The following is a 57,671-nucleotide window of genomic DNA, read 5'->3' as shown; positions in this document are numbered from 1 at the left end:
AGGGGATGTTGCCAAAGCCGGGCGATCAGAGCTCGCAACAGCAATTGCTGGGCAAGACTCATCCGCGGGTCCGGCGGCATCTCGAAACCCCTGAATTCAACCAGCCCGAGGCGGCCCGTAGGACCATCCGGCGAATAAAGCTTGTCGATGCAGATTTCGGCGCGATGGGTATTTCCCGTTACGTCGACGAGAATGTTTCGCAACAGCCTGTCTACAAGCCACGGAAACGGGGCCGGCCCCTCGTTTGGCCGGTGGATCTGAGACAGCGCGACCTCAAGTTCATAGAGCCCGTCATGTCTGGCTTCGTCCACCCTGGGTGCCTGCGAGGTTGGGCCGATGAACAATCCCGAAAAAAGATAGGAGAGGCTCGGGTGCCGTTGCCAATGCAGGATGAGGCTGCGCAGAAGATCGGGACGCCTGAGGAAGGGACTGTCCAGCGGCGTCCCTCCGCCAACCACCACGTGATTGCCGCCTCCAGTGCCTGTGTGCTTGCCGTCAATCATGAACTTGTCGGCCCCCAGACGGGTTTGCCGCGCTTCCTCATAGACGTTTTCGGTGATTGCGACACACTCCTTCCAACTGGTGGCAGGATGAATGTTGACTTCTATGACACCGGGATCCGGCGCCACGCGGATCACGTTCATACGTGGGTCGGTCGGAGGCGGATATCCTTCTATATGGACAGGCAGCTCCAATTCGGCGGCGGCCGCCTCGGCCGTGGCAATCAGTTCCAGATAGTCCTCAAGCCGTTCAACCGGCGGCATGAAGATACACAGGCGGCCATCGCGCGGCTCGACCGAAAGCGCGGTCCTGACCGTCGCATCTCCCAATTCACCGTCCGGGGCAACTTGTTCCTGACGCTCCTGTTGCGGTTCGTTTGCTGTGAAACGCGCAATGTTCTGTTGTGGCGCAGTACGCGGTTCGACGGTGAACTCCGGCAATGGATCACGCGGTACCGAGGGATCGGCAATGTTCGTATAGGGATACTGCGCGGGGCTTACATAGGGAAGCGACTCCAGCGGCAGTCGATAGCCGGCCGGACTGTCGCCCGGGACAAGAAAGAGCGCATCCCGGCGCAGCTTCCAGCGTTCCGTTCGCCAGCGTCTTTCGGTTGACTTCGACTGCCAGCGCTGAACGGGCAAAATGTAACCGGCTGGATTTGTAAGTCCACGGTCGAACACCCGTGCGATGCGGTGCCGTGCTTCGGCATCCTCAAGCTTGGAATTGTCCGGTGTGACATTTTCCGGGAGATTTCTCTCCTTGACCATCCAGACAGCGGGGTCTTCATAGGCGGGCACGACATATTCCGGGTCCAGCTCGAGAAGCGTTGCTATTTGCCGCATCAGCGATTGGGCCTGCTCGGCGTTTGCACCGGTCTCGGTGCCTTCCTCGGCGATCAGGTTCGTATCCTGCCAGATCGGTTTTTCGTCCCGCCGCCAGTAGAGTGAAAAGGTCCAGCGGGGCAACGTTTCGCCCGGATACCACTTGCCCTGGCCGTAATGAAGAAAACCGCCGGGCGCAAAACGGTGCTTGAGGCGGCGGATGAGCTTGTCCGCCAGATCACGTTTCGTCGGGCCGACAGCATCCGTGTTCCATTCGTCAGATTCAAAATCGTCAATGGAAACGAAGGTGGGTTCGCCGCCCATGGTCAGCCGGACGTCTTCCTGCGCGAGGATGCGATCGACGTCGTCGCCGAGAGTGTTCAGGGCCGTCCAGGATTCTTCTGAAAAGGGCTTGGTAATGCGCGGATGCTCCGCGATCCTTGAAACCCGCATGTCGAATGAAAAATCAACCTCAGCCTCACTCGCCAAGCCGACGATCGGCGCCGCGTTCGTGTAATGAGGGGTTGCTGCCAGAGGGATGTGGCTTTCGCCGGTCAGGAGACCTGAGGTCGGGTCGAGGCCGATCCATCCCGCGCCCGGAAGATAGACTTCGGCCCATGCGTGAAGGTCAGTGAAATCGTGATCGGTTCCCGATGGTCCGTCCAGTGCTTCCAGGTCAGGCTTCAACTGAATGAGGTAACCGGAGACAAATCGCGCGGCAAAGCCGAGATGCCGAAGGGCCTGAACCAGCAGCCAGCTCGAATCGCGGCAACTGCCCGTGCCCCGTTCAAAGGTTTCTTCGGGCGTTTGAACACCCGGTTCCATGCGAATGACGTAGCCGACTTCGTTCGAGACGCGGCTGTTCAAGGCAACGATAAAGTCAATTGTCCGCTCCTTTTCCCTCGGAACGGCGTCCAGGAATGCGGCAAGGTGCGGCCCCGGTGTTTCGGTGCGCCGGTAGATCTCGAGGTCCGCCCGCAGTTCTTCCGGATAGTCGAACGGCCACTCCTCTGCCGTTTCCTCGATGAAGAAATCAAACGGGTTATAGACGCTCATGTCGGCGACAAGATCCACTTCGATCTTGAATTCACGCACCGGTTCGGGAAAGACGAAACGCGCCAGCCAGTTGCCATAAGGGTCTTGCTGATGATTGACGAAATGTCCGCCGGGCGAGACCTTCAGCGAATGTGACAGCACACGCGTTCTGCTGTGAGGCGCCGGACGAAGCCGGATGATTTGCGGACTGAGCGTGACCGGTCTGTCATAACGGTAATGGGTCAGGTGATAAATGCTTGCGCGTATGGACATTCGGTGACCCTGATCAGCTTAAGGTTCAGAAAACAGGGGCTAGATTTTCACACTTTGACGCACCGCACCACGTGTTTCTTCGTGAGGCCGGGCAGATGACTTGTGAAGGATTTGTTTCAGCTGCCGTCTTCGCTCATGACTGCACCAACGGAAGCAGGATCGAACCAATAGTCGGATTGCTCAAATGGCGTGTGTTCGCTGAGATTAGGGTTTGTGAGCGTAAATATCTTTCTGGAACCCAGATTGGCGCGCTTGAGATCGTCTTCATGAAAAGCGCGGAAATGTTCGTCGAAAGAGCCGTCTTCAATCATTTCTATGAGACCGGCTTCGATCTTTTCGGCCAGTTCGGGATATGCGGGGCTTACAAAAAAATAGGTCGGAAGCGGAATGTAGATGCACAGTGTTTCCTCAACGATCAGGTCCGGGTTTTGTCCTGAAAAACTCGCCTGCTCTTCAAATGCCTCGTTGACACCACGTCCAAATGTCACAAAGCGCCGAAGCTGAAGCATCCTGAAAAGCGTTTCGTAATCCTCGCTAGTAATGACCTCGAACCCTGCACTTTCCATCACAACACGCGTGGACCATTGGGAACCGGAGCCGGTTGGAAACGCCATGAGGTCATCCAGGTTTTCGACTTTGGCCAGCGCTTTCTGATCCTGTCTGTTGATCAGCAAAAGCCGGAACCCCTGAATTCCCTTGCGCAGCGGAATGCGAATTGGGATGAGTTTTTCTTCCCAACCCGGTTTCGGCGCTTCCGCGATGACCTGAATATTCTCGCCGATAATTAGCTCTTGCAGCAGGCGATCTCTTGAATAGTCCGATGCAGCTTGTGTGACCGACGCATGGATATCAGCTTTCTGCAGCACCTTGCGCAGCAGTTCCTCGACATAGCGATATCGATTGTCCGCTTCTCCCCGCGGCTTCAATGTGACTATTTCATCAAGTTGCGTGAAAGCTCTCGCATCGAATGACAGGAAAAATACACAACAGAATATCGCCAGTCCCAGTCGGCCAAAATTGCACATGATCTTCCGCCGTTTTGAATTCGGGGATTTTCGTTGGCTCGATCATACTTCAGTTTTCGCAGATGAACAAAATCAAGGTGCTGATCGAGCACCTTGCAAGTGCTTGAGTTCTCACTTCTCCACCGAAAGTGCCCTTGGGTAAGTCATTGATATGTGTGCATATGTTACTGTCGGTACTTGAACGCTCGGAGCTATGGAGCCCTAATCAGGCTCCTCGGCGCCCGTCCTGGAAAGCGTCGCTGATGCTGCGAAGCGTGAAGTTCGTGTGGCGAAATAGGCAAGTTATGATCCCAAGGTCTTTTCTGTTTGTGGTGATTCTGCTTTTTGCCGGGGCAGTCCAAGCTGCAGACTTTCGGGTAAGCTTCATCAACCCAGGCGGCAGTGACGGTTTTTGGGGTGAAGTCTCCCGAACAATGACCGCAGCCGCAGACGATCTGAATATTGATCTCGAAATCCTGAACGCTGACAGACAGCCCTACGGCATGGAAATGGTGCTGAAGCAGCGCCTGGAGGAAGGGGACCTTCCCGACTACTTCATCCTGGTGAATGAATATCAGTCGGCCGCCAGACTGCTTCATCTGCTCGATGGTACGTCAAGCAAGGTTCTGTTCCTGCTGAACACGCTCACACGAACGCAGCGGTCGCTCCTCGAGGCGCGCGGAATTGATCTGCGCCGGGTTATTGCGTCAATCGCGCCGGATAATGAAAATGCCGGTTACGAAATGGCGCTTTCTCTCATCAACAAGAGGAGGGGCATGCGCGCCGGCGCGGAGAAAATCCGACTGCTTGCTCTAACGGGGGACACGTCGACGCCATCTGGGCTTCTGCGCGAAACAGGCATGCAGCGTGCTGTCGCCGAAAATCCCGACGTTGAGCTCCTGCACGCAATTCCTGTGGACTGGAACGAAGAGACCGCTTTTGCAAGAACCAAAGACGTTTTGACGCGTACGCAGGTCGATGCGATCTGGGGTGCAACAGACGCGATCGCCTTCGGGGCTCGCAAGGCCGTGACAGAACGCGGGCTGACGGCCGGGAGCGATGTCCTCTTTGCTGGTTTGAACTGGTCGAAACGCGCCATGGAAGCCATTGAGCGCCACGAGATGACAATGTCTCATGGCGGCGACGTCTTTGCCGGTGCCTGGGCGATTGTCTTGCTTCGGGATCATTTCTTCCGCACCTCGAAAGGTGAGGTCTACGTCGACGTTCGCTTCAAGATGTCGCCGATTACGCCGGAAAATGTCGATGATTATCTGGAGCATCTTGGCGAAGGAAACTGGCGCAAAATTGATTTCAGCCGTTTCTGCAAGACCCGAACCGGCAGGAGCAATTACGATTTTTCCGCCGCTGCGATCCTGAAGGCTGCAGATGCAGGCGACGCGAAGAGCCCGGAGCACCAGCCTGGCGGTCAGGCGGATTAATCCGTGGCACACCAGAGAACGAGCTTCGTTTTAGGCGCTTTGATCGAACGCTGACATTCCGCCTGTTCAATCTCCACCCCTTGCCCTGTATAGAAGACCTGACGGCACCGAAACGCCGGCCGGGAGACGAGCACCATGCAAAAAGACGAAACGGGCGAAGCCTACAATCCGGAAAAAGAAGGTGCGCAGATGACCTTCTCCGACAAGATGTCTTACGGTGATTACCTCGGACTTTCAAAGATACTGTCCGCGCAAAAAGCGTTGTCCGACGCGCCGGACGAATTGCTTTTCATCATTCAGCACCAGACGTCCGAGCTATGGATGAAGCTGATGCTGCACGAGCTTCACGCCGCCCGGGACGCGATTGCCAACGACCAGTTGCCGGAAGCCATGAAGCTGCTCGCCAGGGTCAGCCGGATCATGGAACAGCTCAATTCGGCCTGGGACGTGCTGCGCACGATGACGCCGAGTGACTACACGCGTTTCCGGGATGCCCTTGGCCAGTCCTCCGGGTTCCAGTCCCTGCAGTACCGGCTGATCGAATACGTGCTTGGAAACCGAAATCTGGCCATGACAAGGCCGCACGAGCACGATCCTAACGGCACTGCCCTTCTGGAGGCGGAGCTGGAAAAACCGAGCCTTTATCAAGTGGTGCTGGAGTTTGCGCGTCGTCAGGGTTTTGACGTTTCACTCGAGACGACGTCCGTGCCCGCGTCAGCACCCCACCGCGAGATCACCGAAATCAGGGATCTCTGGCAAGCCGTTTATCAAGATCCCACAAATCATTGGGCTCTTTATGAAGTCGGCGAAAAGCTCGTGGACCTCGAAGATTATTTCCGCCGGTGGCGGTTCAACCATGTCACGACCGTCGAGCGCGTTATCGGATTTAAGCGCGGCACCGGGGGGACGGGTGGCGTCTCCTATCTGAAACGCATGCTGGAAGTCGAACTCTTTCCCGAGCTCTGGCGCGTCAGAACCGTGCTCTGATTGCGCGCCTCGTCTGCTCAACGCGTGCAGAATGTCTTCCGGTGAGATTGTCACCCAGGGATCGGCTGTCACACCCTCGGTGTGGTCAACGCGTTCGGATTTTGCATCGCAATATTTTGTCTATTTTTCGTTTTGCGCTGCAAAACGAACTTTTCCGAAGCTATCCATGCGCTAATTCGAAAGACCCGAAACCACATTTTGCGCTATGTGAAATGCCAAAATTGTGCCACAGTGAGGTTTGCTGGCACTGTTTTTGTGCACTTTTCTTACGGGAATTGCGTGCCCGAACGGTCAAAAAAATCATTTTAAATCAATAAGTTAATTAATTTCGGCACCGGAAAATAAACCTACTAAAAAATTAGTTTGACATCATGGCAATGGTGTGTCCTTGTATTCGAAGCCGAATAAAACGGCTTATATACTCACATGGGAGGAGTTGCAGATGCGTAAGTATCTACTCTCCGCAGTTGCAGCCGGTGCTGTACTTGCGGGAGCAGGGTCCGCTTTTGCCGACGAAGCAGCGGCGAAAAAGTGGATCGATCAGGAGTTCCAGCCGTCCGTGCTGAACAAGGATGAGCAGCTTGCCGAGATGCAGTGGTTCATCAATGCGGCGCAACCGTTCGACGGCATGGAGATCAACGTTCTGTCCGAAGGTATTCCGACGCACTCCTATGAGTCGGAAGTTCTTGCCAAAGCTTTTGAGGAAATCACCGGCATCAAGGTCAATCACCAGATCCTTGGCGAAGGTGAAGTTGTTCAAGCCGTGCAGACACAGATGCAGACCGGCCGGAACCTCTATGATGCCTATGTCAACGATTCCGACTTGATCGGTACGCACTCCCGGCTCCAGCTGGCCTACAATCTGACCGACTGGATGGGAGGAAACGGCAAGGACGTTACCAACCCGGGGCTCGACCTTGACGATTTCATGGGCACCCAGTTCACAACAGGACCCGACGGTGATCTCTACCAGCTGCCTGACCAGCAGTTCGCGAACCTCTACTGGTTCCGCAAGGACTGGTTTGACAGGGAAGACCTGAAGACGGCTTTCAAGGAAAAGTACGGCTACGATCTCGGTGTGCCGGTCAACTGGTCGGCCTATGAAGACATTGCGGAGTTCTTCTCCAATGACGTCAAGGAAATCGACGGCGTCACCATTTACGGTCACATGGACTACGGCAAGCGCGCTCCGGATCTCGGCTGGCGCATGACCGATGCGTGGCTGTCCATGGCCGGCGCGGGCGACAAGGGTGAGCCGAATGGCATCCCGGTCGACGAATGGGGCATCCGCATGGAAGCGGGCACCTGTAACCCGGTCGGTGCGTCCGTATCGCGCGGCGGTGCGGCCAACGGTCCGGCGGCTGTCTACGCGATCCGCAAATGGGACGAATGGCTGCGCAACTATGCGCCTCCGGGTGCTGCCAGCTTCGACTTCTACCAGTCCCTGCCGGCACTCAGCCAGGGTAACGTTGCCCAGCAGATCTTCTGGTACACCGCGTTTACAGCCGACATGGTGAAGCCGAAGTCGGAAGGCAACAACACGGTGGATGATGAAGGAACGCCGCTGTGGCGGATGGCTCCGAGCCCGCATGGTCCTTACTGGGAAGAAGGCCAGAAGGTCGGTTATCAGGACGTGGGTTCCTGGACGATCCTCAAGTCAACTCCTGAAGATCGCGCCAAGGCTGCCTGGCTCTATGCCCAGTTCGTTGTCTCCAAGACCGTCGACACCAAGAAAAGCCACGTTGGTCTGACGTTTATCCGCGACAGCACGGTGAACCACGAGTCCTTTACGGAGCGTGCTCCGAAACTCGGCGGTCTGGTCGAATTCTACCGTTCGCCTGACCGCGTTGCCTGGTCTCCGACGGGCGTCAACGTTCCGGATTATCCGAAGCTGGCCCAGATCTGGTGGCAGCAGATCGGTGATGTGAACTCCGGTGCGTTCACGCCGCAGGAAGCCATGGACCGTCTTGCCGAAGAAATGGACATCGTTATGGCCCGCATGCAGCAGGCTGACGAGCGCGCCAATGTCTACGGCGGATGCGGCCCGCGTTTGAACGAGCCGCAAGACGCATCCTTCTGGCTCGAGAAGCCGGGCGCGCCCAAGGCGAAACTCGAAAACGAGAAGCCGGAGGGCCAGACCGTGAACTACGACGACCTCGTCGCTCGCTGGTCTCAAAACTAAGGTTGGGCACGTCCCAAATCTGAAGCCGGACCGGGGCTTGTCCCCGGTCCATTACCGATCCGAAGGTGACGGGCGGCGATGCGGATGCCTCGCCTGCATGCCCGGTCCGGACGCGGGCTAGATTACATGTCTCTTGAACTCAAAAACGTCAGCAAGCAGGTCCAGGGTATTACCCACGTCAAGGACACTAGCCTGACGCTTCATGCCGGCCACTTCAATGTTCTCCTGGGAGAAACAGGTTCGGGAAAAACCTCGCTGATCAAGCTCATGGCCGGCCTCGACAGCCTTGCCTCCGGACAGATCATTCTGAACGGCAAGGATGTCTCCAAACTGTCGGCACAGAAGCGCAACATCAGTCTGGTTCACCAGTTTTTCGTCAACTATCCGCATATGTCGGTGTTCGACAATATTGCGTCACCGCTGAAAGTTTCCGGTGTCGCAAAGTCCGAAATCGAGGGCAGGGTGGAGGAGGCGGCGGATCTCCTGAAACTGAAACCTTACCTTGGCAGGAAGCCGCACGAACTCTCCGGTGGACAGCAGCAGCGTACGGCCCTGGCGCGCGCGATCGTGAAGACGAGCGACGCCGTCTTTCTGGACGAGCCGCTCGCAAACCTCGACTACAAGCTGCGCGAGGAGCTGCGCGATCAGTTGCCGGATCTGTTCGCCGGGCGCGGTGCCGTGGTCGTCTACGCCACATCGGAACCTGAAGAAGCACTCCTTTTGGGCGGGCAAACCGCTTTGATGACCGACGGCAATGTGGTGCAGTTTGGTCCTACTTCCGAAATATACCGCAAGCCGAAGGATCTGGATGCGGCAAAGGTGTTTTCAAATCCGCCGATCAATGTCGCTCCGGTCACCAAGCAGGGCGACACGGTCATTCTCACAGAAGGCATCCGATGGCAGGTATCCGACACGGTCGCCAGTCTGCAGGACGGTCCGTATACGCTCGCGATCCGGCCGAACCACGTCATGCCTGTCGAAACGCCTGCGCATTCCGTGCGCCTCGACGGCCATGTCCAGGTTACCGAGTTGAGCGGTTCGGAGAGCAGCGCTCACTTTGATTTGCACGGACATTCCTGGGTGTCGCTGTCTCCGGGTGTCCATCCCTACCTCGTCGGCGAAGTCCATAGCTTCTTTCTGGATCCGAGCCATTGTTTCTTCTTCGCGCCTGACGGCCAACTGGTGGCTTGAGGAGAGAGCTCATGGCACAAATCAAACTCTCCAACCTGCGTCACAGTTATCATCCAAATCCGTCGGATGATGCGGATTACGCCCTGAAAAAAATCGACCTGACCTGGGATGACGGCGGGGCCTATGCCTTGCTGGGTCCATCCGGGTGCGGAAAGTCGACACTGCTGAATATCATCTCGGGGCTATTGGTCCCTTCAGAGGGTAAAATCCTGTTCGATGACCAGGACGTTACCGATCTGCCTCCGGCAAAACGCAATATTGCTCAGGTGTTCCAGTTTCCCGTCATCTACGACACCATGACGGTCTACGACAATCTTGCCTTCCCGTTGCGCAATCGCGGTCGCGATGAGGAAACCGTCAAGCAGCGCGTGACCGCCATTGCGGAAATGCTGGAAGTCACCGACATGCTGACCACTCGCGCGGCGAACCTGTCTCCGGATAACAAACAGAAGATTTCCATGGGCCGCGGTCTGGTCCGCCAGGACGTGAATGTGGTCATGTTCGACGAGCCGCTGACAGTGATCGACCCTCATCTCAAGTGGAAGCTTCGTTCCAAGCTCAAGGAGCTCCACCAACGGGTCAAGGCGACGATGATCTATGTGACCCACGACCAGACGGAAGCGCTTACGTTTGCAGATCAGGTGGTGGTCATGCAGGAGGGCGAGATCGTTCAGATCGGAACACCCGTTGAGTTGTTCGAGCGCCCTGCGCATACCTTTGTCGGTCACTTCATCGGCTCTCCGGGCATGAATGTCCTGCCATGCGACGTCAAAGACGGCGGCGCTTTTTTCGCAGGCGAGCAAGTCGGTCTCGAGGGCCCGCTGGAGAGCCCGATCACCGGCGAGGCGGAGATCGGTATTCGGCCCGAATTCGTCTCCATTTCCGGAAACGGAGCCGGCCTTCCGGCGACGGTACGCAAGGTCGCCGATGTCGGGCGCCACAAAGTCGTTGAAGCGATTGCCAACGACAGACGTGTCCACGCGATCCTGGAGGGCGAAGCGCCCGCTGCCGGAGATCAGGTGAACCTTGAATTCAAGCAATCCCAGACACGGCTCTACAAAGACGGCTGGCTGGCAAGCACGCCAGGGGAAGGTGTCCAATGAAGACCCAAAATCAACGTGCCTGGCTGTTTGTCACGCCCGTTCTTTTGCTGGTGGCGTTTAACGCGCTCATCCCGATGATGACCGTGGTGAACTACTCCGTGCAGGAAACCTTTGGTGACAATCTCTTCTTCTGGCAGGGACTGGACTGGTTCGCACAGGTTCTCAAGTCGGAGCGATTTCACAATGCGCTCGGCCGGCAGTTTCTGTTCACTTTCCTAATCCTGATCATCGAGGTTCCACTCGGAATCGCTATTGCCCTGGCAATGCCGAAGAAAGGCCCGTGGGTGCCATTCTGTCTTGTCACGATGGCTTTGCCGATGCTGATCCCCTGGAACGTCGTCGGTGCCATGTGGAACATTTTCACACTGCCGGATATCGGCCTTCTCGGTTACTTCATGAACCACACTCTGGGTCTCTCATACGATATGACTCAGGATCCGTTCGCAGCATGGGTGACGATCATCGTCATGGACGTCTGGCACTGGACGTCGCTGGTGGTGCTGCTTGCCTATGCGGGCCTTGTCTCGATCCCGAACGCCTACTACCAGGCAGCGGAAATCGACGGCGCGTCGAATTGGGCCGTGTTCAGGTTCATCCAGTTGCCCAAGATGAAAACAGTGCTGACCATCGCCATTCTGCTGCGGTTCATGGACAGCTTCAACATCTATACCGAACCGTTCGTTCTGACCGGTGGCGGACCGGGCAACTCCACCACGCTGCTTTCCATCGACCTGGTGAAGATCGCTCTCGGACAGTTCGACCTCGGTCCGGCCGCCGCCATGTCTCTCATTTACTTCGCCATCACGTTGCTTGCCTCCTGGCTGTTCTACACGCTGATGACGAAGAACGATAACAAGTCCTGAGGAGAACCAACATGCGATTGAAAAGCCTGGTTCCCGCGCTTTACATCCTCTTCCTGATGCTGCCGATCTACTGGCTCGTCGCGATGAGTTTCAAGACCACCAATGAAATCCTGGCCGGATTCTCCCTGTTCCCGCAAACTTGGACGTTCGCGAACTACCATGAGATTCTGACCGATCCGACCTGGTATTGGGGTTACATCAATTCGATCATCTACGTGACCCTGAACACGGTGATTTCGGTCTTGGTCGCCCTTCCGGCCGCCTACGCGTTCTCCCGCTACTCCTTCGTGGGCGACAAGCACCTGTTCTTCTGGCTGCTTACAAACAGAATGGCGCCGGCGGCCGTCTTTGCCCTGCCATTCTTCCAGCTCTATTCGGCCGTCGGTCTTTTCGATACCCACCTTGCGGTCGCGCTCGCGCACTGCCTGTTCAACATTCCGCTTGCGGTCTGGATCCTTGAAGGTTTCATGAGCGGGGTGCCTAAGGAACTTGACGAGACCGCCTATGTGGACGGGTATTCGTTTCCGCGTTTCTTCGCGACAATCTTCCTGCCCGCCATCAAGTCAGGCGTTGGTGTGGCCGCGTTCTTCTGCTTCATGTTTTCGTGGGTGGAAATGCTGCTTTCCAAGACGCTGACCGCTGTTGAGGCCAAGCCCATTGCCGCCGTTATGACCCGGACCGCTTCCTCCGCGGGTTACGAACTCGGGCTGTTGGCGGCCGCCGGGACCCTGACTATCATTCCCGGCGCCATCGTCATCTATTTTGTGCGCAACTACATTGCCAAGGGCTTTGCCCTGGGGAGGGTATGATGCTGGGTTGGATGGCATGGACCTGGCCAACGGCATTGCTGTTCGTCGGCATTTTCTCAGCTATCGGTTTACTGACCGTCATTGAAATCAAGTTCCCCGGCGGGCATGCCCGGCAAGGCATCCTGGGACTCACAACGACACGCGGTGACCGCCTGTTCATTACCCTGCTAGGAGCAGCCTACATCTTCCTGGCCTGGCTCGGACTGATGGGGGAGCCGTTGTGGTGGCCGCTGGCGTTGAGCATCGGCTGGGGCGTGTTCTGTTTCTGGAAGGTTTAACCCGAAAACTGACGGTTTTCGCAGGAGATGGTCCCTGATCTGGCCAGGGGCGGCACCGAAGCAATGAAACGTAAGGAAAACGGACGGATCGACTAAGGCTATAGTATTTCGGCATCTAATCGTGCATGAATAGGTGTCAGGGGCATGCATAAAATTATCAAAATGAAGTTTTGGGCATGACCTGAGCCACATCCATACCGCAATTGGCACAGGGCAGTAATGAGAAAGCGTAAAAGCAACGAGTTTTTGACTGAAGTCGAACTGGAGTTCATGAGCGAACTCTGGAAGCTCGGCGAAGGCTCCGTGCGGGATATTCTCGCGTCGCTGCCGACAGACAGAAAACTCGCTTACACGTCCTGTGCGACAATCATGCGGATTTTGGATGAAAAGGGCTTCGTGGACAGCCGGAAAGAAGGCAAAACATTCATCTATACCCCCCGGCTGACCAAGGACACCTACCAGTCCCGTTCTCTGAGAAACCTTTCTGAAAAACTGTTCGACGGCACGCCAGCGTCACTCGTTGCACGACTCGTCGATGAATATGAACTCTCAGATGACGACCTGGAGGAGATGAGAGCGTTACTGGACAGGAGGAGGACAGATGACGCTACTTAACCAGACTTTCGACATATATGTCGATCTCAACATTACGCTGGCTCTAACGGCACTCATCTGGCTTGCGGCCAAACTGGTACTGGCTCGTCTTGGGAGAAGACTTGCTTTCAATTACCAGTTGGGCGTCCTGAACGGATTGTTTGCCGTTATGGTTTTGTCGCCCGTTGCCGTCGCTGTTTATCAGAACATGCAAATGGCACAGGTCGTTCCGGCGGCTGGAACGGTGAACCTCGCCGATTACGCCGTCTCGCAATATCTGAGAGGCGGGATCGCGATACCTGCGGAAGACTTTCAGGCGCTGCTGGGACTGCGCAGTCGTTTGACGGATAGCGTTCTGAGTTTTGCACCGGGCCTGGGAATGGGCATCGTCCTGTTTCTCCTTGCCGGGTTTGCTTACTTCGGTTCGAAACTGATCGTCAGTATTTTCCGTCTTGCGCGCATGTTGTCGGCGTGCCACACATGGCGCCGGGCCGGCAGGCTGCAACTGCTGCTGTCCGATAGCGCGCTGGTGCCGTTTTCAGCACGAGGCTTCCGCACACACTTCGTGGTAATCCCAACCGAGCTTCTGGCAAAGCCCGATGACCTGAAACTGGTGCTCAAGCATGAGTTTCAGCATTTGCGTCAGGGCGATGTGACCTGGGAAATCGGGTTGGAAGCACTGCGGCCTTTCTTCTTCTGGAACCCTTTCTATTACGTATGGAAATCGGAAGTTGAGCGGCTTCGTGAGCTGGCCTGTGACCAGAAGGTGACGGACGCTACCAATGTCGATCTCAGGTCCTATTGCATGTGTCTGCTCCGAGCCGCGCAAGCAGGCATAAGGCGACGGCATCGGATTGCCGGCAAGGACCGGGTTGGGAATGTTGCCGCTGTGGCGCTCATCGAGGTGCAGGACCGTGTGCTGAGAAGGTCTCCCGCGCAGAAACTCCGGCGGCGTGTTGAGGCGCTGTTGGAGAAAGACCGTTTGCGTCCGCATTGGAGCTTCGTGTTTCTCGCTGTCCTGCCGATGATCGCGATTGTCTTCCTGTCCGCTCTGTCGATCCAGAAACCGGCTGACTGGACCCAGGACCGGCTGATGCTTTCGACGATCATAAATCTCGAGCGTCTCGAGACGATCAATACCTTTGGGCAGCGCCCATTGCGATAAAGCGTCAGACTGCCTTCGGCATTTGCCCGGTCCCTGCAAAGATACGGAGGGGCCGGGTTTGTTTGCGAACTGGTCTTGACCGACCGATTTGTCAAAGCGCCAGGACACGGGACGCCAGTGATGCTTTTGTTTGACGCCCTCTTTGGATCGGCGCTATTTGACGCTTTTTCCGTAAATTCGAAATTCTTGCGATTACTGCGATGAATCTTCTTGTCTAAGTCAATGGATTGCATTACGCTGCGTAGCGCTCGAATAAGTAGTTTTTTAATTCTTTGAACAAATTTACTCCATGTGATTTTTAGTGGAGCGACATCGCTATGTACAAAACCAGTTTCGGCATCTTTTCGCCAATCCCACAACGCGTCCGCGAGATAGACGGCTTCGTCCCCGTTTTGGATAATAACCACGCTGTTCAATTGTCTCGTCTGGAGCGGTCGCGATGCGAGCTTCATCACGCAAGACGCGCGCGGTCTGCGCTCAGCTTGATTTAATCGTGCGAGCAGAAGCCCGCGCGAAAGTAACAGTCTGAACAGAAGCGGGTCCGGCCGCTATGCCTGATCCTTTAGAAGTGCATTTTTAAGACACTAGCCACTCGCTGTATACCGAGCGGCGACCTTATTCGACTTTGAAATTTTCATCGGGAATGCCGCCACACGTTTGATTTCAAACGATATTGGACATTGCATTGGCGTGTGGCGGACAAACAGGGAGAAGACCATGACGCATCCACTGACTTTGACCTTGAAGATCAAGCAAGACCCGGCAACCCTGGCGGCGCTCGAGGAGCTCAAGGCGAACTTCGCCGTGGAGATTCAGCCAAAGATCGAAGAAGCTCTCAGAGCGTCCAAAATTGTGCATTTCGCGCGAGTCGTGGTGATCGGCGACAATGAATATATCCAGGTGATTACCGAGTATGACGGCGATCATTTCGAATATACGGAGTTTTTCCGTGATGCGCTGACACCGGTTTTTGCGAAGATTTTCTCGCTTGCCGACGGAGTGCCGGACGTAAACGACCCGGCTGCATTCTTTGAGTTTTCCAAGAACGCCAACTACCGCACGCTTGGTATGTCTACCGACAATGCGACCGATATGAACGGCAACCAGTCGGGCTGGCTTTTCTCGGCTTATAACCATGCCGAGGTTCGGGACATTCTCAGCGCCTTGCAGTCGCAGGCGGCCGAGTAGAACCAACCGGAAGCGGCGGGGGCTGGCATGACACCCAATACGGACAATATTCAAAGCCTGTTCATCACGCGGTACCGGCACCCGCTTCGCGCGGTTCTCCTGTTCCGCATTACCGACCCCGCCGCTGCCCGGGGATTCCTGCGGGACTGGGCCGGATCCGTAAACGGCGGCCTCGAGCCGCCGGGTTCCTACACGGACACTGCCGGCGGGCCGCTGGAGCCGGTCTATCATTTTGCGTTCAACTGGCCGGGAACCGCATTGCTCCTGGCTGCAAGGAACGGAGCTGGAGACGGTCTTGATCCCGACGCGATCGGGACAAACCTGGAATCATTCTTCACAAAACCGGAAAATGCCCCGCACTCAAGATCCGTGACCGTCAGCCTCGACATGCAGGACGCGAACGCACCGGAGCACTGGTGGGAAGGCAGTGCCGACCCGTCCGCGTTTCACATTGCCATGGTTTGTTACTTTGCGGACCACGCTCAAAAGTTAGATGAACTCGCCCGCGTTCGCGCAGCGGCGGCGTCTGCCGGTTTGGTGGAATGGCAATTCCAGTCCTTTGAAGATGGCGCGCTTTCCGGTTACGTGCCGGATCAGGGCATCCTGCATTTCGGTTTCCGGGATGGTGTCAGCAAGATAAACATCGACTGGGAGGATACAGGTGTCGCCGGAAAGGTGAACTTCCGCGAGTTGCTGCTCGGTTATCCATCAGACAGTTACAAGGTAAGCCCCACCAATGCGGGACCTTGGCAGGATTTTGTCAGGGATGGAACTTACCTGAATCTGTCCTGGCTCTATCAGGACGTTGCAGCCTTTAACAGCTATCTGAAGGAACAGCGGACTGCTGCTGCGCCCCACAGCGGTGCGGCGGATCCGGAGGAGTGGCTGGCTGCGAAGATGATGGGGCGCTGGCGAAACGGTTCAGCGATGGCGCTTCATCCCGATACGATGCCGCAGCCCTGGGACCCATCCGACAGGTTCGGCTACGCCAACGACGATGCGGGTCTGAAGACGCCCCTGTTTTCGCATGTTCGGGTGTGCAATCCCCGCGATCAGGGACTGACCCATGCAAACAATGTCCGTTTTCCAAATGGTCCCCCAAGACTGATCCGTCGCGGTTTTTCCTACGGGCCGCCGCTTGAGGGCACTCAGGATGACGGCCTTGATCGCGGCCTGATCGGTCTCTTCGCCTGCGCGCGGATCAACGAACAGTTTTATTCCGTTGTGCGATGGATACAAAAAACTTCATTCAGCGATCAGTTCGACGCTATCAGGCGAGGCCGCAAACGGCAGGACATGATGTTCGGCTTTCGAGGCAAGCGCAATGCGGAGACGACAACCCATATCCCCGTTGATGCAGATAGCACGACCGCTCTGAAGCTGCCGCTCAAGGACTTTATCCGCTACAAGGGACTGGCGGTTTTCTTCGTCCCCAGCCTGAAGGCACTGAATTATCTTGCCGGGTAGTTTGTCGGTATTTTGAAAGGGCGGAGCGGTAAACGCGGCCCGGATCAGCCGCCCTTGACCTTCAGTTTGCCGCTGTCCTTCCTGTCATTGCTGTCGTTGGACCAGCTGATGCGCAGGTCGAGCCTGGATTGGCCGTCCTCAACGGTGGCCGTCACCCGCAAATTCATCAGCCCGTTCGGTTCCAGCGTAATGTCGCCGGTATCATCACCGAACTGAAGTTCGCCCTTGGCGATGCCGCGCTTGACGGCATCCAGCATTTTCTGGAGGGATTTCCGGTCCTGCAGGGACTGGTGCCGGAAACGGCCCTTGCGCTCCATCATCTGTTCAACCCGTGTTGTTGAAGGATCTGTGCCGGGTCGAACAGCTTGGCGTGCGGGTAGTCGCGGCTTATCCCTATTATGTTGCCGTCCGGCTGAATGATCGTTGCTCCCGTTCCAATCCCTTCAAGACCTTCGGAACTTCTGGAATGACGGTCAAGGGTGATATCCGCTTCCAGATGAAGCAATCCGTGCTTTGATTTGAGCTCCTGGCCCTGGTGGCGATTGATATGTCCCTGGATGAGCATCTTGATGCCTGCGAGGTGGAGATCCTCAACGCCTTTTCCCGTCAGCGGGTGATCAATGTCCCGGTATTTCGTGCGCATCAGATTGGCAACGGTTCCGGAATAGAACACAAAGGGATCTTTCCGGCTCTCCTTCCTGAAGCGCCGGTTCACATGCGCGATGCCCTTGGCGCAGATCAGGGACGCCATGCTGTCGTCGATGCCCGCGTGAACAAAGAGAAGGGAACCGCTTTGGTGCATGGCCTTCATGCTTTGGAAAAACCAGGCATACTGGCCCACCGGTTCAATAAACAGACGGCGGCACGTCAAAGCGGCGGCATAGAGCTGGCGAATTGACAGGCCTGCATCTTCGGCATGTTCGGCGAATTTGGCCGACTTCTTTTTCAAGCGCCGCATTTCCTTGCGCACAGCTGCTTCGTTCAAGTAACCCGCCGCGGCCTTTGGAAACTGTTTTGTCCACTTCTTTCCCGGCACCATAAGCGCAAGGCACTCTTTCTCATCCGGCAATTCGCCCAAGGCCCGGTTTGCATCGACATACCGGTCAAAAACCTCGCGCATCAGGGGCATGACTTTCTTGCCCATACGCACGAACATATGCGCGTTGAGCGAGCCCCGCTTGACTGTCAGTGCTTCCAGTCCGAGAAAAAGCCGCAGGTCGTGGTTTCCGGCCAACAATATGACATCGGCCCCCGACTTCATCAGCCTGGCGAGACTGTCAAGCAAATCGAGATTGCTCGGGCCCTTGTCCAGACAATCGCCACCAATGATGATCTGGCTGCTTTTGCCGAAGGTGGTCAGCTCAAAATCGTTCAGGCCTTGCCCAGTGCGCAGGATCACGCGCGCCGCGACAAGAGATCTGAGCAGGCCCTCGGCATCCGCATGCAGGTCTGAAATGAAGACAATCGGTTTGTCCGGCCAGTCCCAGGGTCCGAGCGCATTCGCTCTCGCAAGACTTGTTACGAGATCGGGTGACTTTTCGTCAGTGGTTTTCGTTTCTATCGGCCATGGAACGACACTTTCAGGAATCCCGAGGTCGAGGGCCGAACTTGGCGCAATCGGTGGGAGAAACGGGGCCAGGGAACTGTTCGTCATGAAATTCTCTTACCGTCCTCGTCAATCTATCGAAACGTCTTTTGGTGTCCGCTCTTTCCAGCCACCGGCGCAGTGCGACCAGCGTCCATCATCGGAGCATTTCAAAACGACGGGCCGGGCGTGATGCATGCTGAGCCCGCGGATGTCGTCGTAATTGAGTACCTTCAGGTGGTAGGCGGCGTGGCGCAGCGACGCGCCATGGCCGACGAACACCTTTGCGTTCGTTTCGTGGACAGCCTTCAGGTCCCCAATGCCCGCGGTTAGAGCTCTCGCGACCCGTTCGCCCGCTTCCATAAGGCTTTCAGCACCAAGGGCAGGCAGTTTGTAGGTACTGTCAGATTTCCAGTTTACCGGAGGGGCTGAGTATCGCGGGTCGTTCGCCAGGACCTCTTGAATTTGTGCCAGCGTGAGGTTGGCGAAAGCGCCAACGCTGCGCTCGGCCAGATCCGCTTCCTCGTCGACTTTGAATACCTTTCCGGTTTCTTCCCCCAGCGTCCGGCACAAAAACGTCGCGGTTTCCCAAGCGCGCAGCAGCTGGGACGACATGATTGTTGAAGAAAGTTTCCAACCGTTCGCCCGAGCCATCGCGGCAAGTTCCCGGCCGGCGTTCATTGCCTGAACCATGCCGGTATCCGACAACCCGAAGGGCTGCAACGCGCTCGGGGTTTCCGGTTTTTGGTGGTAATCGCCGTGCCGGAGCAGAATTGCAAACCGTTCGCCCGTCATGGTTGCCCCAGAAGTTCTGTGCCGGCGTCGAACAAGGCGTCGAAGTCGATACGACCTGTAACTTCCCAGACGTGGATGTCCTGCAGCGCCGACAGGTAGGTATCGGTCTCCAGCGGCGATCGATCGGTCCAGAAGGGTCCTTCGCGTGTCTGGTAGAACGGACCGGGACTTTTCATGATTGCCGCGAGGAGGTCTTCTCTATCGTTGAGTTTGACCTTCGAAACCCCAGTCGGTGCGCCGTTGTCACGCGACCAGTTCAGCACCCAGAAGTCGGTGAGGTTTGCGTTGTGAGAAATGCGACCCGGTCCGTAAATGTCATCAATGAAGAGGTCGTATTTTTCTTCCAGATGCCAGAGCTCATCCGGTTCCAAGTTTTTGAGTTCTTCTTCGCGTTCCTCGTCGATCAGTCCCGAGAGGCGCTCGTTCGTGACGATGGTACCCGGGTTGATACGCGGAAGTTTCGGAATGCCAAGAGCGCTCGTGATATTGCCGGTCTGGCGCACCAACAGACGGTCGTTGGTCACATAGCGTGTGCCGGCGACCTCCATGAGGCGCAGCATCGTGGTCGACTTGCCGCCGCCGGACAGGCCGGAAATGGCAAGCCCCTTCCGATCGGTACTGACCGCCGCCGCGTGACAGGTAACCCAGCCATCCCGTTGAAAGTGATTCAGGACCTGGGTGTTGATGAAGTTGATCACCTGGTTGGAAAAGTCTTCGGTCGGACCGAAGGCGATTGACCAGTCGGGTGCTTGAAGGAACTGAACGCCAGTGCGAACCTTGAGGATCAGACGACCGTTCTCCAGGTTGGCAATTGCGTCCTTGCGTCCCGTCTTTCCGGGTTCGCGTATCCATTCGGCGAAATCGAAGGCAAACGGCAGCTCTGCCGGGCCGAGGACGTGGACGATCCTGGCGGGTTCAGATGGCGCGGTGATCACGTGCTGAAAATACCTGAGCAGTTCGGCAAGGAGCTTGTTTGAGGTGCAACGGACTTCCAGAACATAGCCGCCAACAGACAGGTAAAACGGATCCACGTGCCTGGTCGCTTTGACCGGTGCCAACGCATCCACGATATCCTGCACTCTTGCTCCGCTCATGAGCTCAGCCTTGCGATCACGTGGTCTGAATAAAGGCTTGCAGCGTCGATTGACGCGCCTTCAAGAGCTCCCTTGAAACCGCCGAACGCCGACACTTCGAATATGATCGGACCATCCTCTGTGAGGCCAACGTCTACGGTGGTGAAATCAAGCCCGAAAGGAGCCTGTGCCTTGTGCGCCAGATCGATCAGATCCTGTTCCGGATCATACGGCGCATATTTGCCGCCATGGAGGATCGTTGTGTTCCAACTGTCTGTCTGTGCAACTCTCGCATACGTGCCCAGATAGGTTCCGCCGAGAAACACCATGCCGAGATCGCGGCCGGAAAGGTCGACCTTCTTTTGGAGATACATGACCGGATTGTCGGATTTGAAGGCGGCGATTTTCTTGCTCAGCGCATCCTCGCCAATGCTCGCATCCATCAAGGTCATTCCGCGCGCCTTGGTCGAATAGAGCGGTTTGAAAACCGCGCTGCCAAAGCGTTTGACGGCCGCCAATGCGTCTTTCTCGCATTCGGTCACACAGGTCGCCGGCATCGGAACACCTGCGTTGGAAAGGGTCACCGTGCAGCTCAGGCGATTGACCAATCCGAGGATCGAAGCGGGTTTTGAAAATATCCGGACACCGGCGTTTTCCGCCAGACGCAGTATCTCCAGCCGGTCGAGTGTCGCGGGGCTGTATTCCTGACTGATTTTCTTGATCACCAGTCCGTCAAGCTTGCACAGGTTCTGTTCGCCAGCCATCAGGGACCGGGTCTCAAGGTCGAGCGCTACTTCGGCCATGTCGACAACACATCTGAAACCGGTGCGTTCTTCCAACGCATCGGCCAGCACTTCTGTCGACCACTTTCCCGGAATTCCGATCACGCCGATCTTCAATTCAGTCAACAAAGATCTCCTTCAACGGCAACCGAAATTTTGCCTCTTCGCCCGTTGGGCAGGCGACGGCTTGTTCGATGAGGAATCGCGACCTGAGCCACATGCGTCGGGCGAGTTGTTTGTCGAAAATGAAGCGGGTGGAACTTGCAAATGACCTTGCAAGACCGAATGCGAGTCGAAATTCGAAGGTGTGGTCGTCCTGCTTTATGGCGAAGGATTTGGCGGACTTACAAAAGGCAAGCGACAGCCGCATGATCCGCCGGCGCATTTCGCGGTCCAGAACCTGGAGGCGATAGTTCGACACCATGAAAACCGAGACGTCCTGGACATAGTCCATGTAGCGGGAGCGATGCAGATCGATGAAGTGCACGCGATTTTCGTCCGGGTCGTAAATGATGTTGTCCACGTTGAAATCGCCATGGATGTATACGGAGAACGGGGCGGGTGCGGCAGCTTCGCGCGTGGATGCCTCGTTAATCAGGCTCTGAAGAGACGGCAGTTTGACGCCGGAAAACCTGATCGAGCCGTCCTTGAATTCAGGGTGCACGCGGCGGACTTCATCCAGTCGGCTGAGCAGCTGCTGCATGCTTCCCAGTTCCGCAGGTTTGCGTGTTTTTGTCTGTTTCCAGACATCCTTCAATGTTTTCGAAAGGCACGCGAGCGCCTTGTCGCACCTTGCGTCTGCTTCGTTGAGCACGACCTGCTCGAAAGTCTGGCCTGGCAAGTGCTCAATCAACAATGCGGCGGATTGATTTCTTTTCTCGTAGGAAAGGATTTTCGGGGCGAGGCCGGGATAGATTTCGTGCCAGCTTTCGACGCCTTCGCGCTCTTCCTTGACCTTGCTCTTTTCACCATCTTTGAAAACAGCGGCGACTTGTTCTGTTTTCTTGTTCTTGATTGCCGAAATGGAGCTGCCCGAGCGCGTTTCCGCAATCGTTTCGATTTTCAGATTGCCGCCGGTTCCCTCAAGATCCGCCGTAAGGCTTTGAAGGGCGAAATAACGTTCCAGATTGACCGCCTGACCGATATTTGCGGAGATCACCGCCTCGCTGATCGAATTCAGAGAGTCGCCCATCCTTTGGAACTCGCTCGCGACCAGCAGACTGTTGGCGATATCCGCGGGTCGCAGCTTCGGGTTGCTCATGTCTTTGGTGTAGGTCTTGAACAGCTTCCGGTAGTCGGCCTCGATCTTTTTCTGCAACTCACCGATCTCTATGGCCTGTTCGCTGTCGTTGCCGAGAAAAGCGTCTTCGATCCCGCCGACACCCTTGCGGACATATCTGACAAGCGGGGGGTAGCGAGCCGGAAGAAGCGTTTCAAATGTATCGATTCGCTCGACATGACGAAGCGATTGACGCGCGAGATTGGCAAGGCGCTGCAGATCGGTTGCAATGAACTCCAGGCTGCGCAACGTCAGATGCTTCCTGTTGCGCTGGCGGGTATCTGCCAATTGCCGGACGCAGGCGGAATGAATGCGGGTCTTCAAATTGTGCGCATAGCCCGCCCGGTCCATGATCCGTCTTGCGCGCGCAGTTGTCGGATCCTTGAAGAAGGCCTCGAGCTGCAGCAGCTGACCGTCAATCTCCGCGCACAGAAAATGGAGATTTTCCCGTAGTGTTTTCGGCAGGTTAGTCATCAAAGGGTCCGAGATAGACTTCGCGGTCCGCCCTACATCCAAGTGAAAACAGTTTTGTGACATAGGCCGGACGAAGCTGTTGAGCGTTTACCAGCGTGATCCAGCAAGTTGCCGTCTGATGGGGATCCGGCTTGGGTCCCAGGAGCGGTTCATAGTTTTCGGGAACGGTGCATTCGAAAATGAAATCAAGCTGATGCTGGCGTTCCGGCGGATCGGTTTTGAGCCTGTAGACTTCGGCAACATGAACCAGGCGGCCGACGGAGATTTCAGCGCCGATTTCTTCTCTGCACTCACGGCGAAGCGTTTCTACCAGCGATTCGCCCGGGTCCTGTTTGCCACCCGGAAGAGTGAAATAATGACCTTTCAGCGGATGATGCTTTTCCTGAACAAGAAGCCGCTGTTCTGTCAAAATGAAGGCGCGGGGTGTCGACCGTATTAACGGGCGGAACGCTGGAGCTTCAAGATTGCTTTCGGCGGAGATATCAGGCCGTCCCGTGTTAGCGCGTCTATTTGCGACCGTTCTGCTGATCTTCGGTTACGCGCTACAGTTTCCGTTGCTTCACTCGCCCAATCGTGGGCAGACCCAGCATTTTGACCGGTCCGTGTCCGTGCTTTGACAGTAAATAGATTCGTCAAAACTGGCTAGTCTGACGGCCCGTAGCCGGGACCAACGGCGCAATGCGCAAGCCAGGGATCGCGCGGCTTCCATTCAAGCCTTGCGTCAGTCTGCAGCCACCACCCGATGTCGCGTGGCAGCCACTTATCTCAGTCACTTGAAGTGCAACGGTTCAGGCCGCTTTCCTCTGACCATGTAGCCAGGAGGGGAGCCAGTCCGTGTGCTCTGCTATCAATTCGTCTACCAGCGCGCTGATCTGGTCCAGATCGAGTTCAGCGCCGGTGTGCGGATCCAGCATCGCGGCATGATAGACATGCTCGGGCACTTCATCGATCAAGGCACGCACCGTAAGCTCCTGAACAGACACATTGGTTCGCATCATTGCTGTCAGCTGTGGAGGAATGTTTTCGACGCGGGTTGGCTGCACGCCGTTCCCATCAACAAGACATGGAACCTCCACCGCGCATCCATGTGGAAGGGCGTCGATCAGTCCATGGTTCGGTGTGTTGCCATAGACGGTCGCCGGCACTCCCGTGACTACCGCATTCATGATTTCAGATGCGTATTCAAGGGACAGTTTTACGTCGATGGCATCGGGGCCGAGAAAGACCCTTGCCTGCTCTTTCCAATCGGCAATCTGTTCCACGCATCGTTTCGGGTATTCATCAAGGGGAATGGAGAACCGCTCAATGAGATCGTTTCGTCCTTTCTTGATGAACCATGGCACATATTCTGCGAAGTGCTCGGAGCTCTCGGTGACGAAATAGCCGAGCTTGTGCATGACCTCGTAGCGGACAAGATTGGGACAGCGTGGGTTCCAGTTCGAGGTCTTGGAGATTTTGCCTTCGAGATCTCGTTGTTTCAGGACCGGGTAAAGATCGCGAAGCGTGCCGTCATCCAGTTTTTCATGCAGATGCAGATAGAAGGCCATGTGATTGATGCCGCCGACCTTGTAGCTCAATCTGCTTGGGTCGATGCCGAGATCCTCCGCCAGCTCCACCGCGGTAAGTGGAACGGAATGACACAGGCCCACCTGTTTGATCGCCGGGTATTTTTCGCTTATCGCCCACGTGTTGATCGCCATCGGATTGACGTGCTGCAGCATCAGCGCATCCGGGCAAACGGCCAGCATGTCCTCACAGATGCTCCACAAATGCGGGACAGTGCGCAGCCCGCGCATGATGCCGCCAATACCGAGCGTGTCTCCAATCGTCTGGCGCAGGCCGAACTTTTTCGGAATTTCAAAGTCTGTGACCGTGCAAGGTTCATAGCCTCCGATCTGGAAGGCAACGACTACGAAATCCGAGTTCTCGAGGGCTTCCTTCTGATTGGAGTGACAAGACACGGTCGCTCTTGTGCCGAGCGACGTGATCATCTTGGAGACGACCCGTTCGGATTCACGCAGCCGCTCCGAATTGATGTCCATCAGCGCAAAATGCGCATTTGCAAGCGCGGGACGCAAAAGGCAATCGCCAATTATGTTTTTGGCGAAGACAGTGGAGCCTGCACCGATAAACGTAATCTTGGTTGTGTGAGACATGACATCTTCCTTCGGTTGCTGAAATCAGACTGCACTTTCGGGATGATTTGAGATATCCTGAAATCAAAGAAAAAAGTCCGGATTTTACAGATTTGCCTGATTTGCACAGACAGTCGATTTTCGGCCCTGATGACAGCGACCGCGCAACATACGTTGACGGCAAGCCGGTGGTCTTCGGGCAATTTGCAATGCGGCGTTTTGCGCCGGTCACACACCCGATCGACTGGCACGGTCACATCGAATTCAACTGGCTGGTCGGCGGATCGATGACCTATCAATTCGAAACGGATCAGGTGGTTCTTCCCAAGGGGCGCCTTTGTTTCTTCTGGGCGGGTATCCCCCATCAGACGCTCAAACTCGGTCCAGACAATGCAGACAATTACCAACTCACGAACATGTATTTTCCGCTGGATGTCTTTCTGTCGTTGCGTGGTGCGGGGCACGTTCAGCGCGCGTTGCTGGCCGGGGCCTTTCTGGCAGTGCCCGAGGACCTCGTCGATGAGCGCATGATCGACCGTTGGTTCGGCGATTACGAGTCCCGAAATCTGCAGCGATTTGAATGTCTCACAATCGAACTGCAGGCGCTGATGCGTCGCCTTGCATTGAGAGACACGCTGGAGGACCTTAGAATCCCGCAAACGCCCATGTTAAACCAGGAAGTGCGTGCAGGACCGACAGAACATGTCGTGAGCATGATCGAAACGGTAATTCAGAATATCTCCGGCCAACTGACAACGCGTGACATTGCAGAGGCGACAGGCCTCAACGCGAATTACGCGTCAAACCTCTTCAGAAGATATCTCGGCATCACGCTCAAACAGTTCACAATCCGCATGCGCCTCATCAGGGCCCGGGAGCTATTGCTGTCGTCCGACGTCTCGGTATCGGAAGCGGCCTTTCAATCGGGGTTTTCTTCGACGAGCCAGTTTTATTCCAACTACAGAACCGTTTACGGCAATTCTCCGGGCGAGTTACGTCACGCGTGACCGACCGGGTGGAAAAGGTCAGATGTCCGGCCCGCCAAGCCGTCCTTCTGTCGAGGGATCAATTTCATTCCGCAATGCCTCCAGCGCACGCATCCGTTCCTGCGCGTTTTGCTGGTTCTGGCGCGTAACACCTGCAATCAGCACTTCCGCAATGGCCATCAGCGAAAGGGACGAATCCCAGGGTGAGGGGACTGCGACTCTTGCCGGAAGAACAAAGCTTGCGATGCGGCCGACAGGCGACATCCAGCTATCTGTAACAAGGGCCACCGTTGCTCCCTGTTTTCCGGCAGCTTCGGCGAACTGGATGATTTCCGTCTGGTAGCGGCGGATATCGAACACAAGAACAACGTCCTTGGGGCCGATGCCCAACAGCTGATCCAGCCAGTTGCCCTGTTGCCCGGCGATATGATTCACGCCGGAACGTACAATACGCAGGTGCGCTGCCGTGTATCTCGCAAGCCCGTCGGTGAACCGTCCGCCGATCAGGTGCACGGTCTTCTTCTCGTCCGACAAGAGGCGGATCAAACCGTCAAGTTCGCCCTTGGGAAGATGCTCAAAGGTCTCCCGGACGTTTTCCAGCAACTGGCTGACATGCGGATCGCCACTGGTCTGTTCGCCAAGCGTCGTGCTTCGAGCCAGCGGCGAGTTCAGCTGGCTTTCCAGTTCGTTTCTCAGTTTTTTCTGAAACTCTGAAAAGCCTGGAAATCCAAGCCGTCCGACAAATCGAAGGATCGTCGGAGAACTCACCCCGGCGGCTTCGGCAAACTGCGCCACGGTACCCAGACCCTGTACCGGATAATTCGCCATCAGGGCATGCGCTGCTCTTTTTTCGGTGCTTGTGAACTCGTCCAGGCGGTCGCGAATATCTTCCAGAAGTGGGCGTTCCATGTGTTTTGCCTGCTTGTGTCCCCGTCGTCTTATTTTCATTTGACAGCGGCATCGATCTGCGTATCAAATATTACAGAACTTAACTCAATCAGCAATCCTGTAATAAACATTACAAAGTGCTGTGTTGGCACTTCAAGGGGAACAAGCATGGGAGCAAGCCCTCAAAACGGCGACTTCGCCGGGGCTGTTGCAATTGCAAATTCGCGGGGGACGGGACCTTTCGTCTTCGTCTGCGACCATGCTTCCAATTTTTTTCCGCCGCCCTACGATCAGTGCCTGGGCATTACAGATGCCGAGAAGCGCGCGCATATCTCGTGGGATCCGGGGGCCCTAGGTGTTGCGAAGGGGTTGTCCGAGCGCCTCGATTCCCCGTTGGTCCACACCACGATTTCGCGGTTGATCATCGACTGCAACCGCGAGGAAGACAGGGGAGACCTGATCCCCTCTTTGAGCGAAACCACCGAGATTTCTGGAAACAAGAATGTCTCTGATGACGAGAAATCCTTTCGTCTTGATCTGGTGCATCGCCCTTTTCATGACGCGATCGACAAGGTGATCAGCGAGCGGGAAGGCCGCGGATTGCCAACAGCGGTTGTCTCGATCCACTCCTACACGCCTGTCTACAAGGGACAGAGCCGGCCTTGGGAGATCGGCCTGATTTCGGACAGGGACAGACGGCTTGCCGAACAGGTGCTCGCAGATCTCAAGGAACTCGGCAGCCTGACAGTCGGAGACAATGAGCCTTATTCCCCGTCAGACGGCGTTTACTACACGCTCAGCAGGCACGGTGAAAACCGGAAACTGCCGTGCCTTATGGTGGAGATCCGCAATGACGAGATAACCACGCCGGAAGAAGAAGAGCGCTGGGCAGGTCTGCTGGCGCCGCTTCTGCAGAAGGCCATGCAGGCCAGCAACCCGGAACGCGGCGAAGCCGCTGCGGGAGGGGCCGATGCTTAAGGCCGCGCGGATCTATGTGCGCATCGTCGACAGTTTCAACCGCGGCCTTGGAAAGGTCATCATGTGGGGTGTCTTCGTCATGGCAGGCATCCTGCTCTGGTCGTCGATATCCAAGACCTTCTTCAATCCCTCGCTCTGGACACTTGAAGTCGCCCAGTTCGCGATGGTCGCCTATTACGTCCTCGGCGGACCCTATTCGATCCAATTGGGGTCCAACGTGCGCATGGATCTGTTTTACGCCGAGTGGAGCGTGAAAAAGAAAGCGTGGTTCGACGCTTTCACCGTACTCCTGCTGGTGTTCTATCTGTGTGTGCTCATCTACGGAGCACTGAATTCCTTTGCCTATTCACTCGGCTATTTCGGCAAGGAACCCTTCCAATTCTACATGGACCTGATCGGAGCCTTCTTGACCGGCGGCCCGGCCGGCGCGCAGGAAAAGCTCGGGTTTATCGAGCGCAGTCCGACGGCCTGGCGCCCCTATCTGTGGCCCGTGAAACTGATCATGATCCTTGGATTTTTTCTGATGCTTTTGCAGGTCCTTGCTGAGCTTTTGAAAGACATTGCCCGGATCAAGGGAGAGACGATCTGATGTCGTATGAGATGATCGCTCTTCTGATGTTCTCGTCGATGATGCTGATGCTCCTGACGGGGCAGCGGGTCTTCGGCGCCATCGGTGGTATCGCCTCCATTGCCGCGCTGCTGCTCTGGGGAACGGGCGGCGGTGACATTCCCTTCTCGGCGGCGATGAAGCTGATGAAGTGGTATCCGCTGCTGACGCTGCCGATGTTCATCTTCATGGGCTATATCTTGTCTGAGACCAAGATCGCCGACGACCTCTACAAGATGTTTCATGTCTGGATGGGGCCGGTGAACGGCGGGCTTGCCATCGGCACGATCCTCCTGATGGTGCTTATCTCGGCGATGAACGGTCTGTCCGTTGCCGGAATGGCGATCGGTGCGACAATCGCGCTGCCGGAACTGCTCAAACGCAAATATGACAAGCGCATGGTCACGGGGGTGATCCAAGCGGGGTCGTCGCTCGGGATCCTTGTGCCACCATCGGTCGTGCTGGTTCTTTACGCGATGATCGCGAGGGCACCTGTTGGCCAACTCTGGCTGGCGGGAGCCGTCCCGGGGCTGATGATGGCGGCGATGTTCGTTGTCTACATTGCGATCAGGTGCCGGATTCAACCCGAACTCGGACCGGCGCTGACCGAAGACGAACGCGAAGCATCCAAGGATAAGAAATACAAACTGCTGCTGGCCGGCATCCTGCCTATCGTCATCTTCGCAACGATGATGGTGCCTTTCGTCAACGGCTGGACCAGTCTGGTTGAAAGCTCGGCCATCGGTGCACTGACTGCCTTGCTTGCCGCGATTTTCCGGGGCCGGATGACCTGGGACATTCTCACTCTGTGCCTGAAGAACACGCTTGGTATTTCCTGCATGTTCATGTGGATCATCCTGGCTGCTCTCGGCTTCGGCGCGGTATTCGACGGGCTTGGCGCCGTCAAGGCAATCGAGAATCTTTTTACCGATCAGCTCGGCCTGTCGCCCTGGATGATCCTGATCCTGATGCAGCTGTCTTTCCTGGTCATGGGCACGTTTCTCGACGACACGGCAATGCTGGTGATCGTGGCGCCGCTCTATGTGCCGCTGGTTGCCACGCTGGACCTCGGCATGCCGCGCACGGATATCCTGATCTGGTACGGCGTCCTCTACACGATCACCACGCAGATTGCCTATATGACGCCGCCGTTCGGCTACAATCTCTTCCTGATGCGGGCAATGGCGCCCAAGGACATCACTATGCGGGACATTTATGGTTCGATCACACCATTTGTCCTGGTGATGGTCCTGGCGCTGGCGCTCGTGATGGCTTTCCCGCAGATTGCGCTTTGGCTGCCCGATCTGGTCTATGGCAGGTAGCGGTGCCATGCGGGACAATAAAAAGACTGTCCGGAGGAAACGGACTTTTGGCAGCGGTAAAACAGAACCGGAAAACGGTCGCACCGCATGGATTTTGTACTTGTAACTAGGGGAACCTGAGATGACCAACAGACGTGACTTTCTGAAAAAAGCCGGTGTCGGAACAGTTGCCGCCGCCGGAGCCACAACGCTCGCAGCACCCGCGGTGCACGGACAGTCGCCGATCAAATGGCGCCTGCAAACCTATGCCGGTCCGGCTCTCGCCGAGCATGTGATCAAGCCGCATATCGACGCCTTCAACAAGGCTGCGAATGGCGAGATGGAAATTGAACTCTTCACCGCCGACCAGCTTGTCCCGACCGGCGAGCTCTTCCGCGCGATGCAGCAGGGCACCATTGATGCTGTTCAGTCGGACGACGATTCCATGGCGTCACCGACCGAAGTCACCGTGTTCGGCGGATACTTCCCGTTCGCGTCCCGCTATTCGCTCGACGTGCCGGTGCTGTTCAACCAGTATGGCCTGAAGGAAATCTGGGAGGAGGAATACTCAAAGGTCGGCGTGAAACATATTTCCGCTGGTGCCTGGGATCCGTGCCACTTTGCAACCAAGGACCCGATCCGCTCTCTTGAAGACTTGCAGGGCAAACGCGTCTTCACCTTCCCGACAGCCGGCCGCTTCATGAGCCAGTTCGGTGTCGTACCCGTGACGCTTCCCTGGGAAGACATTGAAGTTGCCGTGCAGACAGGCGAACTCGACGGCATTGCCTGGTCCGGAATCACCGAAGACTACACGGTCGGCTGGGCGGACGTGACCAACTACTTCCTGACCAACAACATCTCCGGTGCCTGGGCCGGATCGTTCTTTGCCAACATGGAGCGCTGGAACGAGCTGCCCGATCATCTGAAGACCATGCTGCAGCTCGCCATGGACGCATCTCACTACTATCGCCAGTGGTGGTACTGGGGCGGTGAAGCGGCTCTGCGCGTCAACGGCACCAAGATGGAACTGACATCCATCCCGGATGCGCAATGGGCGACCGTTGAAGAAGCTGCTCTCGCTTTCTGGGACGAAATTGCGTCCGAGTCTCCCGTCAAGGCGAAGGTCGTCGAGATCTTCAAGAAGTACAACGCCGACATGCAGAAGGCTGGACGGCCATACCGCTACAGCTAACGACGCCGGTCGTGCCGAATGCTTTTCGGCACGGCCACGATTTACCGGCCCGTCAGGAAACTGCCGGGCCGGGCTCTTGACCAAGAAACACCGCCCAACACCGGATTGAGACAAAATGCCTGGCAACCTGACCTTTGACGCACTGAAGACGCTGGTGGCATCCGGCGAGATCGACACGGTGCTTGCGTGTATTGTCGACATGCAGGGACGGTTGATGGGCAAGCGCTTCCACGCCCAGCATTTCGTCGACACTGCCTATGAAGAAACGCATTGCTGCAACTATCTTCTGGCGACCGATCTCGAGATGTACACGGTGGAAGGTTACGCGGCGACGAGCTGGTCTGGCGGCTACGGCGACTACGTGATGAAGCCGGACCTGTCGAGCCTGCGGAAAGTTCCCTGGCTGGAAGCGACGGCGCTGGTGATGTGCGACGTCCAGGACCACCATACGCACCAAGATGTTCCGCACTCGCCCCGCGCGATGCTGAAGGCACAGGTTGCCCGGCTTGCGGACATGGGTCTGTCGCCGATCATGGCGACCGAACTTGAATTCTTCCTGTTCGAAAAGAGTTTCGACGAGATCCGAAAGGAAGGCTTCCGCGACCTTGCGCCGATCTCCGGCTACAACGAGGACTATCATATCCTGCAAACCACCAAGGAAGAGAACGTGATGCGGCCGGTCCGCAACGGCCTTTACGGTGCAGGTATTCCCGTTGAAAACACCAAGGGAGAGGCCGAGACCGGACAGGAGGAGCTGAACATCAAATACGCTCCGGCTCTGGACACCGCCGAGTATCACACGATCGCCAAACACGCCGTCAAGGAGATCGCCTGGGCGCAGGGACGCTCGGTCTCTTTCCTTGCCAAGTGGCGCAGCGACAAGGTCGGCTCGTCATCGCATGTACACCACTCGCTGTTCGACAAGAAGGGCAACAATGTCTTCTGCGATGACAAGGCAGAGCTGGGCATGTCGGAGACGATGCGTCACTACCTGGCCGGCATGATCAAATACGCGCCCGAATACACCTATTTCCTGGCGCCCTACATCAACAGTTACAAGCGGTTCCAGAAAGGGACCTTCGCGCCGACGAAAACCGTCTGGTCTGTTGACAACAGGACTGCGGGCTTCCGGCTGTGCGGCGAGGGGACCAAGGCGCTTCGTATCGAATGCCGCATCGGCGGGTCCGATCTCAATCCCTATCTTGCGCTGGCTGCCCTGATCGCAGCGGGCATCAAGGGGCTGGAAGAAAAACTGCCGCTCGATCCGCCGACGACCGGCGATGTCTATGAGAACCGGAAGGCGAAGGAAATCCCGCATACGCTCCGCGATGCACGCGAGACTTTGCGCAAGTCGAAGTTTCTGCGCGAAGCGTTCTCAGATGCGGTCATTGACCACTACGCCCGTGCGGCGGAATGGGAGATCGAGGAATTCGACCGCGTTGTAACGGATTATGAGATCGCTCGCGGATTTGAGCGGGCATAGGAATGCCAAAGGTTACCCTGACCCAGGCCTCATCCTGAGGAAGCGTGCAAGCGCTGTCTCGAAGGATGGGCGGCAGGTTCCGGACAAGTGGTCCATCCTTCGAGACGAACCTCTCGGTTCTCCTCAGGATGCGGGTTCGGGGTGGTCAGGACGAGGAAAACGAGAGCCAACCACTTTCAACACACCGCGCGCAAAGATGCGGCATGAGAGGTTTCAAATGTCAGATGTGATCAAGCTGATTTCCCCCGTTGACGGGTCGGTTTACGCCGAACGTCCCGCGCTCGACGAAGCCGGGGTCGAAAGGGCTGTTTCGGCGGCTAGAAATGCCGAGGCTTTCTGGGCGGCGACACCGATTGGCGAACGTGTCGCCTATTGCGAAAAGGCGCTGGAAGCGCTGAAGGCCATGAATGACGAGGTCGTGCCGGAGCTTGCCTGGCAAATGGGCCGTCCGGTGCGTTTTGGCGGGGAACTCGGCGGGACGATCGAACGCACCGAGTATTGTGCGTCCATCGCCGAAGATGCGCTGGCCGATATCGAGCGGACCGACAAACCGGGCTTCAAGCGGTATCTTAAGCGTGTGCCACTCGGCATCGTCATGGTCATAGCGCCGTGGAACTATCCCTTCATGACGGCCATCAACACGATCATGCCGGCGCTGATGGCGGGTAACGTGATCCTTTTGAAACATGCGGCGCAGACGCTTCTTGTCGGCGAGCGTCTTGCCAAGGCGTTCGAAATGGCGGGGTTGCCGAAAGGTGTCTTCCAGAACATCGTTCTGACCCATGCAGGCACCGAAAAACTGCTCGGCACCGGCCTGATCGATCATGTCAACTTCACCGGCTCTGTGGCTGGAGGCCGTGCGATAGAAAAGGCGGTTGCGGGAACATTCGCGACCTTGGGTCTGGAGCTTGGCGGCAAGGACCCGGCCTATGTGCGGGCGGACGCCGATCTCGACTATGCCATCGGCAACCTGGTCGACGGCGCGTTCTACAATGCCGGGCAGTGCTGTTGCGGTATTGAACGCGTTTATGTGCATGAGAGCCAGTTCGACAGGTTTGTCGACGGTTTTGTCGACCTGACAAAACAGTATCAGCTCGGCAACCCGCTGGACGAAACAACAACTCTTGGCCCGATGGCGCAAACCCGGTTCGCCGCCTGGGTGCGTGAGCAGACCGGCGAGGCCCTGCGCAAGGGCGCGAAAGCTCATATCGACGTGACGGCTTTTTCTGAAAACAAGGACGGTACGCCCTATCTTGCGCCGCAGGTTTTGACCGATGTGAACCACCAGATGTCGGTGATGCGCGAAGAGAGCTTCGGTCCGGTTGTCGGCATCATGAAAGTCAAGGACGACGAGGAAGCGCTGCAGTTCATGAACGACAGCCCGTACGGCCTGACGGCGTCGATCTGGTCAGAAGATGTCGAGGCGGCTGCCGAGATCGGCGACAGGATCGAGACCGGAACGGTCTTCATGAACCGCTGCGACTATCTCGATCCGGCGCTGGTGTGGACCGGCGTCAAGGATACCGGCAAGGGTGCGGCGCTTTCTGAAATCGGCTTTCACAACCTGACCCGGCCGAAATCCTTCCACTTCCGGGTGGAGCACTGAGGGGGAGAAGGAACCGACACCCTGCAGATCCTCTGCAATTGTCGTCCCGGCTGAAACGAAGTGGAAGGCCGGGATCCAGTAACCAACTCAGCCACCAAGCCTTGGATGGTATGAGCCGATGAATATCGGACCCCTGCCGGAGTTTATGCCCGCGAAAGCGGGTGCAGGGGTGACAAACGGTGGAGTGTTCGACCCCGATTTCAGGATGCGATCGCCCGCAAACTTAAGACTTTGAAGAACTCAAAACCAACGAGACACCCATGAGCTCACTTCCTTCCGTCAACTGGTCCTATCCGACGTCCGTCCGTTTCGGTGTTGGCCGTATCAAGGAGCTGCCGAAAGCCGTTGAGGCTGTCGGCATGACCAATCCGCTTCTCGTGACCGACCCGGGCCTTGCAGGTCTTCCGATGGTCGCGGACGCGATTGCAAGCCTAAAGGCGTCCGGTCTCTCGGCTGCCGTTTTCTCGGACGTCAAGCCGAACCCGGTCGACAGCAACATTGCGGCGGGCGTTGCAGTCTTCAGGGAAGGTGGTCATGACGGTGTTATTGCGTTCGGCGGCGGGTCCGGTCTCGATGCTGGCAAGCTGATTGCGTTCATGGCCGGGCAGACGCGGCCGATCTGGGACTTTGAGGACATCGGTGACTGGTGGAAACGTGCCGATTCAGATGGCATTGCGCCAATCATCGCTGTTCCTACAACAGCCGGTACCGGGTCCGAAGTCGGGCGCGCCGGTGTTGTCACGAACGAGGCAACGCATACCAAGAAGGTGATCTTCCACCCGAAAATGCTGCCTGAAATCGTGATCTGCGACCCGGAGCTCACAGTCGGCATGCCGCGTTTCATCACCATCGGCACCGGCATGGATGCACTGGCGCACTGCCTGGAGGCGTATTCGGCGCCGATGTATCATCCGATGTCGGAAGGCATCGCACTGGAAGGCATGCGGCTCGTTCTGGAGAACCTGCCGAAGGTCGCGGCCGACGGCTCGGATCTCGAAGCGCGCGGGCACCTTATGAGCGCCGCTGCGATGGGGGCGGTCGCCTTCCAGAAGGGTCTTGGGGCGATCCACTCGCTTTCCCATCCCGTCGGAGCGCTTTATGACACCCATCACGGCATGACAAATGCCGTCTTCATGCCCTACGTGATGCAGTACAACAGAGCGGCAATCGAACAGAAATTCGAACGGCTCGCCGGCTTCCTCGGAATTTCAGGCGGCTATCAGGGCGTTCTCGACACGGTGCTGAAGCTGCGCAGCGACCTCGACGTGCCGCATACGCTTGCGGGCCTGAATGTCGATGACAGCAAACGCGATCTGATCGCCGAAATGGCTATTGTCGATCCGACTGCCGGTGGCAATCCGGTTGAGCTGACAAAGGCCGGTGCTCTGGAAATTTTCGACAAGGCGCAGAGTGGTGCGGTTTAGGCTGTCATTCTAAGCAAGTGGGAAAGTTCCCCTCCTAAGTACATATCCGCGCAAAAGATCCCAGGTCAATTGCGCGGAACATTGCATTGAGCCCTCAGCACTGTAAGACTAACGTAACGGACGCAGACTATGTGTAGCGTTGACGTCAGATTGAAGTGAGGGGACCTGATCATGACGGTTGCTCGGGTTGTTTCTTTTTTCCTGTGCCTCGTGTGTCTTGTGTTCTCCATGCAGGCGGCGAACGCACAAACGAACTTTTTCGAACCGGGATGGACGCTGCAGCCCGAAGCGTCGACCGTGCGTTTTCAATCGGTGAAAAATCTCACAAAAGTTGAGTCGAGCGGGTTCGTTCAGTTTCAGGGAAAGATTGAAGCGGACGGCGAAGCCGAAATCCGAATCTTCCTCGATTCCGTCGACACCAAGATCGATCTTAGAAACGTGCGCATGCGTTTTCTATTTTTTGAAACTTTCGAGTTTCCGGAAGCTTTGATTTCCGCAAAAATAGACCCTGCGGCTCTCACTGATCTGGCGAAACTGAGACGGAAGATCATACCGTTCAACTTCGATCTTCAGCTGCATGGCGTGACGAAGTCTCTTGAAACCGAGGTGGCGGTCACGCTTGTTGGTGAGGACATCGTCGCGGTTTCCTCGACCGCACCTATTTCAATAGCAGCCAATGACTTCAATCTTGATGGCGGCATCAAGAAGCTGGAAGAAGCGGCGAATGTCGCCATTGTACCTTCTGCAACCGTCACATTTGACTTCCTGTTTTCGAAGAATACGGGCCAGAAGATTGCAGAGGAAACAAGACCTGAGGTCACCGAAGCAGCGGCCACGGCAATTGAACCGGAAGGAAATCTGGACGAGGAAGCCTGCAAGGGACGTTTTGAAATCCTGTCACGGACAGACAATATCTATTTTGACAGCGGCAGTTCCAGCCTGGACGCACGCAGTGCACCACTTCTCGACAGTCTGGTCGATATTATTGTCCGATGCCCGGACCTCAAGATCGAAGTCGGCGGACACACGGACAGCGTCGGCAGCGCGGCGGGCAACCAGCGTCTGTCGGAACGGCGGGCAGCGGCGGTGGAAGCCTACATCTCCAATCAAAATGTGTCTGAGACCAGGATAACGAGCGTCGGATATGGCGAGACCAGACCGGTTGCCTCCAACGACACACCTGACGGCAAACGCCGCAACCGCCGTATCGAGTTCACCGTTGTCGAATAAGATCAAGTTTCGCTGGACAATTCTGTTCATTCTGCCCGTTCTGTTTTTGGTTTCGCAGGTTCGGGCGGACGACGATGATCCGCGTCTGGCGCTGGTTGTAGGCAACTCGGCCTATACGCATGTGACACCGCTCGACAATCCGAAGAACGACGCCGTGCTCATGGCAGAATCGCTCGAGGCCGTCGGTTTTGACGTCATGCTGGTGACGGATGCTTCGCGTGACGAACTCACGCGGGCCATTGCCGATTTCGGACGGAAGCTGCGGGAAGCGGACGACGACGCGACGGGCCTCTTCTACTATGCAGGACATGGCGTGCAGTCATTCGGTGACAACTTCCTGCTTCCTGTCGACGTCAATCTATCCGACGCCGCCGATCTCAGCCTGGTCGCTGTGCCGGCGCAAGCGCTGCTGCGCCAGATGTTCTCTGCGAACAATCAGACAAATATCGTCATCCTTGACGCCTGCCGCGACAATCCCTTTGTCGCAATTCCCGACCTCAACGAAAATGGCCTCGCGGAAATGAAGGCGCCGCGCGGCACTTTCCTGGCATATTCCACGGCGCCGGGAGAGGTCGCGCTGGACGGAACGGGGGGCAACAGTCCGTTCACCGGCTCACTTGCGCGTCGGATGTCGACACCTGGCCTACCCATCGAGACGCTGTTCAAGAATGTACGCCTTGATGTTCTGGCAGCAACCAATGGTGTCCAGACGCCCTGGGACACGTCGTCCATGACCGCGAATTTTCAATTTGTCCCCGCCGTCATGCCGTCTCCTGCAGAGATACAGGAACGCCAGCTTTGGGAAACCGTGAAATTGAGCAAAGACCCAATTCAGGTCATGCTCTTTTTGCGAGCCAATCCCACCAGCCGGTTTGCTGGAGAAGCACGCTCTTTGCTGCAGGATCTTGTCTCCAGCGAGATGCAGGAAACCGCTTCAACCGATGAGCCTGAGGTTGCCGCAAAAGCGCCGGTTTCTGTCGATCCCAGTGATGCGGAGCGGAACCTGATCGAGGCGGCGCGAAAGTCCGGCGCTGTGGAAGATTATCAAGCTTACCTGGACACCTATCCAGATGGGAGTTTTGCAGAACTTGCTCGTCTTGAACTTCAGACGATTAATCAAAACGAACCGCGAACGGACCCCATCGCTGATCCTGTGATCCCGGTTGAACCGGCTCCCGAGCCTGCTGACGATGGCAACACGGGCGGCCTTCCGGATGTGGTTGCATTCAATGTTCCACTTGGGGCAGGTGATCCGGACATTGCCACAAGGAGCCTCTCAGATCTTCTTTCTGTGAGCCCCAGATTCCCTCCGATCGAGGGACTGCCAGAGGCGGCATGGAAGGACAAGACCTGCGCTTCGTGCCATCAGTGGGAGCAGGCCAATCTGTGCACACAGGCAAAGACCTACATGGATGACGGGACAAGAGCGCTTTCCAAGGAGCACCCCTTCGGCGGTGTGTTCAAGCAACTGCTGCGGATCTGGGCCGAAGGTGGCTGCCAATAAAGGATTGATCCGCTTACCTGGAGAGCTGAGCTCATCAACATCAGATCTTGAACACCGGTTACCAAAGGAATTTGTTCGGGGCCAATTCTGGAACGTGCGCCATGTCAACGCACGCGCTTTGGCAACAGGTGGAGAATTGACCAAGGAGTGACCCGCCCCAGCAAGGACACGTCCTGGGATTAAGCAGGCTTGTTTGCCATTCGTATCTGCCGCCGAAAAGCACCGCGGCGCCATTGCGTGAAATCGTCTGTATAGAGCGTTGCCACCAGGTTCTGGAACCTGTCTTCAAGCTCATCGACCGTCATGTGGTCGGGCCTGACATTGACATCAAAGAGCGTGCAGGTTTCCCAGGCATTTGCGCGAATGAGGCGTCCTTCCGACTTTAACCGGTCATAGAGCGGGGTTCCGGGGAAAGGGGTTTGCACCGTCACCTGTACATCATAAAGACCGCTTTCCCTGACGAAGCGGGTCACATCGTCAAAACTCTCCTCGGTTTGCCCGTCGAGCCCCAGAACGAAGCATCCGTTCACAGTGATGCCGTGTTCCTGAATCCTGTGAACCGCTTCGAGATACGTGTCGGCGCGCTTGGCCTTCCAGTTGGCTTTCTGCTCGATCCCGTCCAGAACCGTCTTGTCGGTCGCCTCAAGTCCGATCAAAAGCTGACTGCACCCGGCATCGCGCAGCATGGCAAGGAGATCCGGATCATCTGCAACCGACACATCCGTCTCCGTGAACCAGCGGATGTTCTCGCCCGCGAGCGCTTTTGCCAACCGTTTCGCATGGGCTTTGTTGGCGAAGGTGTTGTCGTCGGCGAACTCGATAAACGGCTTTGGCCATATGGTTTTGATCCGGCGGATCTCTGCAATGACTTTTTCGACCGGTTTGGTCTTGAATTTCGGTGAAATTCGGATCGAAGAGGCACAGAAGTCGCAGGAGAGCGGGCAGCCGCGCTGGGTCTGGACCGTGAGTCGGTTGTAGCGATCAATGTCAAGCAGTTCGAACGCGGGCATGGGTGCATGCTGCAGGTCGAAGGAACCTGAACGGGCATCATAGACCGGCTTCAGACCGGCGTTTTTAAGGTCTTCGATAACTTGCGGCCAGACAGGCTCCGCCTCGCCGAGCGCAATAGCGTCGGCGTGTAGCGCGGCTTCCTGCGGACAGGCCGTGACATGCAACCCACCCAGGATGACCTTGGTTCCTTCGCGGCGGTAACGATCTGCAAGCTTATAGGCGTCCTTTATCTGGGCGGAATAACTTGAGATCGCGACAGCATCAAAGTCACCGGGCAACTCGTCCAAACCGGCGAGGTCCGCGACCTCAAGGTAGCGGACATTGATATCGGACGGTGTCAGACCCGCGAGGGTCAAGAGGGCGAGGCTTGGCAGCGACGCGATCACCTTGCTGCGTTCCACAAATCCCGGCAGCGTCAGGCCCAGTTGCATCAGGCCCTGGTTCTGGGCCCGGACGCCGCTCATGGCGATCAGGCCGAGCCTCATATGGAAGATTTCCGCAAATGAATACGGGCGACCAGAAACAAATACATGATCAGGAGAACCGGCGCTGCGAGCATGGAGAATAGCGTGATCGATGCCAAGATGCCGAAGGCCGCGTCATTGGACGTTGGCTCCCGAATTCCACCCATGACGTTAAAGACTGCCTGTTCAAGGTTGAGGATCGTCAACGTTGTCACAATGAGCACGAGCGGCAGAAGCGTTGCAACGACAACTGCGACGGTGGAGAGTTTACCCACCCGCCGAAGAAAGACCGCGAACAGGACTACCCGCCACGCGGCAACGATCAGGAGAAACCAGACATTTGCCATCTGGGCCGAGGAGAGCGACATAAACCGCTCGACCGGAATGGCATAGAGGAGCGCTGGCAGCGAGGTCAGGGTGATGAAGATCAGAATGTTGCGGTAGCTGAGATTTTGCGGTTTGAGCGGGGCGGAAATGGCCCAGACAATGGCCGCCAGGACAAAAACATATCCAAGTGAGCCGAGGCCCGCATACTGCCACAACTCCGCATTCGGGTGATCCCAGTACCGGCCAATGCCGACGAGCCAGGTGGTGAAGAGACCCCAACCGAGATAGATGTGCCAATGCTCTGCAAGCGATGGCCTGAAGGCTCTGAAGGACAAGAGCCGGGCCTGGTCGGCCAACACGCGCAAAAAAATGTTCAAATGCCAGCCTCCGTTCGGGCCTTTCAAATAGAACCCCAGCTGAGATGCAATTCGAAACACCACTATCTTATTTCATTCTTTGACGGCCCATTTCAACATGTGTTGGCGCAGTCAGGTCGTGCAAAAAAAACGCGCCACAATGTGGCGCGATTTTTTTGGATGTGGGCGTGGTTCGCCCGCATGGTTTTTTTGAGGATCAGGCGTTCTGCTGCTTTTCGATGAGTTTCAGCATGGCGACCATAACGATGCCGTAGAGCACGTGACCGACCAGAGCGACCCAGACAATGCCGGAGAAGTTCAGGAAGAACGGCAGGCCTGCGAGAGATGTGATGCCACCGATGGCGAAGACCCAGAGACCGAAGCCATAGATTGCGGAGGGGAGGAACCAGTGGGTGTTGCCGACAACGCGTTGCCAGATCGGTGCGAAGATGAACATCCAGCCGATCGGATACCCGATAAGACCGACCACATAGAAGTGTACGAAATAGCCGGCAAAGGCAGTGTTCGGCAGCCCGAGGGAGCCGAGCAGGCTTTGAGCCAGACCATGCGGGGAGAGTTTTGCATAGCCGAGCGCCGGGCTGATCACCTGACCCCAAAGGTCAAACGCGACCGTTGCGAAAAAGCCCGAGACAAACATCAGTCCGAGAGTTGCAAAGTTGATGGAGGGCAGCGCGCCGACCAGCCGGTTTTCAGAAGTAAGTGCCATCATGTTCATTAGCCTTCCAGATTAAAATCTTGTTGCGTCCTTTATTTGGGAAGGCATTTGGTAACGTGCATTCAACTCGATGTTCTTCGTGTTGACGTTTACTTCAAGTTCAGGCGCGTCCGGATCACGGAAACGCCATTGGCGTGTGAACCCGGTGTGCTGCGATCAGCTATCGGCCACAATCGACTGCCAGCTGAGGTCAAACCGGTCAAGATACTTCTTGAGGCGGTCGGCATCGTTTCGGCTGGTTCGTGTCGCGCGGGAGGCCGCGAACAGCACTCTGCCCGCCGCACTCAGCGAGGGGCTCTTGCGGCAAACGCGGATGACATAGGCAAGCTGTACCCTGTCGAAGGCGTCAATGTCCCTGGTTCGGTTTCCGAGCAAGTCTTCCAAAAGGGCGTCATCCGGATTGGTTTCGGCGCTCATCCACTGACCTTCGAGGGCCTCAATCTCCTGATCCACGAGCGTCTGCGTGATGCGTCCGCGCGGGGCCAGAGTACACAGTCTTTGAACCGAAGCGCCCAGATCGCGAAAGTTTCCCGGCCAGGGCGTTGCCGGAGACATGGCGAAATCGAGATAGCGCGCACGCGCATCAGCGTTGAAGCCGACCCGGTTGCCGAGCAGTTTTTCAGACCGGTTGAGTTCAAACTCGATATTGGGTTCGACATCCTCGCGGCGCTCGGTAAGCGAGGGCAGTCGGAATGTCCAGAGGTTCAGGCGCGCGTAAAGATCCGGCCGGAACTTTCCCTCAGAGACAAGTAACCCGAGGTCGCGATTGGTTCCGGCAATGAGCTGGAACCGGCTGGTGATTTCATGATCGGATCCGACGGGCAGGAATCGACCGGTCTCGACGGCATGGAGGATCATCGCCTGCTCATCAAGGCCGAGTTCGTTGATCTCGTCCAGAAACAGAACGCCGCCATCGGCTTCGCGCAGCAGGCCCCGCCTGTCCGGGCTACCGGTTCCCATGGTCCCACGGCGGTGACCGAAGAGGCTCGACATGGCGCGCTCGCCTTTTAATGTGGCGCAGTTCACATGAACCAGCCTGCCCTTTACCCGGCGGCGTTGCAGCTTGAGTTCGTAAATGCGTTCTGCCAGTTCGCTCTTGCCCGTTCCCGTGTCCCCGAGCAAAAGCAGAGGCGCATCCGAGTTTGTAGCCACCAGCTCTATGCGTTCTATCAGGCTGTTGAAGGCCGGGTTGCGGGTTTCGATTCCGGCTTTCAGGAGCGCGTTGTATTCTTCTGCAATGAGATCGAAGCGCTGCTGCAGGGCGTCGTAGCGCGACAGGTCAAGGTCGACGATGTTGTAGCGGCCGTTGACCTCGCTGTCCTCGCCGCGCGGCGGTGATGTCTGCACCAGCTTGGCCGGAACGTGACGGGATTCCGTCAGCAAGAACCAGCAGATCTGGGCAACGTGTGTCCCCGTTGTCAGATGGACGAAATAATCCTCCCTGTCCTCGTCGAAACCATACTCGCGCGCGAAGTCAAAAAGGGCCCCGTAAACTTCCTGGAAGTCCCAAGGATCGCGAAGGTCAACGAGCTGCAGCAGGACCTCTGTCGCCGGGCTTGCGTCCTCGATGTCGGCCTTGACGTTTTGCGCGAGGCGATGAAACGCCCTGTCATAAAGGAGTTCAATCCGGTGGACCGGAAAGCTGCCATGCTGGGTCACGGCGATTGACGGACGCCAGCGGCGCTTTTTGCCGGCGTCCAGTTGAGTGCCGAGAAAGCCGATGACGACGTTCTTTTTCAATGAAGTATCCAGTTTTATAAATTCGTATCTAAGGATATAAGATAATTTCTTGCCTTGAATGTCAATATTCAAAAAATGATATTGAAATCAGTATCTTAATCGAAATTCGCTTTTTTGTTTTTCTGCACGCTTTGCTGATGCAATCTCCTTCTCAACACAGACACGAACACCAACGCCTTTCCAGGCACGGATTTGAGGAGCGAGACAATGGCGAACAAATCTCTGTTTGCATCCCAGCGTGGACGTTTTTCCGGCAAAGCCGACGCCAAGAACCTGGCTGGTGGCAAGGCCTACACATATGAAGACCGCCACAAGCTGGCGCAGCTGGCAGCGACGGGCTCTATCGGCGACACGTTCTACCAGTCCGCCGACCTCGAACTGAAGGCCGTTCTTGAAACGGCAGCAGCGGTTCCCGATGCGTTTCTGGCGAAGACGGCTGTCTACGCCCGCCAGAAAGGTAAGATGAAGGATCTGCCGGCCCTCTTGCTGGCGGTGCTGACATCGCGTGATCCGCAGCTGTTGGCGAAGGCCTTTCCGCATGTCGTGACCGACGGGAAAATGCTGCGCAACTTCGTGCAGATCCTGCGGTCCGGTCAGACAGGACGCAAGTCGCTCGGGACCAGGCCGAAAGCACTGGTGCGCGGTTGGCTGAATGCGGCAACGGATTACCAGTTGCTACAGGCAAATATCGGAAAGGACCCGTCGCTTGCCGATGTCATCAAGATGGTGCACCCGAAACCGCGCGATTCGGAGCGTGACGCTCTCTTCGCCTGGTTGATCGGCAAGCCGTGCGATGTCGAAAAGCTGCCGGAGCAGGTCCGCGACTATGTGGCCTTCCTGGAGAACCCGAAGGGCCGCGACGTACCGGACGTTCCGTTCCAGATGCTGACGCATCTGCCGCTTTCCAGGAAAGACTGGACGAAGCTGGCAGAACGCGGAAGCTGGAACATGGTGCGCATGAACCTGAACACCTTCCTGCGCCACGGCGTCTTTGAAGACGAACGGTTCAAAAGGACACCGGCGGTCGGCATCGTTGCTGAGATCCTGAAGGATCCGAAGCGTATCAGGAAGGCTCGCGCCTTTCCGTATCAGCTGCTCACGGGGTTTCAGGCACTGTCTGAGGATATGCCGTCCGAAATCCGCGAGGCAATGCACGAAGCGCTGGAAATCTCGGTCGCCAACGTACCGGCCTTCAAGGGACAGGTCGTTGTGTGCCCGGACGTTTCCGGCTCCATGATCTCTCCGGTGACGGGGTACAGAAAGGGAGCGACAACCGAGACGCGCTGCGTCGATGTTGCGGCTCTTGTGTCCGCAGCCGTTCTGAGGCGAAACCGCGGGGCCACGGTCCTGCCGTTTGAAGTCAAGGTTCGGCCGGTCAAGTTGACGGGGCGAGACACCGTTATGACCAACGCCAAAAAGCTCACCGAGCAGTGGGGTGGCGGGACGAACTGTGCAGCGCCGCTGGCGTGGCTGAACGCAAAACGCCGGGCACCGGATCTGGTGATCCTGGTATCCGATAACCAGTCCTGGGCGGGCGTCCAGGATCGGCACGGAACCGGCGTGATGCGTGAATGGGAAGCGCTGAAAAGGCGTAACCCGGATGCCAAGCTGGTGTGCATCGATATCGCGCCTTACGGCACAAGCCAGGCCAAGTCGCGGCCGGATATCCTCAACATCGGGGGCTTCTCCGATGCGGTGTTCGACCAGATCGCGGCCTTTGCCAAGGGGACGATGACTGCGGACCAGTGGGTCGGAGAGATCGAAGCGATCGATCTGACCTGACGTATACGACCGCGGCGGGCCATCCGCCTGCCGCGGTTCAGGGAAGATCCGGCGAATGCCGAAGGAACTACATTGCTCCAACAATGGGATCAAGTCTGAGCGGGTTCGACTCCCCTCCAGATCAGCGGACATCCAATCGGAACCGATGGGATGCCCATAAGCTGACCGGCCTTAACGGGTCGATCAACTTGTCTGCGCTTTGTGAGCACAGGTTGATCGCAGCATGCGCTCTTAGGCTCGAGCGGGACTCCCAGGTTTCTTCACTTTTGTCGCCTGGTCTTTCCAGAGAGTTTAATGCGAGGCGGATGCCGATGGAATTACATTGTTACCTCCGGAAATGCGTGGGTCGGGCCACGCCTTCGCGAGATCGCGATGTCGTCTAACGAGGAAAGGCAACGGAGCTGATTTCATCACCGACTTGCCGCCGCAGAAATTGACCGGTCAGGGCGAATGCCTGCAGAACTACATCGACTCAGGATCGCCAGGTTGCGGGTTCGAATCCCGCCGCTGCAACCAACTGATGCAGCGTAGCTCAACGGATAGAGCAGGAGTGTTTTGCACCCACCTTGTCGTCCTGACCGGACTGACGTTAGCGCCGGTTTGAAGCCGGACACGTAGGAGACTTGAGAACAGAATTTGAACGCGGCGGATGCCGGCAGGACTACATTCTTGTCCAGAGTGTCTTGTCATCACTTTGCCGCCGCAAGGGAAAACCGGTCAGGGCGAATGCCTGCGGAACTACATCGATCTTTAATCGCCAGGTTGCGGGTTCGAGTCCCGCCGCTGCAACCATCTGATGCAGCGTAGCTCAATTGGTAGAGCAGGAACGTTTCGCACCCACCTCGTCGCCTTGACCGGACTTTGGAATTTTAAAACGGTGACTTTGAATGCGGCTTTGCCGCTAAATCGGGGATGCCGGCAGGATTACAGGTAGACGCCTCCCGGCGCGGCCGGGAGGGGAGGCGCGACAGTGCTTCCCGTGCCAGTTCAAACCTGGCCCGGAGCGATCCGGTGGCGGAAAGAAGATCTTGCCAGACCTTGCCCCGCACAGCCTGGCGGATGCCGGCGGGAGTTCGTTTCTGACGATATTCCGCGACACGATTGCCGCCAGGCGGGTATGAAGGAAGAAGACAATGACGATTGAGACGGAAATGACACAGCTGACCAGCGCAATGCTGACCGAGTGGGGCCACGCAGAAGGCAAGGCCTTTGGTGCTGCCCTCAGGGACGGTCAGGCTGCGCTTGATCAGGGTGCGCCGCTTGAGGATGTGCGTCAGATGCTGGAAGGCTACAAGCCGGCCCCAGTTCTGCCGCTGGCTGCTTCCGGAGAAAAGCCGTTTCACGTCAACCTGGACGCGGAGGGCGAGGACGAAGAAGCGAACTTGAAGGCGGTCAAGCATCACATGACCGAGCTGATGCGTACGCCGACGGTCGAAGCCGGCGCGATCATGCCGGATGCCTGTCCGGCAGGTCCACTCGGGACGATCCCGGTCGGCGGTGTCGTTGCGGCCCGAAACGCCATCCATCCGGGAATGCACAGCGCCGACATCTGCTGCTCAGTTATGATGACGGAGTTCGAGAACGCTGATCCGAAAACCGTTCTGGATGCGGCGCATTCTGTGACGCATTTCGGCTCGGGTGGTCGTGCCAACGGCAAGCGTTTCACCATGTCCATGGACCTTTACGACCAGTTCCGCGGGAACCGGTTCCTGAACGATCCGAAGATCCTGCGCATGTCGCAGGAGCATCTGGGGACGCAGGGCGACGGCAACCATTTCTTGTTTGTTGGCGTTTCGAGGAACACTGGGAAAACCGCGATGGTGACCCACCATGGATCGCGCGGACCGGGGGCGGTTCTCTACAAGATCGGCATGAGCGTTGCGGAAAAATATCGCAGGAAGCTGTCGCCGAAGACCTTGAAGCAGAACGCCTGGATCCCGTCCGAGAGCGAGGAAGGCAAAGCCTATTGGGAAGCCTTGCAGCTGATCCGCAAGTGGACCAAGGCCAACCACAACGCGCTGCATCAGGCAACGGTCGAGGTGAGCGGGACCACCCACTCGGACCGTTTCTGGAACGAGCATAACTTCGTGTTCGAGCGTGACGGTCTGTTCTATCACGGCAAGGGGGCGACTCCGGCCTGGGACGGATACGCATCCGATGCGACGGGACTGACATTGATCCCGCTGAACATGGCAGAGCCGGTTCTGGTCGTGCGCGGCAAGGATGCAGGTCATGCGCTGGGGTTCTCGCCGCATGGCGCGGGGCGCAACTTCTCGCGCTCCGAACACAAGCGCCGCTCGCTCGGCAAGACGCCGGAAGAGATGCTGAAGCAGGAAACGGAAGGTCTCGATATCCGTTTCTTCGAGGAGAAGATCGACGTCTCCGAACTGCCGTCCGGCTACAAGAAGGCCGATGCGGTTGTCGCCCAGATCAAGAAATACGATCTGGCCGATATCGAGGACTATATCGATCCGTTCGGCTGCATCATGGCCGGCGATATCGATCCGTTCTGGAAGAAGAGAAAGGGAGCAAGGCGGTAATCCGCCTTGCTTGATTCAGGCGCTGATTTCACATGCCGCAGTTGAATAGTCGTGACATTTTCGACTGTCAGCGGGCCTGGCTTTCAAAGTCTATGGGAGAACTGGAAGGTTCTACCTGTCCGCGCCACTCCGTTCCAGAACCAAAGCCCCAAACGCAAATACCAGACCGAGCGCAGAACTTGCCAGCATGAGCGCAAGGACCGTGGTTGGCTGCTCTCCGGAACCCACGGCAAGCCCTGCCAGGCTGGTGAGCGCCGAACCGCCGGCAAGCGTGAGGGCTCCGACAAGCCCGGCAGCACTTCCGGCGAGATCGGGGCGAATGGACATCGCTCCTGAATTGCTTCCCGGAATTGTCAGACCGTTTCCGATCCCGACAAAGATCGTGCTTGCGAAAAAGACCATCGGAGACGCCGTCTCAATGAGGAAGGCGGTCAAACCGACGATAAGACCGGTGCAGGCCGTGATGCGTCCGACCAGCATCATCGCGGGCAGCGACAGTCGGGATGAATACCTGCCGGCCAGAAAACCGCCGGCAGAGAAGCCGACGGTGATGCTTCCGATCAGAAACCCGAGTTCGGCCGTCGTCACACCAAAGGAAGTTGTTGCGACCAGCGGAGCGCCCGCCAGAAAAATGTAGAAAGCTCCCACGGTAAAGGTGGAGCAAAGGGCATAGGCCCAGAAACGCAAGTCGCTGATGAGGGCCAGGGTCGCGGCCGCCATGGGCTGCTGGTGTTCCCGCCGGTCCGGTTTCGTTTCACCCAGATCAACCCAGCAGAGTGCCAGAAGCAGGACCCCGCAAGTTGCATAAAGAAAGAAATTGGCACGCCAGCCGAAGGCCGTGTCCAGAAGCCCGCCGAAAACGGGACCGAGCATCGGCGCGATGGCCATGCACATGCTGATGTATCCGATTAGCCCTGCCGCCTTTTGAGGTGAATGCGTGTCCCGCACAATCGCCAGCGAAAGGGTGTAGCCCGCCGTGATGCCGCCCTGCAGCATGCGGAAAAAGAGAAAGACCCAGATATCTTCGGCCAGCGCGCACACCAGAGAGGACACGCTGAAAATCGCAAGAGTTGCCAGGAGGACCGGACGTCTTCCATAGCGGTCCGCAAGCGGGCCCGCGATCAATTGAATGACAGCCGTCACCGCCAGATATCCGGCAATGGCAACGCTCACGAGCGCGTAATTCGTTTCCAGGTCTTCGGCGATATGTCCGAGAGACGGCAGGAACATATTCAGCGACAGCGGCGAAAATGCCGTCAGCAGGATGATCGTGATGAGATGGGGTGGTGTGCGGGTCAAGGGGGTCTCTGGTCCAGCTTCGGTCAAAAAAAATGCCCCCGGAAGAGGCCGGGGGCACATGGAAAACAGCAGGGGTCGCCGCTATCGTTCCACGCGCCTGTTTCTCACCACGATGTTGAATTTGAAAGTCACGTCTGTTCTCCTGCCCAAGACGCTATTCAGATGCAATGGGGAGCGCAAGCGCGCTCAATTCGCGCTATTGGTCGAGCCAATTGAGTGCGATGGGATGCAAGGCCACTCACTCCAGATCCCCATGCATGGCCACGAGATCCAACTCCGCTGCCGGGGCTTCGATGGCACTGTAGCTTTCCTTGACACCTTCTTCGGAGAGTTCCCGGTGGACGGCGAGCAGCATGTTCTCGTCGTGCTCGGAACAAAGGTCTACCATATACCGGAGTTCGTCTTCGGCGACGCCACGTGCCGCATCCACGGATGGGGCGCCGTAGACATCCACGAAATGCTGCGCAAGCCGGTCGACAAGGCCGGAGAATTCGGCTTCCTCGATCGGCGTGATTGCAACGAAGGTCACCCGGCCGAAGGTTTCCAGGCCAAGCCAGCCATTGGCGAAGGCCTGGCGCGCCTTGCCGACCAGGTCGGCCTCGGTCCAGTCTGAGAATTCAAACCCACCGGAGAGGCACCATTCGCCGGTCCGGGCCGGGGAGAAATAGACATTGCGGTCGCTGTCATCCATGTGGATTGCACGGGCCAGTTTCATCAATTCAAGTCTCCAATCGGCTCGACAGCGGGATCAAAGTCGTCTCTTCCCCGATTCTGAGCAGCATCCCGAAATTCTCGTCGACACCGACGAATGTTCCGGACCGTCCGTCAATTTCCACCGGTTCGCCGAGTGTCGGCACGAGGCCGCGCCAGTCGGCGTGGACGGGGCGCAGGCCTTCATCAAGCCATCGGTTGATCCAGTAAAGACTGTGACGCACCCACGCTTCCAGAAAGTGCTCGGCCGTGATTTCCGCACACCCTTCTTCGGAAAGATAGGTGGTGTCTGCGTCCACACCCGGATTTTCCTGCGAACTTGTCATGTTGAGTTCAAGGCCCAGCACGAGCCAGTCCGGGATCTCGTCCGGGTTTGAGGTGGATGCTTTCATGCGCATGCGCCCGCAGACCGCGCCGTTGACCCGGATTGTCCCGTCCCATTCCAGATGGACAGCGACCTCAGGCGGAGCGAGTGCTCCAAGGGCGGCCTGAAAGCCGAGCCCGCAGACCGGAAGCGTTGCGGCGGCTTCCTCGAGCCGAACTTCGGGAGCGAAGATCAAGCTGGCCTTCAATGTGTTGCCCGAGAAATTGTAGACCACCGTTCCTGCATCGGTCCCGGCAAGGGCGAGCGCAAGGGCACGCTCGAACGGATCGGCGGCACCGGAAAGCGCCACACCCTGAAACATCGGCGGGAACTGCAGATCGCTCACGCATGTCCCTCCGCGACAAGTGTTTTCGCCAGTCGCCCGAAGACTTCGGCTTCAGGTGCATCCGGTGTTTCCGCGGCAATTGGCGTGCCGCCATCCCCGGCAAGGCGGATGTTCAGGTGCAGCGGCACTTCCGCAAGAAGCGGAACGCCGAGTTTTTCGGCTTCAGCCGCGACGCCGCCATGTCCGAAAACATGTTCCTCGTGACCGCACTTGGAACAGATATGCGTCGACATGTTCTCGATCATGCCGATGATTGGGACCTGCATCTGCTGGAACATGTCGATGCCCTTGCGCGCGTCCAACAGCGCCACATCCTGCGGTGTTGAAACGATGATCGCGCCGTCGACAATGAACTTCTGCGAAAGGGTCATCTGAACGTCGCCGGTGCCGGGTGGCAGGTCGACGATCAGAACATCCAGAGCCCCCCATTGCACCTGACCCATCATCTGCTGTAGGGCGCCCATCAGCATGGGGCCGCGCCAGACAACGGCCTTGTCGCCGGAAGTCATCAGACCGATGGAAATCATGGTGACACCATGGTTGCGCAGCGGCAGGATCATTTGCCCGTCAGGTGAGGTCGGCCGGCCGGAAATACCGAGCATTTTCGGCTGCGACGGGCCATAAACGTCCGCATCCAGCAATCCGACCTTGCGGCCTTCCGCAGCCAGCGCACAGGCAAGATTGGCGGCAACCGTCGATTTGCCGACACCTCCCTTGCCGGAGGCAACAGCGATGATCCGGTCGATACCGGGCACCTTCTGCGGACCGGAGCTGCCAGGAGGCGCTGGGCGGGGCTTGATCGGTGTCGGTTCGCTCGGCTTTGCCGGTTCGGCGGCTTTTTCGGAATGCGCCGTCAGGATGATCTGCACTGTCCCGGCATCATCGAGCTGTGACAGGGACGATTCGGCCTCAGCTTGAAGAGCTTCCATGTCGCTCATGCGGCTTGCGTCGATCTCCATCACGAAGCGAATGTTTCCATCGCCGATCTGGAGCGCACGGACCATGCCTGAGGAAACAATATCCTCGCCGGTTTTCGGATCCTTGACGGATTTCAGTTTGTTGAGAACAGTTTCGCGCGCCAGGGACACGTCCGGATTACCCCTCAATCTCGCCGTTCACTTCATGCTCCAGACCGATTTCCTCAATCGTCACCACAGCCTTGACCTTGTATTTCTTGCCGTCCGAAGGTCCGGCCTTTCGAACCGCTTCTTCGATCGCCTGCTGGGACGTGACACCAACCTGTTTCAGAAATTTGCGCATGGACATGTTGAATTCGTCGTTCATCTTAACCTCCCTCTGAGCATTGTGTGAATTGACGGCGTAAGGATTTCGCCCCTAACCTAACGTGTTTTGTCAGCATCGTGAGGGAGGAGCGCGTGTGCTGCCGTATTATATTTGCAGTCCTGATCGGACTGTTTCTTGTCGCAGGGCCGGGCGCGACGGGCGAGGCATCTGCCAAGACCTTTCGTCTGAGTGCACCGGACGATCTCGTTATGTCCGGGTTCCTGAAGCACTTGTTGCCGCGGTTTTCGCTGAAGACCGGCATCCGGATCGAAATCGTTCCGGAAACCGACACGGCTGAGGCTGCGTTTTCGACCTCGTCCGCCGGGACGCCGGTCTTTTCGGGTTTGGGCAAGGACTGGTTCTTCGCAGCGTCGGATGCCGAAAACGAGCATGTTGAGCGTTTTGAGGACTGGCTGACCGGTGATGTCGGCAGAAAAACGATCACTTCGTTCAAGCCGGACAGCGGAGACGTTTTCGCCGCGGCGACCGCAAAACCGAAGGAAGTGGTTTCGGAGGCGATATCCGGGGACATAGTCTCTGGCGAGAAGCTGGCCGTCGTCCATTGCGGACGTTGCCACATGGTCAACGAGGCGACCCGGTTGACCACGATCGGTTCATCACCGTCATTCGCGGTGATGCGCGGTTTTTCCGACTGGCGGGCCCGGTTCGAGGCATTCTTCGCGCTTAATCCGCACCCGTCTTTCACACAGGTCGAAGGTGTAACCGAGCCGTTCCATATCAGCAGGCCGTCACCAATCGCGCCGCTTGAGCTTACGCTGGACGAGCTTGACGCCATATTGGCATTCGTCTCACGCATTCCGCCTGCGGATCTCGGCGCGCCGATCCAGTACCAGTGATTGCGATGCGGGATGTTCAATGGTCGCGCCGCTTGCTGATATAGTCGTCGGTGGTGCGCACGGCGGGCCGTTCGCCCATCGCGAAGGGATTGTTTTCCGAATGGTAGACCGCGTTCACGCGGCAATCGTCACACATCTGGATAAGCTTGGCAGCCTTGTTGTCCTGGAACATGCCGTGTTTTCCGGCCAGTTTTTCAGTCATCCGTTTGACCATTGACCGCACGCCGAACGGTTTGCCGCATTCGACGCAATTGAACGGTTCTTCTTCTTTCAGAACCATCGGCGTCAACGCGTCATCCGACAGGTTAAGGCGCGGGTCGAGCGTGAGTGCGCTCTCAGGGCAGATGGTGGTGCAGATGCCGCACTGAAGACACGCATCTTCCTGGAACCGCAATTGCGGCATATCAGGGTTTTCTTTCAAGGCACCGGACGGGCATAGGGAGACACAAGAAAGGCAGAGCGTGCAGCTGTCCAGGTTCAGACTGACGGCGCCATAGGGCGCACCTGCCGGCAACGGAACCGGTTCTGCAGCATCGTTCAGCGCTTTTGCGGCCAGGCGCGTGACCTGCCTGCGGGAACCAAGCGGAAGGATAGGCTGCACAGAAAAATCTGTCTGAGTTTCAATTGCGAGCAGTTCGTCAAGCTGGTCGGGATCGACCGGCTCGATCAATCTCACAAGGTCTTTGCCTGCAATTGCGTTGGCTAGGTCTGCCTGGAAAGGAAGGCCGTCCCTTTCGGTTTCAGGGGAGAGCAGAACTGTCACGGATTGAAAACCGCTCGCCAGTGCCGCGAGCATTTCCGCATGTCCGAACCCTGCAAGCGCCGTCATTTCGAGGGGAACGACATTGACCGGAAGACCCTTCCCGTAACGGGCACTGAGACGGATGAGATCGAGCCCGTGCCTTGCGTCATGAACGAGCAGGTGCGGGGCTTCGGAGCTAAGCTTGCGCCAGGTCGCGCCGAGGGTCTTTAATCTCTGAAAGACATGTTCAGGCGGCGGCGCGTCATACGTGATCGCTCCTGACGGACAGACCGAGGCGCAACTGCCGCATCCGGCACAGATCATCGCGTCAACGGCGACATGGTCGCCAGCCGGGGTAATCGCGCCGGTCGGACACAGGTCCAGGCAGCGCGTACAGCCGGTTTTCTGGGCTCTCGAGTGGGCACAAAGCTGTTCGTTTTGTTTAACGTAAATAGGTTTTTCGAAGGTGCCGGTGAGTTGTGAAGCCTCCAGAAGTGCTTTGGTGCGGGCCTCCATGTTTCCCGGATCGGCGCGCAAATATCCTTCCCGCTTCTCGGGAGCTGGAAAGAGCGGCTGGGAAGCTCGCCGGAAATCGATGAGAATGTCGCATTCCGTGCGGCCACCGTCGCGCGGTTCGGTCCAGTTGAACGCACCCCGGCCGCCTGGAATGCGTTCCTGCAGGGCATCGAATGCCACCTTGAACTGGCCGAGAGAGCCTGTTGCCGATTTTATGCGCCCGCGCACGATGTCATAGCGCCGATCGTCCGAAACCGGCTGCTCTGCTTCAGGTGAAAGAAGGACAGTCACGCTCAACATTTCGCAGAGATGTTCCGCAGCCGAGATCGCATCGTCTGTCTCGCCGATTATGATGCAGGTGCCTTCGGAGACGACATCAACCACCTTTTCGCCCGGTACCGGAAGGAGTGCTTCAGCTATGAGTGCCGCCATTTTAGGCGATGTTGATCCCGCGCCGTCTGTCCAGCCAGCACGATCGCGAAGATCTATGAATGCAGGATCTTCAGCGTCCAGGTCTGCGGCGATTTCCTGAAAGAAGCTCTGTTCTTGAGCGCAGGCAACCATGATATTGCCCGCTTGAAGCGCTTCTTCTGCAATCGATGCTTCTGCCCTGCAGAGTTCCGTGTGCACCCTTGAGCAGGACATACCCGTCACATCCTGCAATTGTGCCGAATCGATTGCCTGGCTCTTGCGGCAATCGCAAAGCAGAAGCTTGGTGTCTGTCATTGTAAGCGCGTCCTCTCCCTGAACAACGCGCCCCGGTATTCACTCCGGATTCGCATGTTCTAGATGACATAACAAGGGCGTAAGCGGCACAAGGTCAAGTTCGACTTCCGCGGGGCTTGAAATTTGTCCACGTTGCTACAGCATGTAAGCTGTATCATATGAATACCTGAAAAGGCGCGGGTGGGAGGATTATCCGCAGTGGCAAGCGAAAGAATGCGGGCGATCCCCGTCGGTGTCGTGGTCAGAAGATTGCCCGGGGTAACGCGCTGGCAAAAGTGGAGCTGGCGTCCGGTGTCTCTTCTACCCGGTGCGAAGGATGCTGACTGGGCGGTGCTGCGTGAAGAAGGTGAGGCCGTCGAATATCATGCGGCAACCTTGAACCTTGAACTGCACCGCACGGACACCGAAGCCTACCTGACCGCGCTCTCGGACAAGGTGCCGTCCATTTACGTTGTCATGCGACCGTCCGAAGAGGCCGGCCGGGATGTGCCGATGGACGTGCTCCTTTTGACCGCGTCCGCCTATGAGGGCCAGGACTATGCCGACACGAGCGACGTCATGGTCGAAAAGGTTCCCATGCCGCCGGGCCTGATTGCCTGGATCCGGGAATTCGTGGAGTTGCATCACGAGGATGAAATATTCATCAAACGCAAAAGGGACAAGAAGCGAATCGATCTGAAGGAAGATGGCATTGGTGACGTCCGTATCCGGCAGGTCAGCGACGTTTATCGCGCGCCGGGAAGAAAATCGAAGGACACGCTGCAATGAGCGGTTCTGAAGGCGAGGGAAAAGATTTCTGGTCAAGGCGCAAAGCCGCCGTTCGCAAGGCGGAAGAAGCAGAACAGGCGGAACAGGAAGCCATTGTTGCCGCCGAAGAGCGTGCGGGGCTGGAGCAGAAAACCGATCAGGAAATCCTCGAAGAGCTCGATTTGCCCGATCCTGATACCTTGACCAAAGACGATGACTTTTCCGGCTTTTTGTCAGCAACCGTGCCCGAACGTATCAGACGACGGGCGCTGCGCCGCCTCTGGGGCATGAATCCGGTTCTTGCGAATATCGACGGGTTGGTCGACTACGGTGAGGATTACACCGATGCCGCGACGGTGATCGATAACCTGCAAACGGTCTACAAAATCGGCAAAGGCATGCTGGAGCAATTCGCGGATGAAGACGCGGAAGACGTCGAAAACGCTGAATTGAGCGACGATATCGTTCGCGAATCTGTTGCCAGCGAAACAAAAAACGAGAATTCCGAAGAAAATACTGCGCTGCACAATGATTATGTTGAAAGTGAAACAGCACCTGTGCAATTGACGCAAGCTGATGAACTCGTGCAATCTGCTGAAAAGCACGAAAACCCATCGGAATCACAAGAAGCCTACTCTGAAAAAGTTGATTTGACGCTTCAAGTTACAAGACGGCGCTTGCGTTTTGACTATTCGTAGTACTAAAGTCGTCTATGTAAGATGAAGAAAAAAAATGACACTGGACTGCGCATGAGGGAGGAACATCGCGGATGTCCGCAGTCGTGACGGAATATGTGATCGACCCGGAGGACCGGGCCCGATCAGAACTCTACGATTTTCTCGGTCTGCTGCTGGTGAAGCCAGCCGACAATGCGCTGCTTAAACAAGTTTCGGATCTGCAAGGAGACGAGACCGCCTTGGGGCGTGCGCTCGGCCTCATTTCCAAAGTTGCCTCTGTCACGTCGGCAGAGACGGCAGAACGCGAGTTCAATGCACTTTTTGTCGGCCTCGGCCGTGGAGAGCTTCTTCCCTATGCAAGCCATTATCTTACCGGGTTTCTCAACGAAAAGCCGCTTGCCAATCTGCGCAGTGACATGGCGAAGCGGGGCATCGGCCGTGCGCAGGACCAGCGCGAGCCGGAAGACAATATTGCATCGCTTATGGAAATGATGGCTGGCCTGATTGTCGGCCGTTTCGGAACTGTGACATCAGTGGCCGAGCAAAAACAATTCTTCCAGGCTCACATCGAGCCGTGGGCGATACACTTTTACTCAGATCTCGAAGCATCCGAGAGCTCCGTTTTCTACGGGGCTGTTGGTGCGTTGGGGCGGCAGTTCATGGAGATCGAGGCCGAAGCATTCGGCATGCTGCCCAACTAGATTCACGTTGGCAATTTAGGCGGCTGCCAGCCGTCTCAAGGAGAGGAGGATTGCAACGATGAAAAAACCCGATCAAGCGGTGCCCGAACAAGGGTCCGGCCGACGGGATTTCCTGAAGCTGGCTGCACTATCAGCCCCTGTTGCCGTGGCCGCTACTGCGGTGTCCGGAACGGTCCAGGCTGCGGAAGTCGATCCGACATCCGACAAGATGCAGGACACTGCGCACACACGCGCCTACTTCGACAGCGCCCGGTTCTAACCGGACCCTGTTTCACACCCGGCCTATGGTTGCGTGACGCCCGATGGCCGGTTCGCTGAAATCCAACCCAGCCGTATCGAGATAGATACAAGCAAGGTAGGGCAATATGCTTAGGAAAAAGACCAATGGGGTTGCGCGACGCCCCCAGGGTGCAAGTATCCTTAGAGACGCTGCACACAAATCAGTAGACCGCCGGACATTCCTGAAGGGATCCGGGGTAGCTGCTGGCGGCCTGGCTGCAATTACCGCGACAGGCGGTACCGTGACCAAAGCGCAGGCTCAATCGGCAGATGAAGCCGTCAATCTGGTGAAGTCAGTCTGTACACACTGTTCAGTCGGCTGCACCGTTATCGCCGAAGTCAAAAACGGCGTTTGGACCGGCCAGGAGCCGGGATGGGACAGCCCGTTCAATCTGGGTGCACATTGCGCCAAGGGCGCCGCGGTTCGCGAGCACGCGCATGGTGAGCGCCGGCTGAAATACCCGATGAAAAAAGAGGGTGGCGAGTGGAAACGGATCAGCTGGGACGAGGCGATCAACGAGATCGGCGACCAGATGATGCAGATCCGCGAGGAAAGCGGACCCGACAGTGTCTACTGGCTCGGATCGGCCAAGCACAATAACGAGCAGGCTTATCTGTTCCGGAAATTTGCGGCCTACTGGGGAACGAACAACGTCGACCACCAGGCACGTATCTGCCACTCAACGACCGTTGCAGGTGTTGCAAACACATGGGGCTACGGCGCCATGACCAACAGCTACAACGACATTCATAACTCCAAGGCGATCTTTATCATCGGCGGCAACCCTGCCGAAGCGCATCCGGTTTCGCTGTTGCATTTGCTGCGCGCGAAGGAGCAGAACAATGCTCCGGTGATCGTCTGTGACCCGCGGTTTACACGTACGGCAGCCCATGCCGACGAATTTGTGCGTTTCCGTCCGGGGACGGACGTAGCGCTCGTCTGGGGCATTCTCTGGCACATCTTCGACAACGGCTGGGAGGACAAGGAGTTCATCCGTACCCGTGTCTGGGGTATGGACCAGATCCGCGAAGAAGTCGCCAAATGGACGCCGGACGAAGTCGAACGCGTGACAGGTACGCCTGAAAGCCAGCTGAAGCGCGTTGCGCGGACGCTTGCCAACAACCGTCCCGGAACCGTGATCTGGTGCATGGGCGGAACCCAGCACACGAACGGCAACAACAACACCCGCGCCTACTGCGTCTTGCAGCTTGCCCTTGGCAACATGGGTACGTCAGGAGGCGGC

51 protein-coding genes (2 of these 51 cut by a window edge) are annotated in these 57,671 nt (G+C 57.1%); 30 read left to right on the top strand and 21 right to left on the bottom strand.

Annotated elements, in window-relative coordinates:
• Together Q0915_RS29675 and Q0915_RS29670 are read right to left on the bottom strand one after the other, a co-directional pair.
• Positions 1-2,630: the 5' portion of a transglutaminase family protein gene (locus Q0915_RS29675; protein ID WP_299483952.1), read on the bottom strand. The gene continues 703 nt to the left of window position 1, outside the view; the window shows 2,630 of its 3,333 coding nt (coding positions 1-2,630); the start codon lies at positions 2,628-2,630; its stop codon lies off the left edge, out of view.
• Positions 2,631-2,746: 116 nt separating this feature from the next.
• A complete protein-coding gene (locus Q0915_RS29670) occupies positions 2,747-3,655 on the bottom strand; it encodes a hypothetical protein (RefSeq protein WP_299483951.1) in 909 nt (302 codons plus the stop codon).
• A gap of 284 nt (positions 3,656-3,939) precedes the next feature.
• On the opposite strand from Q0915_RS29670, the gene Q0915_RS29665 reads away from it, so the two are divergent.
• From Q0915_RS29665 to Q0915_RS29610, 12 genes are all read left to right on the top strand, one after another.
• Entirely contained in the window at positions 3,940-5,073 is a 1,134-nt protein-coding gene (locus Q0915_RS29665) for an ABC transporter substrate-binding protein (RefSeq protein ID WP_299483950.1), read from the top strand.
• Positions 5,074-5,208: 135 nt separating this feature from the next.
• On the top strand, positions 5,209-6,060 hold the full coding sequence (kynA, locus tag Q0915_RS29660) for a tryptophan 2,3-dioxygenase (protein ID WP_299483949.1): 852 nt from the start codon (positions 5,209-5,211) through the stop codon (positions 6,058-6,060).
• A 442-nt stretch (positions 6,061-6,502) separates the two neighbouring features.
• The gene (locus Q0915_RS29655; RefSeq protein WP_299483948.1) at positions 6,503-8,242 is read left to right on the top strand and encodes an ABC transporter substrate-binding protein; all 1,740 of its coding nucleotides are present in this window, start codon (positions 6,503-6,505) and stop codon (positions 8,240-8,242) included.
• An 84-nt stretch (positions 8,243-8,326) separates the two neighbouring features.
• Positions 8,327-9,433 (top strand): ABC transporter ATP-binding protein, encoded by a 1,107-nt coding sequence (locus Q0915_RS29650; protein WP_299483947.1) that lies wholly within the window; start codon positions 8,327-8,329, stop codon positions 9,431-9,433.
• An 11-nt stretch (positions 9,434-9,444) separates the two neighbouring features.
• On the top strand, positions 9,445-10,536 hold the full coding sequence (locus tag Q0915_RS29645; protein ID WP_299483946.1) for an ABC transporter ATP-binding protein: 1,092 nt from the start codon (positions 9,445-9,447) through the stop codon (positions 10,534-10,536).
• Positions 10,533-11,399: a sugar ABC transporter permease gene (locus Q0915_RS29640; protein ID WP_299483945.1), complete on the top strand. Its 867-nt coding sequence runs from the start codon at positions 10,533-10,535 to the stop codon at positions 11,397-11,399. The genes Q0915_RS29645 and Q0915_RS29640 overlap by 4 nt, the downstream gene beginning before the upstream one ends.
• A gap of 11 nt (positions 11,400-11,410) precedes the next feature.
• Positions 11,411-12,208 carry a carbohydrate ABC transporter permease gene (locus Q0915_RS29635; RefSeq protein ID WP_299483944.1) on the top strand — a complete coding sequence of 266 codons (798 nt, stop codon included), beginning with the start codon at positions 11,411-11,413 and terminating at the stop codon, positions 12,206-12,208.
• The gene (locus Q0915_RS29630; RefSeq protein WP_299483943.1) at positions 12,208-12,486 is read left to right on the top strand and encodes a DUF2160 domain-containing protein; all 279 of its coding nucleotides are present in this window, start codon (positions 12,208-12,210) and stop codon (positions 12,484-12,486) included. Before Q0915_RS29635 ends, Q0915_RS29630 begins: the two co-directional genes overlap by 1 nt.
• 219 nt (positions 12,487-12,705) lie before the next feature.
• Entirely contained in the window at positions 12,706-13,101 is a 396-nt protein-coding gene (locus Q0915_RS29625) for a BlaI/MecI/CopY family transcriptional regulator (protein ID WP_299483942.1), read from the top strand.
• Positions 13,088-14,245, top strand: a complete 1,158-nt coding sequence (locus tag Q0915_RS29620) for a M56 family metallopeptidase (RefSeq protein ID WP_299483941.1) — start codon at positions 13,088-13,090, stop codon at positions 14,243-14,245. Before Q0915_RS29625 ends, Q0915_RS29620 begins: the two co-directional genes overlap by 14 nt.
• A gap of 717 nt (positions 14,246-14,962) precedes the next feature.
• Entirely contained in the window at positions 14,963-15,433 is a 471-nt protein-coding gene (locus Q0915_RS29615) for a hypothetical protein (protein WP_299483940.1), read from the top strand.
• Positions 15,434-15,460: 27 nt separating this feature from the next.
• Positions 15,461-16,900: a hypothetical protein gene (locus Q0915_RS29610; RefSeq protein ID WP_299483939.1), complete on the top strand. Its 1,440-nt coding sequence runs from the start codon at positions 15,461-15,463 to the stop codon at positions 16,898-16,900.
• A 44-nt stretch (positions 16,901-16,944) separates the two neighbouring features.
• Here the strand turns inward: Q0915_RS29610 and Q0915_RS29605 are convergent, their stop codons facing one another.
• The 8 genes from Q0915_RS29605 to Q0915_RS29570 form a co-directional block, all read right to left on the bottom strand.
• Complete coding sequence (locus Q0915_RS29605) at positions 16,945-17,220, bottom strand: amphi-Trp domain-containing protein (RefSeq protein WP_299483938.1); 276 nt, start codon at positions 17,218-17,220, stop codon at positions 16,945-16,947.
• The gene (locus Q0915_RS29600) at positions 17,217-18,554 is read right to left on the bottom strand and encodes a metallophosphoesterase (RefSeq protein WP_299483937.1); all 1,338 of its coding nucleotides are present in this window, start codon (positions 18,552-18,554) and stop codon (positions 17,217-17,219) included. The genes Q0915_RS29605 and Q0915_RS29600 overlap by 4 nt, the downstream gene beginning before the upstream one ends.
• Positions 18,555-18,575: 21 nt before the next feature.
• Entirely contained in the window at positions 18,576-19,280 is a 705-nt protein-coding gene (locus Q0915_RS29595) for a histidine phosphatase family protein (RefSeq protein WP_299483936.1), read from the bottom strand.
• Positions 19,277-20,374, bottom strand: a complete 1,098-nt coding sequence (locus Q0915_RS29590; RefSeq protein ID WP_299483935.1) for an HprK-related kinase B — start codon at positions 20,372-20,374, stop codon at positions 19,277-19,279. The genes Q0915_RS29595 and Q0915_RS29590 overlap by 4 nt, the downstream gene beginning before the upstream one ends.
• Positions 20,371-21,261, bottom strand: coding sequence for a GAK system ATP-grasp enzyme (locus tag Q0915_RS29585; RefSeq protein WP_299483934.1), 891 nt, complete (start codon positions 21,259-21,261; stop codon positions 20,371-20,373). Before Q0915_RS29585 ends, Q0915_RS29590 begins: the two co-directional genes overlap by 4 nt.
• On the bottom strand, positions 21,254-22,888 hold the full coding sequence (locus tag Q0915_RS29580; RefSeq protein WP_299483933.1) for a phosphotransferase: 1,635 nt from the start codon (positions 22,886-22,888) through the stop codon (positions 21,254-21,256). Before Q0915_RS29580 ends, Q0915_RS29585 begins: the two co-directional genes overlap by 8 nt.
• Positions 22,881-23,297, bottom strand: a complete 417-nt coding sequence (locus tag Q0915_RS29575) for an NUDIX domain-containing protein (protein ID WP_299483932.1) — start codon at positions 23,295-23,297, stop codon at positions 22,881-22,883. Before Q0915_RS29575 ends, Q0915_RS29580 begins: the two co-directional genes overlap by 8 nt.
• A gap of 379 nt (positions 23,298-23,676) precedes the next feature.
• A complete protein-coding gene (locus tag Q0915_RS29570) occupies positions 23,677-25,044 on the bottom strand; it encodes an alpha-glucosidase/alpha-galactosidase (RefSeq protein ID WP_299483931.1) in 1,368 nt (455 codons plus the stop codon).
• Between the two features lie 92 nt (positions 25,045-25,136).
• Here Q0915_RS29570 and Q0915_RS29565 point away from each other — a divergent pair, with 92 nt between their 5' ends.
• The gene (locus tag Q0915_RS29565; RefSeq protein ID WP_299483930.1) at positions 25,137-26,030 is read left to right on the top strand and encodes a helix-turn-helix domain-containing protein; all 894 of its coding nucleotides are present in this window, start codon (positions 25,137-25,139) and stop codon (positions 26,028-26,030) included.
• An 18-nt stretch (positions 26,031-26,048) separates the two neighbouring features.
• Here Q0915_RS29565 and Q0915_RS29560 read toward each other — a convergent pair whose 3' ends face one another.
• A complete protein-coding gene (locus Q0915_RS29560) occupies positions 26,049-26,918 on the bottom strand; it encodes a MurR/RpiR family transcriptional regulator (RefSeq protein ID WP_299483929.1) in 870 nt (289 codons plus the stop codon).
• Between the two features lie 147 nt (positions 26,919-27,065).
• Here Q0915_RS29560 and Q0915_RS29555 point away from each other — a divergent pair, with 147 nt between their 5' ends.
• The 9 genes from Q0915_RS29555 to Q0915_RS29515 all read left to right on the top strand — a co-directional run bounded on the left by Q0915_RS29555 (position 27,066) and on the right by Q0915_RS29515 (position 38,222).
• The gene (locus Q0915_RS29555; RefSeq protein WP_299483928.1) at positions 27,066-27,875 is read left to right on the top strand and encodes an N-formylglutamate amidohydrolase; all 810 of its coding nucleotides are present in this window, start codon (positions 27,066-27,068) and stop codon (positions 27,873-27,875) included.
• Positions 27,868-28,464 carry a TRAP transporter small permease subunit gene (locus tag Q0915_RS29550; RefSeq protein WP_299483927.1) on the top strand — a complete coding sequence of 199 codons (597 nt, stop codon included), beginning with the start codon at positions 27,868-27,870 and terminating at the stop codon, positions 28,462-28,464. Before Q0915_RS29555 ends, Q0915_RS29550 begins: the two co-directional genes overlap by 8 nt.
• Positions 28,464-29,804 (top strand): TRAP transporter large permease subunit, encoded by a 1,341-nt coding sequence (locus Q0915_RS29545; protein WP_299483926.1) that lies wholly within the window; start codon positions 28,464-28,466, stop codon positions 29,802-29,804. The genes Q0915_RS29550 and Q0915_RS29545 overlap by 1 nt, the downstream gene beginning before the upstream one ends.
• Before the next feature lie 121 nt (positions 29,805-29,925).
• Positions 29,926-30,975: a TRAP transporter substrate-binding protein gene (locus tag Q0915_RS29540; RefSeq protein ID WP_299483925.1), complete on the top strand. Its 1,050-nt coding sequence runs from the start codon at positions 29,926-29,928 to the stop codon at positions 30,973-30,975.
• 115 nt (positions 30,976-31,090) lie between these two features.
• The gene (locus Q0915_RS29535; RefSeq protein WP_299483924.1) at positions 31,091-32,458 is read left to right on the top strand and encodes a glutamine synthetase family protein; all 1,368 of its coding nucleotides are present in this window, start codon (positions 31,091-31,093) and stop codon (positions 32,456-32,458) included.
• Positions 32,459-32,675: 217 nt separating this feature from the next.
• Positions 32,676-34,064, top strand: coding sequence for an aldehyde dehydrogenase family protein (locus Q0915_RS29530; RefSeq protein ID WP_299483923.1), 1,389 nt, complete (start codon positions 32,676-32,678; stop codon positions 34,062-34,064).
• A gap of 260 nt (positions 34,065-34,324) precedes the next feature.
• Positions 34,325-35,488 carry an iron-containing alcohol dehydrogenase gene (locus Q0915_RS29525; RefSeq protein WP_299483922.1) on the top strand — a complete coding sequence of 388 codons (1,164 nt, stop codon included), beginning with the start codon at positions 34,325-34,327 and terminating at the stop codon, positions 35,486-35,488.
• A 171-nt stretch (positions 35,489-35,659) separates the two neighbouring features.
• On the top strand, positions 35,660-36,718 hold the full coding sequence (locus tag Q0915_RS29520; protein WP_299483921.1) for an OmpA family protein: 1,059 nt from the start codon (positions 35,660-35,662) through the stop codon (positions 36,716-36,718).
• Positions 36,708-38,222, top strand: coding sequence for a caspase family protein (locus tag Q0915_RS29515; protein ID WP_299483920.1), 1,515 nt, complete (start codon positions 36,708-36,710; stop codon positions 38,220-38,222). Before Q0915_RS29520 ends, Q0915_RS29515 begins: the two co-directional genes overlap by 11 nt.
• A gap of 179 nt (positions 38,223-38,401) precedes the next feature.
• Here the strand turns inward: Q0915_RS29515 and Q0915_RS29510 are convergent, their stop codons facing one another.
• The 4 genes from Q0915_RS29510 to rtcR form a co-directional block, all read right to left on the bottom strand.
• Positions 38,402-39,718 (bottom strand): radical SAM protein, encoded by a 1,317-nt coding sequence (locus tag Q0915_RS29510; RefSeq protein WP_299483919.1) that lies wholly within the window; start codon positions 39,716-39,718, stop codon positions 38,402-38,404.
• Positions 39,715-40,401, bottom strand: a complete 687-nt coding sequence (locus tag Q0915_RS29505; protein ID WP_299483918.1) for a hypothetical protein — start codon at positions 40,399-40,401, stop codon at positions 39,715-39,717. The genes Q0915_RS29510 and Q0915_RS29505 overlap by 4 nt, the downstream gene beginning before the upstream one ends.
• A gap of 196 nt (positions 40,402-40,597) precedes the next feature.
• A complete protein-coding gene (locus tag Q0915_RS29500; RefSeq protein ID WP_299483917.1) occupies positions 40,598-41,116 on the bottom strand; it encodes a hypothetical protein in 519 nt (172 codons plus the stop codon).
• A 156-nt stretch (positions 41,117-41,272) separates the two neighbouring features.
• Positions 41,273-42,856: an RNA repair transcriptional activator RtcR gene (gene rtcR, locus Q0915_RS29495; protein ID WP_299483916.1), complete on the bottom strand. Its 1,584-nt coding sequence runs from the start codon at positions 42,854-42,856 to the stop codon at positions 41,273-41,275.
• 207 nt (positions 42,857-43,063) lie between these two features.
• Between rtcR and Q0915_RS29490 the strand changes: the two genes are divergently transcribed.
• Both Q0915_RS29490 and Q0915_RS29485 read left to right on the top strand, forming a co-directional pair.
• Complete coding sequence (locus tag Q0915_RS29490; RefSeq protein WP_299483915.1) at positions 43,064-44,638, top strand: RNA-binding protein; 1,575 nt, start codon at positions 43,064-43,066, stop codon at positions 44,636-44,638.
• 1,133 nt (positions 44,639-45,771) lie between these two features.
• Positions 45,772-47,178, top strand: a complete 1,407-nt coding sequence (locus Q0915_RS29485; RefSeq protein ID WP_299483914.1) for an RtcB family protein — start codon at positions 45,772-45,774, stop codon at positions 47,176-47,178.
• Between the two features lie 111 nt (positions 47,179-47,289).
• On the opposite strand, the gene Q0915_RS29480 is transcribed toward Q0915_RS29485, so the two are convergent.
• From Q0915_RS29480 to Q0915_RS29460, 5 genes are all read right to left on the bottom strand, one after another.
• Entirely contained in the window at positions 47,290-48,477 is a 1,188-nt protein-coding gene (locus Q0915_RS29480) for a multidrug effflux MFS transporter (RefSeq protein WP_299483913.1), read from the bottom strand.
• 238 nt (positions 48,478-48,715) lie between these two features.
• A complete protein-coding gene (locus tag Q0915_RS29475) occupies positions 48,716-49,192 on the bottom strand; it encodes a DUF6505 family protein (protein WP_299483912.1) in 477 nt (158 codons plus the stop codon).
• Positions 49,193-49,196: 4 nt separating this feature from the next.
• Positions 49,197-49,898, bottom strand: a complete 702-nt coding sequence (locus tag Q0915_RS29470; protein ID WP_299483911.1) for a biotin/lipoate--protein ligase family protein — start codon at positions 49,896-49,898, stop codon at positions 49,197-49,199.
• Positions 49,895-50,986, bottom strand: coding sequence for an Mrp/NBP35 family ATP-binding protein (locus Q0915_RS29465; protein ID WP_299483910.1), 1,092 nt, complete (start codon positions 50,984-50,986; stop codon positions 49,895-49,897). The genes Q0915_RS29470 and Q0915_RS29465 overlap by 4 nt, the downstream gene beginning before the upstream one ends.
• Positions 50,987-50,993: 7 nt before the next feature.
• The gene (locus Q0915_RS29460) at positions 50,994-51,182 is read right to left on the bottom strand and encodes a DUF6494 family protein (RefSeq protein WP_299483909.1); all 189 of its coding nucleotides are present in this window, start codon (positions 51,180-51,182) and stop codon (positions 50,994-50,996) included.
• A 92-nt stretch (positions 51,183-51,274) separates the two neighbouring features.
• On the opposite strand from Q0915_RS29460, the gene Q0915_RS29455 reads away from it, so the two are divergent.
• Positions 51,275-52,039, top strand: a complete 765-nt coding sequence (locus Q0915_RS29455; RefSeq protein ID WP_299483908.1) for a hypothetical protein — start codon at positions 51,275-51,277, stop codon at positions 52,037-52,039.
• A 16-nt stretch (positions 52,040-52,055) separates the two neighbouring features.
• On the opposite strand, the gene Q0915_RS29450 is transcribed toward Q0915_RS29455, so the two are convergent.
• Positions 52,056-54,023 carry a 4Fe-4S binding protein gene (locus Q0915_RS29450; RefSeq protein WP_299483907.1) on the bottom strand — a complete coding sequence of 656 codons (1,968 nt, stop codon included), beginning with the start codon at positions 54,021-54,023 and terminating at the stop codon, positions 52,056-52,058.
• Between the two features lie 198 nt (positions 54,024-54,221).
• Here Q0915_RS29450 and Q0915_RS29445 point away from each other — a divergent pair, with 198 nt between their 5' ends.
• The 5 genes from Q0915_RS29445 to Q0915_RS29425 form a co-directional block, all read left to right on the top strand.
• Entirely contained in the window at positions 54,222-54,791 is a 570-nt protein-coding gene (locus Q0915_RS29445; protein WP_299483906.1) for a DUF3305 domain-containing protein, read from the top strand.
• Positions 54,788-55,468: a DUF3306 domain-containing protein gene (locus tag Q0915_RS29440; protein ID WP_299483905.1), complete on the top strand. Its 681-nt coding sequence runs from the start codon at positions 54,788-54,790 to the stop codon at positions 55,466-55,468. The genes Q0915_RS29445 and Q0915_RS29440 overlap by 4 nt, the downstream gene beginning before the upstream one ends.
• Positions 55,469-55,539: 71 nt before the next feature.
• Complete coding sequence (locus tag Q0915_RS29435) at positions 55,540-56,148, top strand: molecular chaperone TorD family protein (RefSeq protein ID WP_299483904.1); 609 nt, start codon at positions 55,540-55,542, stop codon at positions 56,146-56,148.
• 58 nt (positions 56,149-56,206) lie between these two features.
• The gene (locus tag Q0915_RS29430; RefSeq protein ID WP_299483903.1) at positions 56,207-56,407 is read left to right on the top strand and encodes a twin-arginine translocation pathway signal protein; all 201 of its coding nucleotides are present in this window, start codon (positions 56,207-56,209) and stop codon (positions 56,405-56,407) included.
• A gap of 106 nt (positions 56,408-56,513) precedes the next feature.
• Positions 56,514-57,671, top strand: partial view of a formate dehydrogenase subunit alpha gene (locus Q0915_RS29425; RefSeq protein WP_299483902.1) — the beginning only. Its footprint extends 1,734 nt past the window's final position; the window shows 1,158 of its 2,892 coding nt (coding positions 1-1,158); the start codon lies at positions 56,514-56,516; its stop codon lies beyond the right edge, outside the window.

The sequence above is a fragment of the uncultured Roseibium sp. genome (genome assembly GCF_947494555.1).
Taxonomy (GTDB): Bacteria; Pseudomonadota; Alphaproteobacteria; order Rhizobiales; family Stappiaceae; genus Roseibium.
This window is presented reverse-complemented; position numbering and strand designations above follow the sequence as displayed.

Coding starts and splice junctions, on each gene's coding strand:
- Q0915_RS29670 (WP_299483951.1), bottom strand. CDS start 3,655: ATGTGCAATTTTGGCCGACTGGGACTGGCGATATTCTGTTGTGTATTT.
- Q0915_RS29665 (WP_299483950.1), top strand. CDS start 3,940: ATGATCCCAAGGTCTTTTCTGTTTGTGGTGATTCTGCTTTTTGCCGGG.
- kynA (WP_299483949.1), top strand. CDS start 5,209: ATGCAAAAAGACGAAACGGGCGAAGCCTACAATCCGGAAAAAGAAGGT.
- Q0915_RS29655 (WP_299483948.1), top strand. CDS start 6,503: ATGCGTAAGTATCTACTCTCCGCAGTTGCAGCCGGTGCTGTACTTGCG.
- Q0915_RS29650 (WP_299483947.1), top strand. CDS start 8,327: ATGCCTCGCCTGCATGCCCGGTCCGGACGCGGGCTAGATTACATGTCT.
- Q0915_RS29645 (WP_299483946.1), top strand. CDS start 9,445: ATGGCACAAATCAAACTCTCCAACCTGCGTCACAGTTATCATCCAAAT.
- Q0915_RS29640 (WP_299483945.1), top strand. CDS start 10,533: ATGAAGACCCAAAATCAACGTGCCTGGCTGTTTGTCACGCCCGTTCTT.
- Q0915_RS29635 (WP_299483944.1), top strand. CDS start 11,411: ATGCGATTGAAAAGCCTGGTTCCCGCGCTTTACATCCTCTTCCTGATG.
- Q0915_RS29630 (WP_299483943.1), top strand. CDS start 12,208: ATGCTGGGTTGGATGGCATGGACCTGGCCAACGGCATTGCTGTTCGTC.
- Q0915_RS29625 (WP_299483942.1), top strand. CDS start 12,706: ATGAGAAAGCGTAAAAGCAACGAGTTTTTGACTGAAGTCGAACTGGAG.
- Q0915_RS29620 (WP_299483941.1), top strand. CDS start 13,088: ATGACGCTACTTAACCAGACTTTCGACATATATGTCGATCTCAACATT.
- Q0915_RS29615 (WP_299483940.1), top strand. CDS start 14,963: ATGACGCATCCACTGACTTTGACCTTGAAGATCAAGCAAGACCCGGCA.
- Q0915_RS29610 (WP_299483939.1), top strand. CDS start 15,461: ATGACACCCAATACGGACAATATTCAAAGCCTGTTCATCACGCGGTAC.
- Q0915_RS29605 (WP_299483938.1), bottom strand. CDS start 17,220: ATGATGGAGCGCAAGGGCCGTTTCCGGCACCAGTCCCTGCAGGACCGG.
- Q0915_RS29600 (WP_299483937.1), bottom strand. CDS start 18,554: ATGACGAACAGTTCCCTGGCCCCGTTTCTCCCACCGATTGCGCCAAGT.
- Q0915_RS29595 (WP_299483936.1), bottom strand. CDS start 19,280: ATGACGGGCGAACGGTTTGCAATTCTGCTCCGGCACGGCGATTACCAC.
- Q0915_RS29590 (WP_299483935.1), bottom strand. CDS start 20,374: ATGAGCGGAGCAAGAGTGCAGGATATCGTGGATGCGTTGGCACCGGTC.
- Q0915_RS29580 (WP_299483933.1), bottom strand. CDS start 22,888: ATGACTAACCTGCCGAAAACACTACGGGAAAATCTCCATTTTCTGTGC.
- Q0915_RS29570 (WP_299483931.1), bottom strand. CDS start 25,044: ATGTCTCACACAACCAAGATTACGTTTATCGGTGCAGGCTCCACTGTC.
- Q0915_RS29560 (WP_299483929.1), bottom strand. CDS start 26,918: ATGGAACGCCCACTTCTGGAAGATATTCGCGACCGCCTGGACGAGTTC.
- Q0915_RS29555 (WP_299483928.1), top strand. CDS start 27,066: ATGGGAGCAAGCCCTCAAAACGGCGACTTCGCCGGGGCTGTTGCAATT.
- Q0915_RS29550 (WP_299483927.1), top strand. CDS start 27,868: ATGCTTAAGGCCGCGCGGATCTATGTGCGCATCGTCGACAGTTTCAAC.
- Q0915_RS29545 (WP_299483926.1), top strand. CDS start 28,464: ATGTCGTATGAGATGATCGCTCTTCTGATGTTCTCGTCGATGATGCTG.
- Q0915_RS29540 (WP_299483925.1), top strand. CDS start 29,926: ATGACCAACAGACGTGACTTTCTGAAAAAAGCCGGTGTCGGAACAGTT.
- Q0915_RS29535 (WP_299483924.1), top strand. CDS start 31,091: ATGCCTGGCAACCTGACCTTTGACGCACTGAAGACGCTGGTGGCATCC.
- Q0915_RS29530 (WP_299483923.1), top strand. CDS start 32,676: ATGTCAGATGTGATCAAGCTGATTTCCCCCGTTGACGGGTCGGTTTAC.
- Q0915_RS29525 (WP_299483922.1), top strand. CDS start 34,325: ATGAGCTCACTTCCTTCCGTCAACTGGTCCTATCCGACGTCCGTCCGT.
- Q0915_RS29520 (WP_299483921.1), top strand. CDS start 35,660: ATGACGGTTGCTCGGGTTGTTTCTTTTTTCCTGTGCCTCGTGTGTCTT.
- Q0915_RS29510 (WP_299483919.1), bottom strand. CDS start 39,718: ATGAGGCTCGGCCTGATCGCCATGAGCGGCGTCCGGGCCCAGAACCAG.
- Q0915_RS29500 (WP_299483917.1), bottom strand. CDS start 41,116: ATGAACATGATGGCACTTACTTCTGAAAACCGGCTGGTCGGCGCGCTG.
- Q0915_RS29490 (WP_299483915.1), top strand. CDS start 43,064: ATGGCGAACAAATCTCTGTTTGCATCCCAGCGTGGACGTTTTTCCGGC.
- Q0915_RS29485 (WP_299483914.1), top strand. CDS start 45,772: ATGACGATTGAGACGGAAATGACACAGCTGACCAGCGCAATGCTGACC.
- Q0915_RS29475 (WP_299483912.1), bottom strand. CDS start 49,192: ATGAAACTGGCCCGTGCAATCCACATGGATGACAGCGACCGCAATGTC.
- Q0915_RS29460 (WP_299483909.1), bottom strand. CDS start 51,182: ATGAACGACGAATTCAACATGTCCATGCGCAAATTTCTGAAACAGGTT.
- Q0915_RS29450 (WP_299483907.1), bottom strand. CDS start 54,023: ATGACAGACACCAAGCTTCTGCTTTGCGATTGCCGCAAGAGCCAGGCA.
- Q0915_RS29440 (WP_299483905.1), top strand. CDS start 54,788: ATGAGCGGTTCTGAAGGCGAGGGAAAAGATTTCTGGTCAAGGCGCAAA.
- Q0915_RS29435 (WP_299483904.1), top strand. CDS start 55,540: ATGTCCGCAGTCGTGACGGAATATGTGATCGACCCGGAGGACCGGGCC.
- Q0915_RS29430 (WP_299483903.1), top strand. CDS start 56,207: ATGAAAAAACCCGATCAAGCGGTGCCCGAACAAGGGTCCGGCCGACGG.